The organism is Pseudomonas putida S13.1.2, from assembly GCF_000498395.2.
GTDB lineage: Bacteria > Pseudomonadota > Gammaproteobacteria > Pseudomonadales > Pseudomonadaceae > Aquipseudomonas > Aquipseudomonas putida_Q.
In genome coordinates, this window is the sequence record NZ_CP010979.1 from 5102661 (window position 1) to 5159559 (window position 56899).

The 56899-nt window shown below is 61.5% G+C and carries 53 protein-coding genes (1 of these 53 running past the window's edge); 28 read left to right on the forward strand and 25 right to left on the reverse strand.

Annotated features, from left to right (window positions below; all coding sequences use genetic code 11):
• From N805_RS22500 to N805_RS22510, 3 genes are all read left to right on the forward strand, one after another.
• Positions 1-1602 carry the 3' portion of an efflux RND transporter permease subunit gene (locus N805_RS22500; protein WP_019470276.1) on the forward strand. Its footprint begins 1557 nt before the window's first position, so the window shows 1602 of its 3159 coding nt (coding positions 1558-3159); its start codon lies beyond the left edge, outside the window; its stop codon occupies positions 1600-1602.
• On the forward strand, positions 1599-1952 hold the full coding sequence (locus N805_RS22505) for a copper-binding protein (protein WP_019470275.1): 354 nt from the start codon (positions 1599-1601) through the stop codon (positions 1950-1952). The genes N805_RS22500 and N805_RS22505 overlap by 4 nt, the downstream gene beginning before the upstream one ends.
• Positions 1953-2112: 160 nt before the next feature.
• Positions 2113-2439, forward strand: coding sequence for a four-helix bundle copper-binding protein (locus N805_RS22510; protein ID WP_371113209.1), 327 nt, complete (start codon positions 2113-2115; stop codon positions 2437-2439).
• Between the two features lie 225 nt (positions 2440-2664).
• On the opposite strand, the gene N805_RS22515 is transcribed toward N805_RS22510, so the two are convergent.
• Together N805_RS22515 and lpdA are read right to left on the reverse strand one after the other, a co-directional pair.
• Positions 2665-2997 (reverse strand): DUF2790 domain-containing protein, encoded by a 333-nt coding sequence (locus tag N805_RS22515; protein ID WP_019470273.1) that lies wholly within the window; start codon positions 2995-2997, stop codon positions 2665-2667.
• Positions 2998-3495: 498 nt separating this feature from the next.
• Positions 3496-4896, reverse strand: a complete 1401-nt coding sequence (gene lpdA, locus N805_RS22520) for a dihydrolipoyl dehydrogenase (protein ID WP_019470272.1) — start codon at positions 4894-4896, stop codon at positions 3496-3498.
• 207 nt (positions 4897-5103) lie between these two features.
• On the opposite strand from lpdA, the gene cfaB reads away from it, so the two are divergent.
• Positions 5104-6288 carry a C17 cyclopropane fatty acid synthase CfaB gene (gene cfaB, locus N805_RS22525; protein ID WP_019470271.1) on the forward strand — a complete coding sequence of 395 codons (1185 nt, stop codon included), beginning with the start codon at positions 5104-5106 and terminating at the stop codon, positions 6286-6288.
• Positions 6289-6369: 81 nt separating this feature from the next.
• Here cfaB and cls read toward each other — a convergent pair whose 3' ends face one another.
• Entirely contained in the window at positions 6370-7809 is a 1440-nt protein-coding gene (gene cls / locus N805_RS22530) for a cardiolipin synthase (protein ID WP_019470270.1), read from the reverse strand.
• A 131-nt stretch (positions 7810-7940) separates the two neighbouring features.
• On the opposite strand from cls, the gene N805_RS22535 reads away from it, so the two are divergent.
• A complete protein-coding gene (locus tag N805_RS22535; protein WP_019470269.1) occupies positions 7941-8468 on the forward strand; it encodes a DUF3617 domain-containing protein in 528 nt (175 codons plus the stop codon).
• Here the strand turns inward: N805_RS22535 and folE2 are convergent.
• Together folE2 and N805_RS22545 are read right to left on the reverse strand one after the other, a co-directional pair.
• Complete coding sequence (gene folE2, locus N805_RS22540) at positions 8452-9357, reverse strand: GTP cyclohydrolase FolE2 (protein WP_019470268.1); 906 nt, start codon at positions 9355-9357, stop codon at positions 8452-8454. The two genes, N805_RS22535 and folE2, sit on opposite strands and share 17 nt — an antisense overlap.
• A gap of 26 nt (positions 9358-9383) precedes the next feature.
• Positions 9384-9764 carry a hypothetical protein gene (locus N805_RS22545; RefSeq protein WP_026034338.1) on the reverse strand — a complete coding sequence of 127 codons (381 nt, stop codon included), beginning with the start codon at positions 9762-9764 and terminating at the stop codon, positions 9384-9386.
• 115 nt (positions 9765-9879) lie between these two features.
• Between N805_RS22545 and zigA the strand changes: the two genes are divergently transcribed.
• The 3 genes from zigA to N805_RS22560 are packed head-to-tail and all read left to right on the forward strand — an operon-like array spanning position 9880 to position 12722.
• Positions 9880-11088: a zinc metallochaperone GTPase ZigA gene (zigA, locus tag N805_RS22550; RefSeq protein WP_019470266.1), complete on the forward strand. Its 1209-nt coding sequence runs from the start codon at positions 9880-9882 to the stop codon at positions 11086-11088.
• Entirely contained in the window at positions 11085-11711 is a 627-nt protein-coding gene (locus N805_RS22555) for a DUF1826 domain-containing protein (protein ID WP_019470265.1), read from the forward strand. The genes zigA and N805_RS22555 overlap by 4 nt, the downstream gene beginning before the upstream one ends.
• 39 nt (positions 11712-11750) lie before the next feature.
• On the forward strand, positions 11751-12722 hold the full coding sequence (locus N805_RS22560; protein WP_019470264.1) for a CobW family GTP-binding protein: 972 nt from the start codon (positions 11751-11753) through the stop codon (positions 12720-12722).
• Here the strand turns inward: N805_RS22560 and N805_RS22565 are convergent, their stop codons facing one another.
• Positions 12723-13115 (reverse strand): DUF3301 domain-containing protein, encoded by a 393-nt coding sequence (locus tag N805_RS22565; protein WP_019470263.1) that lies wholly within the window; start codon positions 13113-13115, stop codon positions 12723-12725.
• A 119-nt stretch (positions 13116-13234) separates the two neighbouring features.
• Between N805_RS22565 and pdxY the strand changes: the two genes are divergently transcribed.
• A complete protein-coding gene (gene pdxY / locus N805_RS22570; protein WP_019470262.1) occupies positions 13235-14107 on the forward strand; it encodes a pyridoxal kinase PdxY in 873 nt (290 codons plus the stop codon).
• Here the strand turns inward: pdxY and N805_RS22575 are convergent.
• Complete coding sequence (locus N805_RS22575) at positions 14104-14589, reverse strand: acyl-CoA thioesterase (RefSeq protein ID WP_019470261.1); 486 nt, start codon at positions 14587-14589, stop codon at positions 14104-14106. The two genes, pdxY and N805_RS22575, sit on opposite strands and share 4 nt — an antisense overlap.
• A 342-nt stretch (positions 14590-14931) precedes the next feature.
• On the opposite strand from N805_RS22575, the gene N805_RS22580 reads away from it, so the two are divergent.
• On the forward strand, positions 14932-16692 hold the full coding sequence (locus N805_RS22580; protein WP_019470259.1) for a cation:proton antiporter: 1761 nt from the start codon (positions 14932-14934) through the stop codon (positions 16690-16692).
• A 196-nt stretch (positions 16693-16888) separates the two neighbouring features.
• Here N805_RS22580 and N805_RS22585 read toward each other — a convergent pair whose 3' ends face one another.
• From N805_RS22585 to zwf, 5 genes are all read right to left on the reverse strand, one after another.
• A complete protein-coding gene (locus N805_RS22585) occupies positions 16889-17296 on the reverse strand; it encodes an SMI1/KNR4 family protein (protein WP_016489874.1) in 408 nt (135 codons plus the stop codon).
• Between the two features lie 115 nt (positions 17297-17411).
• Positions 17412-18266, reverse strand: coding sequence for a Tim44 domain-containing protein (locus N805_RS22590; RefSeq protein ID WP_019470258.1), 855 nt, complete (start codon positions 18264-18266; stop codon positions 17412-17414).
• 132 nt (positions 18267-18398) lie between these two features.
• Positions 18399-20585 (reverse strand): DNA helicase II, encoded by a 2187-nt coding sequence (uvrD, locus tag N805_RS22595; RefSeq protein ID WP_019470257.1) that lies wholly within the window; start codon positions 20583-20585, stop codon positions 18399-18401.
• A gap of 118 nt (positions 20586-20703) precedes the next feature.
• Entirely contained in the window at positions 20704-21021 is a 318-nt protein-coding gene (locus N805_RS22600) for a hypothetical protein (RefSeq protein WP_019470256.1), read from the reverse strand.
• A gap of 89 nt (positions 21022-21110) precedes the next feature.
• On the reverse strand, positions 21111-22553 hold the full coding sequence (gene zwf, locus N805_RS22605) for a glucose-6-phosphate dehydrogenase (protein WP_019470255.1): 1443 nt from the start codon (positions 22551-22553) through the stop codon (positions 21111-21113).
• Positions 22554-22656: 103 nt separating this feature from the next.
• On the opposite strand from zwf, the gene hexR reads away from it, so the two are divergent.
• Both hexR and N805_RS31080 read left to right on the forward strand, forming a co-directional pair.
• Entirely contained in the window at positions 22657-23523 is an 867-nt protein-coding gene (gene hexR / locus N805_RS22610) for a transcriptional regulator HexR (protein WP_016489869.1), read from the forward strand.
• A gap of 197 nt (positions 23524-23720) precedes the next feature.
• Positions 23721-23939 (forward strand): PA3496 family putative envelope integrity protein, encoded by a 219-nt coding sequence (locus N805_RS31080; RefSeq protein ID WP_080956833.1) that lies wholly within the window; start codon positions 23721-23723, stop codon positions 23937-23939.
• On the opposite strand, the gene N805_RS22615 is transcribed toward N805_RS31080, so the two are convergent.
• Positions 23881-24843, reverse strand: a complete 963-nt coding sequence (locus N805_RS22615; protein ID WP_019470254.1) for a LysR family transcriptional regulator — start codon at positions 24841-24843, stop codon at positions 23881-23883. The genes N805_RS31080 and N805_RS22615 overlap by 59 nt on opposite strands.
• Positions 24844-25031: 188 nt before the next feature.
• Here N805_RS22615 and N805_RS22620 point away from each other — a divergent pair, with 188 nt between their 5' ends.
• Together N805_RS22620 and oadA are read left to right on the forward strand one after the other, a co-directional pair.
• Positions 25032-26447: an acetyl-CoA carboxylase biotin carboxylase subunit gene (locus N805_RS22620; protein ID WP_016489867.1), complete on the forward strand. Its 1416-nt coding sequence runs from the start codon at positions 25032-25034 to the stop codon at positions 26445-26447.
• 11 nt (positions 26448-26458) lie between these two features.
• Positions 26459-28264 carry a sodium-extruding oxaloacetate decarboxylase subunit alpha gene (oadA, locus tag N805_RS22625; protein ID WP_019470253.1) on the forward strand — a complete coding sequence of 602 codons (1806 nt, stop codon included), beginning with the start codon at positions 26459-26461 and terminating at the stop codon, positions 28262-28264.
• 186 nt (positions 28265-28450) lie between these two features.
• Here the strand turns inward: oadA and N805_RS22630 are convergent, their stop codons facing one another.
• From N805_RS22630 to N805_RS22640, 3 genes are read right to left on the reverse strand one after another with little or no spacing between them, the layout of a single operon-like run.
• Entirely contained in the window at positions 28451-29122 is a 672-nt protein-coding gene (locus N805_RS22630) for a GNAT family N-acetyltransferase (protein WP_019470252.1), read from the reverse strand.
• A gap of 7 nt (positions 29123-29129) precedes the next feature.
• Positions 29130-29576, reverse strand: coding sequence for a GNAT family N-acetyltransferase (locus tag N805_RS22635; RefSeq protein ID WP_019470251.1), 447 nt, complete (start codon positions 29574-29576; stop codon positions 29130-29132).
• A 12-nt stretch (positions 29577-29588) separates the two neighbouring features.
• Positions 29589-30218: an FMN-binding negative transcriptional regulator gene (locus tag N805_RS22640; protein ID WP_019470250.1), complete on the reverse strand. Its 630-nt coding sequence runs from the start codon at positions 30216-30218 to the stop codon at positions 29589-29591.
• Positions 30219-30308: 90 nt separating this feature from the next.
• On the opposite strand from N805_RS22640, the gene N805_RS22645 reads away from it, so the two are divergent.
• Complete coding sequence (locus N805_RS22645) at positions 30309-31838, forward strand: PLP-dependent aminotransferase family protein (RefSeq protein WP_019470249.1); 1530 nt, start codon at positions 30309-30311, stop codon at positions 31836-31838.
• A 101-nt stretch (positions 31839-31939) separates the two neighbouring features.
• Here the strand turns inward: N805_RS22645 and N805_RS22650 are convergent, their stop codons facing one another.
• The 4 genes from N805_RS22650 to aspA form a co-directional block, all read right to left on the reverse strand.
• Positions 31940-33043, reverse strand: a complete 1104-nt coding sequence (locus tag N805_RS22650) for a polyamine ABC transporter substrate-binding protein (protein ID WP_019470248.1) — start codon at positions 33041-33043, stop codon at positions 31940-31942.
• On the reverse strand, positions 33043-34086 hold the full coding sequence (locus tag N805_RS22655; protein ID WP_019470247.1) for a histone deacetylase family protein: 1044 nt from the start codon (positions 34084-34086) through the stop codon (positions 33043-33045). Before N805_RS22655 ends, N805_RS22650 begins: the two co-directional genes overlap by 1 nt.
• 217 nt (positions 34087-34303) lie before the next feature.
• Entirely contained in the window at positions 34304-35296 is a 993-nt protein-coding gene (locus N805_RS22660; protein ID WP_019470246.1) for an AraC family transcriptional regulator, read from the reverse strand.
• A gap of 173 nt (positions 35297-35469) precedes the next feature.
• Entirely contained in the window at positions 35470-36894 is a 1425-nt protein-coding gene (aspA, locus tag N805_RS22665; protein WP_024717848.1) for an aspartate ammonia-lyase, read from the reverse strand.
• A gap of 182 nt (positions 36895-37076) precedes the next feature.
• Here aspA and N805_RS22670 point away from each other — a divergent pair, with 182 nt between their 5' ends.
• The 5 genes from N805_RS22670 to N805_RS22690 all read left to right on the forward strand — a co-directional run bounded on the left by N805_RS22670 (position 37077) and on the right by N805_RS22690 (position 40701).
• On the forward strand, positions 37077-38009 hold the full coding sequence (locus N805_RS22670) for a LysR substrate-binding domain-containing protein (RefSeq protein ID WP_177313738.1): 933 nt from the start codon (positions 37077-37079) through the stop codon (positions 38007-38009).
• Between the two features lie 171 nt (positions 38010-38180).
• Positions 38181-38672, forward strand: a complete 492-nt coding sequence (gene purE, locus N805_RS22675; RefSeq protein WP_016489856.1) for a 5-(carboxyamino)imidazole ribonucleotide mutase — start codon at positions 38181-38183, stop codon at positions 38670-38672.
• Positions 38673-38682: 10 nt separating this feature from the next.
• Positions 38683-39765: a 5-(carboxyamino)imidazole ribonucleotide synthase gene (locus tag N805_RS22680; RefSeq protein WP_016502259.1), complete on the forward strand. Its 1083-nt coding sequence runs from the start codon at positions 38683-38685 to the stop codon at positions 39763-39765.
• 108 nt (positions 39766-39873) lie between these two features.
• Positions 39874-40119, forward strand: a complete 246-nt coding sequence (locus N805_RS22685) for a GlsB/YeaQ/YmgE family stress response membrane protein (RefSeq protein WP_012054121.1) — start codon at positions 39874-39876, stop codon at positions 40117-40119.
• Positions 40120-40167: 48 nt separating this feature from the next.
• On the forward strand, positions 40168-40701 hold the full coding sequence (locus tag N805_RS22690; RefSeq protein WP_177313737.1) for a DUF3299 domain-containing protein: 534 nt from the start codon (positions 40168-40170) through the stop codon (positions 40699-40701).
• A gap of 124 nt (positions 40702-40825) precedes the next feature.
• On the opposite strand, the gene N805_RS22695 is transcribed toward N805_RS22690, so the two are convergent.
• Together N805_RS22695 and N805_RS22700 are read right to left on the reverse strand one after the other, a co-directional pair.
• Complete coding sequence (locus N805_RS22695) at positions 40826-41722, reverse strand: D-hexose-6-phosphate mutarotase (RefSeq protein ID WP_019470242.1); 897 nt, start codon at positions 41720-41722, stop codon at positions 40826-40828.
• Positions 41723-41793: 71 nt separating this feature from the next.
• Entirely contained in the window at positions 41794-42192 is a 399-nt protein-coding gene (locus N805_RS22700) for an acyl-CoA thioesterase (protein ID WP_016489852.1), read from the reverse strand.
• A gap of 360 nt (positions 42193-42552) precedes the next feature.
• Here N805_RS22700 and N805_RS22705 point away from each other — a divergent pair, with 360 nt between their 5' ends.
• From N805_RS22705 to N805_RS22740, 8 genes are all read left to right on the forward strand, one after another.
• Positions 42553-43842: an MFS transporter gene (locus N805_RS22705; protein WP_019470241.1), complete on the forward strand. Its 1290-nt coding sequence runs from the start codon at positions 42553-42555 to the stop codon at positions 43840-43842.
• A 268-nt stretch (positions 43843-44110) separates the two neighbouring features.
• A complete protein-coding gene (locus N805_RS22710) occupies positions 44111-45109 on the forward strand; it encodes a phosphate ABC transporter substrate-binding protein PstS (protein ID WP_019470240.1) in 999 nt (332 codons plus the stop codon).
• A 139-nt stretch (positions 45110-45248) separates the two neighbouring features.
• A complete protein-coding gene (locus N805_RS22715; RefSeq protein ID WP_019470239.1) occupies positions 45249-47537 on the forward strand; it encodes an ABC transporter permease subunit in 2289 nt (762 codons plus the stop codon).
• A 71-nt stretch (positions 47538-47608) separates the two neighbouring features.
• A complete protein-coding gene (gene pstA, locus N805_RS22720) occupies positions 47609-49225 on the forward strand; it encodes a phosphate ABC transporter permease PstA (RefSeq protein ID WP_177313740.1) in 1617 nt (538 codons plus the stop codon).
• Between the two features lie 102 nt (positions 49226-49327).
• Positions 49328-50161, forward strand: coding sequence for a phosphate ABC transporter ATP-binding protein PstB (gene pstB / locus N805_RS22725; RefSeq protein WP_019470237.1), 834 nt, complete (start codon positions 49328-49330; stop codon positions 50159-50161).
• 73 nt (positions 50162-50234) lie between these two features.
• On the forward strand, positions 50235-51005 hold the full coding sequence (gene phoU / locus N805_RS22730; protein WP_016502252.1) for a phosphate signaling complex protein PhoU: 771 nt from the start codon (positions 50235-50237) through the stop codon (positions 51003-51005).
• Positions 51006-51169: 164 nt separating this feature from the next.
• On the forward strand, positions 51170-52066 hold the full coding sequence (locus N805_RS22735) for a response regulator (protein ID WP_019470236.1): 897 nt from the start codon (positions 51170-51172) through the stop codon (positions 52064-52066).
• A gap of 238 nt (positions 52067-52304) precedes the next feature.
• On the forward strand, positions 52305-53201 hold the full coding sequence (locus N805_RS22740; RefSeq protein ID WP_016502250.1) for a peptidoglycan DD-metalloendopeptidase family protein: 897 nt from the start codon (positions 52305-52307) through the stop codon (positions 53199-53201).
• 131 nt (positions 53202-53332) lie between these two features.
• Here N805_RS22740 and N805_RS22745 read toward each other — a convergent pair whose 3' ends face one another.
• The 3 genes from N805_RS22745 to phoB all read right to left on the reverse strand — a co-directional run bounded on the left by N805_RS22745 (position 53333) and on the right by phoB (position 56891).
• Positions 53333-54673, reverse strand: a complete 1341-nt coding sequence (locus N805_RS22745) for a hemolysin family protein (protein ID WP_019470235.1) — start codon at positions 54671-54673, stop codon at positions 53333-53335.
• Positions 54674-54845: 172 nt separating this feature from the next.
• Positions 54846-56153 carry a phosphate regulon sensor histidine kinase PhoR gene (phoR, locus tag N805_RS22750; protein ID WP_019470234.1) on the reverse strand — a complete coding sequence of 436 codons (1308 nt, stop codon included), beginning with the start codon at positions 56151-56153 and terminating at the stop codon, positions 54846-54848.
• A gap of 48 nt (positions 56154-56201) precedes the next feature.
• Positions 56202-56891 (reverse strand): phosphate regulon transcriptional regulator PhoB, encoded by a 690-nt coding sequence (gene phoB / locus N805_RS22755; protein WP_003253341.1) that lies wholly within the window; start codon positions 56889-56891, stop codon positions 56202-56204.
• Between the last annotated feature and the right edge of the window lie 8 nt (positions 56892-56899).

A 56899-nucleotide genomic window follows, 5' to 3' on the forward strand; every position in this document is an offset into this window, starting at 1 on the left:
GGCCTCATCCGGCTGTACCGTCCGGCATTGGAGGTCGTCCTGCGCCGGCCTCTGGTTACCCTCGCTGGAGCATTGCTCATCCTGCTCAGCAGTCTGTGGCCTTTGGATCATCTCGGGGGCGAGTTCCTTCCTCCGCTCGATGAAGGTGATCTGCTCTACATGCCTTCAGCCTTGCCTGGACTCTCGGCGCAGAAAGCTTCAGAGCTGTTGCAGCGAACGGATCGTCTGATTCGAACCGTTCCCGAAGTGGCCACTGTCTTTGGTAAAGCCGGCCGCGCCGAGTCAGCTACCGACCCGGCACCGCTGGAGATGTTCGAGACCACCGTTCGGCTCAAGCCCAAGAGTGAATGGCGTCCAGGAATGACCACGGAGAAGCTCATCGAGGAGCTTGATCGCACTGTGCGTGTGCCTGGGCTGACCAACATCTGGATCCCGCCCATCCGCAACCGCATCGATATGCTGGCCACCGGCATCAAGAGCCCGATCGGCGTGAAGGTTGCTGGCAGCGACCTGGACCAGATAGACCGGGCTACCCTCGCTGTGGAGCGGGCAGCGAAAAAGGTGCCTGGAGTGACTTCGGCGCTGGCAGAGCGTTTGACTGGCGGACGCTACATTGATCTGGATATCGACCGCCATGCCGCAGCTCGTTACGGTCTGAACATCGCCGACGTACAGGCCATTGTCGCCGGCGCCATTGGTGGCGAAACCATTGGGGAAACGGTTGAAGGCTTGGCCCGCTATCCCATCAGCGTGCGCTATCCACGCGAATGGCGTGATTCCGTAGAGGCGCTGCGTCAACTGCCGATCTACACCTCGCAGGGCGGCCAGCTGACCCTTGGCAGCGTGGCCCGCATACGTATTGCTGATGGCCCGCCCATGCTCAAGAGCGAGAATGCTCGTCCCTCGGGCTGGGTGTACATCGATGTGCGCGGCCGGGACCTCTCGTCTGTTGTGGCAGACCTGCGTCAGGCGATCGACAGCGAGGTAAAGCTCGATCCAGGCATGAGCTTGAGCTACTCCGGCCAGTTCGAATACCTGGAGCGGGCGAACGCCCGTCTGGCCTGGGCGGTGCCAGCGACGCTGGCCATCATCTTCGTGCTGCTCTACCTGACCTTTGGCCGCCTCGGTGAGGCGTTGCTCATCATGGGCACGCTACCGTTCGCGTTAACTGGGGGCGTTTGGCTGCTCTATCTGCTGGGCTACAACCTGTCGGTGGCCACAGGCGTTGGTTTCATTGCCCTAGCCGGCGTAGCGGCGGAGTTTGGGGTGATCATGCTCATCTACCTGAATAACGCTTGGGCTGAGCGTCAAGCCAAAGGCGAAACCACACGAGCAGCGCTGCTCGACGCGATCCGTGAGGGCGCGGTGCAACGCATCAGGCCCAAGGCAATGACTGTGGCAGTCATCGTTGCAGGCCTGCTGCCCATCCTCTGGAGCAGCGGTACCGGCAGCGAGGTCATGAGCCGCATCGCGGTGCCCATGGTGGGCGGCATGCTCACCGCCCCCTTGCTTTCCCTTTTTGTAATCCCTGCGGCGTACTGGCTGATCCGCCGCCGCGAACTTGCTGTAACTACCCCCAACCTCTCAGGAGAAATCCTATGAAAAAGCTAATTGTTATCGCAGGCCTGATCACCGCTTTCGCCACCAGTGTGCATGCCCAGGACATGGATGGCATGGACATGAAGAAAATGCCAGCTTCCGCCGAGGGGGACCAAGGCAGCCAGGCGGCACCCACTGCGCATGCTGAGGGGACAATAAAGGCGCTGGATCCTCAAAGCGGAAAAATTACCTTGGCGCACGGCTCGGTAGCAGAGCTCAAATGGCCGGCGATGACCATGGGTTTCCAAGCTGAGCCTGCACAGCTGAGGGGCTTGAACGTAGGAGACAAGGTGAAATTTGGGTTCCGTATGGAGGGAAGCGTCGCGAAAATCGTGAGCATCCAGAAGCAGTGATTGAAAAGCCTTGAATGATCGGGCGCGCCTTCATACCGGGATGATTCGGACAAGCTTACAGAAATGTAATCAATCTTCAGGAACCCGTCAGGTCGAACGCTACATACCGTCATGAGACGGTGCATTGGCATCACATCGACCCGATACCGGAGATATGACCATGAACAGTCGCTTTGATGAATGCATCTCGGAATGCCTGCGCTGCGCGCTGTCCTGTGAAGGCTGCGCGTCAGCCTGCCTGCAAGAGCAGGACGTAAAAATGATGGCAGACTGCATCAAGCTGGACAGGGATTGCGCAGATATGTGCAAGCTTGCGGCTACCTTGATGGCACGAGAAAGCATGCTCGCCAAGGAATTTTGTGCGCTGTGCGCCAGAATTTGCCGCGCTTGCGGGGAGGAGTGCGGTAAGCATAAGGCAGACCACTGCCAGCATTGCGCTCAGGCCTGTTTGGCCTGCGCACAATCCTGCGAAGCAATGGCTGCCTAATTAATTTCGACCGACCGTCGCTGTTTTGCAAAGTACTTAGGGAAGACCTCGGTCGGTCGATCACAACGCCCCCAGAGAGGCGGGTAGTCACTGGTGACCACTCTGCCGACAGAGGATTGTATCCCGGCATGTAATGCAAGGGCCCCAAGGTAAAGGGCCCCTGCCGGCCGACCAGCTGTAGCGCTCGTCGTGGTCAGCTTGTCCAAGAATTAACCTGTCCTTCGGTCAGTTTTGACCCCGGCAGTTAATTCCGGCAGTGCGATATTCGAGGATTCTCAGCTCTCCTGTTGAGTCTTCGTAATTCATCTGCGCCGGCATCACGTCGCAGCTGCCGTAGGTCGAAGTCCTGCTGATGATTCTCGCCACATCCAGCTTCATTCCGTAGCGATAATGGATCACCTCAGGTGGTTTTTTTCCATTGGCAGCTGCGTATGCACGCATAGCCTGCTCATTCGCCTGAATCATTTTCCCGTGCAAGCGATCAGAACCTCCTTCGGAGAAAGCGGATGAGGAGGCGATTAAGAGAAGTAGGCCGGCGATGCATTTGGCTTTGATCATTTCAGTCACTCCATGAAAACATGACTGAAGCCTAAGGCCTGGTAGCTGTCATCCATGTGATCCAGGCATTACATCTTTGTAAGGCTGTGCTGGGTGACTGCGCTATCCCCACGCAGACAGTTTGCGGTACCCGTCTCCGGGCCGGCCGACAGAGTTCGAGCAGGTGTGTTGCGAAAGGTAGATGGGCTCAGATGAGACGATCGCATGATTACCAGAAGCGCAGGCTGCAAAAATCTCCAGAGGCCGCATGGTGACTGACTTCGACAGTTTTAGTTCTCTAGATCACCGACCTAAATCGGCTTTTAAGCGCTCCGCGACAGTTTTAGCTTCTTCTTCAAGGTCACTGCAGGCCCCGGAATTTGGGCCTCTGGTACGACAGTTTTAATTCTCTAAATCCAAAAGAAGCCCTCCACTTGGAGGGCTTTTTGCTTACTGAAGATCAGGCAATAGCGCACCAGGACATACGAGTTGAATGCCTTGGGCTGCGAAGGGGTACGATCAGATCTGCATCGCCATGCCGTCCACATTCATCGCTGCCTGGCGCAAGGCCTCGGAGCGGGTCGGGTGGGGGTGGCAGGTCAGGGCGATGTCTTCTGCCGAGGCCGAGAACTCCATGGCCACGCAGAACTCACCGATCATCTCGCTGACGCTTGGGCCCACCAGGTGCACACCTAGCACTTCATCGGTTTGGGCATCGGCGATGACTTTGGCGAAGCCTTCGGTCTCGTGGTTGATCTTGGCGCGGCTGTTGGCGGTGAAGGGGAACTTGCCTACTTTATAAGCACGCCCTTCGGCTTTGAGCTGCTCTTCGGTCTTGCCCACGGTGGCCAGCTCCGGGCGGGTGTAGATCACGCCTGGGATGAGGTTGTAGTTGACCTCGTGGGGCTTGCCGGCAATGCGCTCGATGCAGGCTACCGCTTCGTCTTCGGCCTTGTGCGCCAGCATCGGGCCGGAAGTGACGTCACCAATCACCCACACACCGGGCACTGAAGTGCGGTGGTGTTCGTTGCCGAGCATGCCGCGCTTGTCGGTTTCAAGGCCCACGCTTTCAAGGTTCAGCCCCTTGGTATAAGGGCGGCGGCCGATAGCCACCAGCACGTAATCGGCCTGCAGCGATTCTGCGGTGCCGCCGGCAGCAGGCTCCAGCGTCAGGCTCACGCCATCGGCACTTGCAGTGGCTTGAGTCACTTTGCTGCCCAGCTTGAACACCATGCCTTGCTTGGCGAGTGCCTTTTGCAGGGTCTTGGCGGTTTCCGTGTCGGTACCCGGGCAGATGCGATCAAGGTATTCGATGACGGTGACCTGGCTGCCCAGTCGGCGCCAGACGGAACCCAGCTCAAGGCCGATCACGCCCGCACCGATGACCACCAGGTGCTTGGGCACTTGCGGCAGCGACAGTGCACCGGTCGAGTCGATGATGCGCTGGTTGTCGATGGTCACGCCCGGCAGAGGAGTGGGCTCGGAGCCGGTGGCGATGACCACGTCTTTGGCTTGCAGCGCCGTTTCGCTGCCATCTTCAGCCTTGACCACAACCTTGCCGACGCCGTCCAGGCGGCCCCAACCCTTGATCCAGTCGACCTTGTTCTTGCGGAACAGGTATTCGATGCCTTTGGTCAGGCCGGTCACGCTCTCGTCCTTCTGTTTCATCATCTGGGCGAGGTTGAGGGTGGGCTTCACTTCGATACCGAGGTGGGCGAACTCTTCACCGCTGGCGGCCTCGTACAGCTCGGATGCATGCAACAGTGCCTTGGAGGGCATGCAGCCCACGTTCAAACAAGTGCCGCCCAAGGTCGAGCGGCCTTCCACGCAGGCAACGCTCAGGCCCAGCTGGCCAGCGCGGATGGCTGCGTTGTAGCCGCCAGGGCCACCGCCGATGATCACCACGTCATAGGATTTCATGGGTTCAACTCCAGGATGTAGAAGCGCGAGAGGGGCACAAGGTTAAGCTGAGATGCAAGAATTGTATACAATCTGCTGCGCGTATAAGACCCGTTGGTTCTAGACCTTGGTCTCGTTTAGAGGAAACATCCCACCAATGAACTACTCTGATCCGGCGACGTTCGAAATTTAAGGCGTCGTAGTCAAACATGGATAGGAGGGTTGTTCATGCTCGCGCAACTTCCACCTGCACTGCAGAGCCTGCATCTGCCGCTGCGGCTGAAATTGTGGGACGGTAACCAGTTCGATCTGGGGCCTAGCCCGCAGGTCACCATCCTGGTCAAAGAGCCACAGTTGATCAGCCAGTTGACGCACCCGAGCCTGGAGCAGTTGGGCACGGCGTTCGTCGAAGGCAAGCTGGAGCTGGAAGGCGATATCGGCGAAGCCATCCGGGTATGCGATGAGCTGAGCGAGGCGCTGTTGCCTGATCTCGAAGAGGCTTCGCCGACTCGGCTTGCCCATGACAAGCGTACTGACGCTGAAGCCATCTCCTATCACTATGATGTTTCCAACGCGTTCTACCGGCTGTGGCTGGATCAGGACATGGCCTATTCGTGCGCTTACTTTCGCGAGGCTGATAACACGCTCGATCAGGCCCAGCAGGACAAGTTCGATCACCTGTGTCGCAAGTTGCGCCTGAATGCCGGCGACTACCTGCTGGACGTTGGCTGTGGTTGGGGTGGCCTTGCGCGCTTCGCTGCACGGGAATATGACGCCAAGGTATTCGGTATCACTTTGAGTAAAGAGCAGCTCAAGCTTGGCCGGCAGAGGGTCAAGGCCGAAGGGTTGGCTGACAAAGTCGACCTGCAGATTCTCGACTACCGTGACCTGCCTCAAGACGGTCGCTTCGACAAGGTTGTCAGCGTGGGTATGTTCGAGCATGTCGGGCATGCCAACCTGGCGCTGTATTGCCAGAAATTGTTCGGCGCCGTGAGGGAAGGGGGGCTGGTGATGAACCACGGTATCACCGCCAAGCACATCGATGGCCGCCCGGTCGGGCGTGGCGCAGGTGAGTTCATCGACCGCTATGTGTTCCCCCATGGCGAGCTGCCTCACCTGTCGATGATCAGCGCCAGCATCTGTGAAGCAGGGCTGGAGGTGGTGGACGTGGAAAGCCTGCGCCTGCACTACGCCAAGACCCTGCACCACTGGAGCGAAAACCTGGAGAACCAGTTGCACAAGGCGGCGGCGCTGGTGCCGGAAAAGACCCTGCGCATCTGGCGCCTGTACCTTGCAGGTTGTGCATATGCCTTTGAGAAGGGCTGGATCAACCTGCACCAGATCTTGGCAGTGAAGCCTTATGCGGATGGCCACCACGATCTGCCTTGGACGCGCGAAGACCTGTATCGCTAAACATGTAGATGCGGATTTTGTGGGAGCGGCCTTGTGTCGCGAAAGGGCCGCAAGGCCGCTCCCACATTCAGACTGCTTAGCTTAAAGAATCGGCGAAATCAGCCGTGCAATCCGCATCCCCAATTGCTGCAGTCGATGAGTGTCGAGGGTGTCCTCCGCAGTAATTTCCCGGGACTGTTCAAAGTCATTGATCAGCATCTTCTCCACCTGGTCGGCGAAGTTGCGGTCGACGGTGAGCAGGGTGATCTCGAAGTTCAGACGGAACGAGCGGTTGTCCAGGTTGGCACTGCCGATCGCGCTGACATCATCATCCACCAGCACCACCTTCTGATGCAGGAAGCCCGGCTGATAGCGGAACATGCGTACACCCGCGCGCACCGCTTCGAAGGCAAACAGGCTGGAAGCGGCATAGACCACTCGGTGGTCTGGCCGTGACGGGATCAGCACCCGCACATCGACCCCGCGCAGCACCGCCAGACGCAAGGCGGCGAACACTGCCTCGTCCGGGATGAAGTAGGGGCTGGTGATCCACACCCGTCGGGTAGCGGAATGGATCGCTTCGAGGAAGAACAACGAGCAGGTTTCCTGCGGGTCGGCGGGGCCGCTGGCCAAGGCCTGGCACAGCACACCGTTATCCGGGTAGGTGTCCGGCAGGATCAGCGGCGGCAGCTGGCGCGTGGCCCAGTACCAGTCCTCGGCAAACGACTCCTGCAGGCAGGCCAGCACCGGCCCGCTGATCTGCACATGGGTGTCACGCCAAGGGGAAAGCTTAGGGTGCTCACCGAGGTATTCGTCACCCACGTTGTGCCCACCGATGAAACCCAGCAGGCCATCCACTACCACGATCTTGCGATGGTTGCGGAAGTTTACCTGGAAGCGGTTGAACCAACCGCGGCGGGTGGCGAAGGCATGAATCTGTACACCACCGTCGCGCAGCTGCTGGCTGTACCTGGCTGGCAATGCATGGCTGCCCACGCGGTCATAGAGCACGAACACCTGTACCCCTTCGGCAGCCTTGCGCAGCAGCAGCTGTTGCAATGCCTTGCCCAAGGTATCGTCATGGATGATAAAGAACTGCACCAGCACCACATCCCGGGCTTTTTCGATGGCGGCGAAGATGGCATCGAACGTGGCTTTTCCATCGATCAGCAACTTCACCTGGTTGTTCGCCAGGCAGGGCATGCGCCCAAGTTTGGGCATGGCGCGCAGGGCTGCGTAGCTTTCTGATTCACGTGCGGTTAGGGCTTCTTCCACCCAAGGCCGCCAGTTGAGACTGGCCATGGCCACGTGCATTTCCTGGTTGGCCTGCCGCCTGGCCTTGATGTAGGCATAGAACGAGCGGGCGCCGAAGATCAGGTAAGGGATCAAGGTAAGGTAGGGGATGAAGACCAAAGGCATGGCCCAGGCGATGGCGCCTTGGGCGGTACGCACGGTGAAGATCGCGTGCAGTGCGGCGACGATACCCAGTAGGTGAATCAGTCCGAGTAGGTAACCAAAAAAGTAGGGGCTGTGGTAATCCATATGCATCCTGCTTGCCGAGTACACTTGAGGTAACAGAACACGTTCCCGGTCCGCCTTGCAACCCGAAGGTGGATTTGGCGTCCAAGGTTCAGCCCGGCCCGCTTGGCCGGTTTTTTCAGGAGCGATCGTCCATGAAGATTCGTCTGCCACTGTTGGCGTTGGCCCTGGCCATGAGCAGCCCGCTGGTGCATGCCCAGGTGCTGCAACCAGGTTTGTGGGAGCTGACTACCAGCAACATGCAGGTCGATGGCAAGCCGTTACCCGACATGCAGTTCATGCTCGGCCAGTTGAAAAACCTGCCGCCAGAGCAGCGCGCGATGATGGAAGGGGTGTTGGCCAAACAAGGGGTGACGGTTGGTGGTAACGGCGTGCGTTCGTGCCTGACGCCAGAGCAGGTGGCAACCAACGACATCCCGCTGCAGGACCCGAAGTCTGGCTGCACCCAGAAGATTACCGACCGTACCGGTAATGTGTGGAAGTTTCAGTTCAGCTGCCCCAAGGCACAGGGCACTGGCCAGGCCACCTTCCTCAGTGACCGGGAATTCACCACGCAGGTTAGTGGTACCTTCAACGCTTCGGGTGTGCAGCAGCAAGGCAGCATGAACACCCGTGCGGTGTGGCTGAGCAATGACTGCGGCACGGTCAAACCGCGCACCTGACGTCCCATTGCCATTGGCTGGTGGCGACGGCGTCGTGGGCATGCAGGCTTTCTGCATGTTCCACGCGCAGCTTGAAGGCCGTGCTCCATTCCTTTTGCCGAAGCGCCTTGTGCAGGCGTCGTGCGGCGTCTTCGCAGAACATCAGGTTTTGCCCGTTGGCCAAGGCGAAGGCTTGCTCGTCCGCACGTTTCACCGCGGTCTGCACAGCTGTCCCCAAGCTTGTCTCAATGCAGTTGATCAGCTCGGTGACGGGTAAAACGTGCTGATTGCTGCACAGCCGTACCTGGATGTGCGCGGTACTTCGTTGGCTGTGGGGCGTCGCCACAATACCTTCGGCGCTACCAAGCCACTGCAACACAGCGGATTTTTCGACCTGCTCCTCGCTGAAATCGTCCAGGAACTGCTGCTGAATCAGCTGCCGTGCAAGTGCAGCGGAGCATGGGCAGGTCGAGGAGTAAGGGACGGAAACAGATAGTTCCACGTGGAACATTTCATTTTCTATCCTTGCATCGACCGTTACGGCATAGCTTTTCCAGCCTGCCAATGGGCTGATCAAGGCCGGCCTTTTCAGCAGATGCTCGAAGCTGAGGCGCAAGTAGGCGGCAGAGGAAAGGCCTTCATGGCTGCTCAAGAAATCCGCCAATAGCTGCCTGATTGCCAGCACAGAGAGTGGCTGATGTTCTAACGCCCCCAGGGCAAGGTAAAGCCGAGACATATGGATACCGCGTGAACTGCCATCCACCAGGCTTACCCCTGCGTCCACTTTGGCAGCTACGGTGCGCCCTTCGAATTGCAGAGGCACGGCGATCCCGCACATGCCCACCCAGTCCAAAGGCAAGGTGTACTCCAGGGTTTGTGCTGCGATGTCGGGGAGCTTGAGCTGGGTCATCTGGCTTTCCAAACAAAAAGGGGCAATCAGTGGCAACCGCCGATCAAGCTGCAATGCAGCTTGAAGCGCTGCCCACTGGAGCTGGATACGCGGTTCAGGGTGGTCCAGCCAACGCGACGGCTGTAACCCACCCAGGCTTCGCCATCGCTGGCCAGGCCGGTGAAAAAAGTCAACGTGCCATAGCGGCTGTTGGTTTGTGCCCACAGGCGCCGGCTGCTGAAGTCGTAGCCGCGCAGGTAGAACGTACTGCCTTCGCTGCGCACGCTGTAATAACTGCCCTTACCGTCCTGGCAGGCAAGCAGTGTCGCGCTGCGTGTACACACCGCCAACATGCTGCTCTTCGGCATGGCGAACAGCGAAGTGGGCATGGTGAGCAGCAGCAACACCATGGCGCGTGGCAGATTCATTTTTCATCCCCGGTGAATACTCGTCCGTCGAGAACGGCTTGGCGAAATTGTATTGTTACTTTATAACATTGTGCAATGCATCGTTTCGAATGCGCTCGCCTGAAGAGGTTTCGCCATGTCCAATCGTCTCCCTGTCACCGTGCTGTCTGGCTTCCTTGGCGCCGGCAAGAGCACTTTGCTCAACCATGTGCTGCGTAACCGCGACAACCTGCGGGTCGCGGTCATCGTCAACGACATGAGTGAAATCAACATCGACGCCAGCGAGGTGCAGCGCAACGTCAGCCTCAACCGCGCTGAAGAGAAACTGGTCGAAATGAGCAACGGCTGCATTTGCTGCACACTGCGTGAAGACCTGCTCGAAGAGGTGGCGCGGCTGGCCGAAGAAGGGCGCTTCGATTATTTGCTCATCGAGTCCACCGGTATCTCGGAGCCGCTGCCGGTTGCCGAGACGTTCACCTTTCGCGACGAGCAGGGCCGCAGCCTTTCCGACATGGCGCGCCTGGACACCATGGTCACTGTGGTCGATGGCCTGAATTTTTTACGCGATTACCAGGCAGCAGACAGCCTGGCCAGCCGTGGTGAAACCTTAGGTGAAGAGGACGAGCGGTCGATCAGTGATCTGCTGATCGAGCAGGTGGAGTTCGCCGATGTGCTGTTGCTGAGCAAAATCGACCTGATCAGCCAGCACGAGCGCGAAGAACTCATGGCCATTTTGCGCAGCCTTAACGCCCGGGCGCAGATCGTGCCTATGGTCATGGGTCAGGTGCCGCTGGCGCGTATCCTGGACACGGGCCTGTTCGACTTCGACCAGGCTGCCCAAGCGCCTGGCTGGTTGCAAGAGTTGCGTGGCGAGCATGTGCCAGAGACTGAAGAGTATGGTATTGCGGCCACGACCTGGCAGGCCCGGCGGCCGCTTCATCCACAACGCTTTTTTGACTTTATCCACAAGCCTTGGAGCAATGGTCGGCTGCTGCGTTCGAAGGGTTTTTTCTGGTTGGCCAGCAAGTACCAGGAAGCCGGGAGCTGGTCCCAGGCAGGTGGCATGATGCGCCACGGCCTGGCGGGCCGTTGGTGGCGTTTCGTACCGCGCGAGCAGTGGCCACAGGATGTGGATAACACTGCCGAGATATTGAAGCACTGGGCCGCCGAGACCGGTGACTGCCGGCAGGAACTGGTGTTCATCGGGCAGAATATTGACTTCAAAAAATTATCCACAGCCCTTGATGCGTGCCTGTTGACAGATGATGAAATGGATTTGGGGCACATGGGCTGGTTGCGTATGCCCGATCCATTTGGCCCTTGGCACCAGGAGTCTGCAGCATGAACCCGGCGCGCAAGGCTGTGGATATCTTTCAGGTGTTTGGCGAAACGCCGCTGGTGTTGACTGACGTTTTGCAGGACGGCGTGAACATGGCGGTGTGGCGCCGGCGCTTGCCGCCGCAGCTGGAGGATTTCGCCGAGGTGGTTGTCAGCCTAGGGCAAACCTTGGCTGATCAGCGCGTGATCGATGTGGACGAGCGGCACCTGCCGGTTTTGTCGGATTTGCTGCGCGAAGCGGCGGACTTGCACGGTTACGAAGCATTCGTGGCCGATGTGGCCTGGTTGGTGGGGGCGTACACCTGCCTGGTTGGCGCGCGGCGGGTGGGTTTGCGTCTGCGGGTACTGGCTGGGCCCATGTGCCCGCGCTTCCATGTGGATAACGTTCCGTTGCGGCTGCTCACTACCTACGCGGGGCCGGGTAGCGAGTGGTTGCGAGAGGATCAGAGCCCGCGCCGTGAGTTACTCACATCCCTACCACCTGTGGATAACATTCAGCATCTGAGCGTGGGTGAAGTGGCCGTACTCAAGGGCGAGAAGTGGCAGGGCAACGAAGGTGCAGGCCTGGTGCACCGCTCGCCCTCGGGCCAGCAGGGGCGCCTGCTGCTCAGCCTTGACTGGCTGGCCTGACGGCGCATAGTGAGCCATCACCCCGCCTGAAGCCATCCCATGCTGCAGAACATACCTACCCATGTGATTGCCGGCCCACTGGGCGCCGGCAAGACCACCCTGATCCGCCATCTGCTGGCCCAGCGCCCAGGCAACGAACGCTGGGCGGTATTGATCAACGAATTCGGCCTGGTTGGCCTGGATGCGGCCTTGCTCAGCCGTGACGAGGACGGCATCACCATTGGCGAGGTTGCAGGGGGCTGCCTGTGTTGTGTCAACGGCATGCCGTTTCAGGTGGGCCTGGGCCGGTTGTTGCGCAAATCCCGGCCTGACCGGCTGTTTATCGAGCCGTCTGGTCTGGGTCACCCGTTGCAGCTGCTTGCTCAGCTGAAACAGGCTCCGTGGACTGGAGTGCTGACAATTCAGCCGTTGTTGATGGTTGTCGATGCGCAATCCATGGCGCGAAACGAGCCGCTTCCGGAGGCCCAACAGCAGGCTTTCAACGCGTCTGAATACGTGGTTTTCAACAAGTCAGAGGCTGTGGATGAAAAATCTAAGTTGTTGATAACTAATAAATTTAACGACAAGAACGTGATGTGGTCGGTACAGGGTCAGGTACCGTTATCAAGCCTTCCTGGCGCCCTCCTACAGATTGTCGACAGCCCATTTGAGGAAAACCAGATTGTCGACAATCTTGGGAGTGCCCCAACAATATTGTGGACAGACCCCAGCCAGCCGATCTGTCTTGCCCAGGAGGGGGAGGGAGGTTGGAGCATTGGCTGGCGCTGGCATCCCGCACAGCAGTTTTATCCACAGCGGCTACAGGCGTTCTTACGCACCTGGCCATGGCGGCGTGCCAAAGGGGTTATCCACAGCGTCGAAGGATGGCAGTCATTCAATGGGCTCAATGGTGACATGCCCGTGTGGCAGACCAGTGACTGGCGCAGGGACAGCCGCATCGAGCTGATTTTTGATCAGCCGCAATCGCAACCCACACTGCAAGCGGGGTTGAGCGAATGCCGCGTCAGCTGATCAGTTGCGCCAGCGATTGTGTTCCTGGCGCCACTGCTGCATCTCGATGACGTTATCGGTGCGTGGCGGGGTCTTGATTTCGAACGGGTAGGGCGCCAGCTCGATCTGCACGCTGTGCGCGCCGAACTGGGTCACGGTACCGGGGTGGCGTTGCTCGCCAGTGACGGTGAACTCGAAGGCATAAATGCGTGCCAGGCGCTTGCGGCCATTGGCATCACGGACAAAGGCGATGCGCTTGAGTGCGACAGCATCGTCGAGCAGCTCCAGGTCGAGCTTGGCGCAGTGCTGTTTGACCCTTTCCAGGGCTTTTTCGCGCAACCCATGGTTGTGCCACAACCAGGCGCCTGCCGTGGCTACCAGCATCAGGACGAGGACGTTCTCCAGGGTCAACATTTGCATATGCTCCAAACAGGTAGATCCAGCTTAACTGCGTCCCTGGCCTGTCGTACAGGTGGCAATCGAGTTCATACTGCGCTGCGCACAATCCTTGAAACAGCTTTGGAAACCCCCGCATGAAACGTACCCCGCACCTGCTCGCCATCCAGTCCCATGTGGTGTTCGGCCACGCCGGCAACAGCGCCGCGGTGTTTCCCATGCAGCGTATCGGGGTCAATGTCTGGCCACTCAATACCGTGCAGTTCTCCAATCACACACAGTATGGCCAGTGGGCGGGTGAAGTGCTTGCCCCGGCGCAAATTCCAGCGTTGGTGGAAGGTATTTCCAACATTGGCGAACTGGGTCACTGCGATGCGGTGCTGTCCGGCTACCTGGGCAGTGCCGAGCAGGGGCGGGCTATCCTGGCGGGTGTCGAGCGGATCAGGGCGGTAAACCCGAAGGCTTTGTACTTGTGTGACCCGGTCATGGGGCACCCGGAGAAGGGCTGCATCGTGCCACCGGAGGTCAGCGAGTTCCTGCTTGACGAGGCGGCGGCCCGGGCCGACATTCTGTGCCCCAACCAGCTGGAGCTGGACAGCTTCTGTGGGCGCCGCGCGCAGTCGCTGGAGGATTGCGTGAGCATGGCGCGCAGCCTGTTGCAGCGTGGGCCGCAGGTGGTACTGGTCAAGCACCTGGTTTACCCCGGGCGGGCCGAAGACCAGTTTGAAATGCTGCTGGTGACCGCCGAGCAAAGCTGGCACCTGCGCCGCCCGCTGCTGGCGTTCCCGCGTCAGCCGGTGGGGGTGGGTGACCTGACCTCAGGTTTGTTCCTGGCCCGCGTGCTGCTCGGCGACAGCTGGGTGCAGGCGTTCGAATTCACCGCTGCAGCCGTGCATGAAGTGCTGCTGGAAACCCAGGCCTGCGCCAGCTACGAACTGCAGCTGGTACGGGCTCAGGATCGCATCGCCCACCCGCGGGTGCGCTTCGAGGCGCAGGTGCTGGCGCTTTAGTTCGCGTCGGTTTTCAGGTCCTGGTAGCGCTTTTCCAGCTCCTGGCGGATCTGGCGACGCTGCTGGCCTTGCAGGAAGCGGCGCTTTTCTTCGCTGCTGTGCGGCTGGCGCGGCGGCACCGGCACCGGGCGGCGATTGTCGTCGACCGCGACCATGGTGAAGAAGCAGCTGTTGGAATGGCGCACCGAGCGCTCGCGGATGTTCTCGGTCACCACTTTGATGCCGACTTCCATCGAGGTGTTGCCGGTGTAGTTGACCGACGCCAGGAAGGTCACCAGTTCACCCACGTGCACGGGCTCGCGGAAGATGACCTGGTCAACCGACAGGGTCACCACATAGCTACCGGCGTAGCGGCTGGCACACGCATAGGCCACTTCGTCGAGGTACTTGAGCAGGGTGCCGCCATGTACGTTGCCAGAAAAGTTGGCCATGTCCGGGGTCATCAGGACGGTCATGCTCAGCTGGGCGTTTCCAGGTTCCATAGTGTGCTCACGGTGAGGTTGCGCTGAATCGGGCGAATGGGGGGCGTTATCTGCTGACACTTCTGTTCCCCTCTTTTGAATTTGCCTTGTTGATACGGGACGTTGGCTGACGCGCCATCGTCACGCTGATCATGCCATCAGCGGCGCTTTTCCAGCCGATCTGTTTCTGCATATTGCACCGGCTTTTTGCGGCCGGGTGCGATGTTAACCTGAGTACGCCCATGCAACATGGGCTTTCCTGCATTCAATACAGTATGTACTTGCTGCTCGCTCGGGTTTGCCTTGGCAGAGGAGCGGTCTGCCCAGGCATCCATAAAAAGACGAGAAAAGGAGTATCACGCCATGCATGCCATCAGCTTTATCCAGGACCTGGGAGTCATCATGATGGTCGCGGGCGTGGTCACCATTCTCTTTCACCGCCTAAAGCAGCCCGTGGTGCTGGGCTATATTGTCGCCGGCTTCATCATTGGCCCGCACACCCCGCCATTCGGCCTGATCCATGACGAAGACACCATCAAGACCCTTGCCGAACTGGGGGTGATCTTCCTGATGTTCTGCCTGGGGCTCGAATTCAGCCTGCGCAAGCTGTTCAAGGTTGGCGCCACGGCGTTCATCGCGGCGTTCCTGGAAATCGTGCTGATGATCTGGATCGGCTTCGAGATTGGCCGCTGGTTCGGCTGGAACACCATGGATTCGCTATTCCTCGGCGCTATCCTGGCCATTTCCTCGACCACCATCATCGTCAAGGCACTGAATGACCTGAAGATGAAGAACGAGCGCTTTGCCCAGTTGATCTTCGGCGTGCTCATCGTGGAGGACATCCTCGGTATCGGCATAATCGCGCTGTTGTCCGGCATCGCTGTCAGCGGCACGGTCAGCTCGGGCGAAGTGTTCTCCACGGTGGGCAAGCTGTCGCTGTTCATGATCGTTGCCTTGGTCATCGGCATCCTGCTGGTGCCGCGGCTGCTGGCCTACGTGGCCAAGTTCGAAAGCAACGAAATGCTGCTGATCACCGTGCTTGGCCTGTGCTTCGGCTTCTGCCTGTTGGTGGTGAAGCTGGAATACAGCATGGTGCTGGGCGCTTTCCTGATTGGCGCGATCATGGCCGAATCACGCCAGTTGCTGAAGATCGAACGGCTGATCGAGCCGGTCCGCGACCTGTTCAGCGCCATCTTCTTCGTCGCCATCGGCCTTATGATCGACCCTCAAGTGCTCGTCGATTACGCCTGGCCAATCGTGGTCATCACCCTGGCGGTGGTACTGGGCAAAATGCTCTCCTGTGGCATGGGGGCGTTCATTGCGGGTAATGACGGGCGGACATCGCTGCGGGTGGGCATGGGCCTTTCGCAGATTGGCGAGTTTTCATTCATCATCGCCGCGCTGGGCATGACCTTGCAGGTGACCAGCGACTTCCTTTACCCGGTCGCGGTCGCAGTATCGGCAATTACCACGCTGCTGACGCCTTATCTGATCCGTGCGGCCGACCCGCTGTCGCAGAAGCTTGGCAATGTTGTGCCCAGCCGCCTGGCGCGGGTGCTTTCGTTGTATGGCGAGTGGTTGCGCAACATCCAGCCGCAGGGCGAGAGCGCCATGCTGGCGGCGATGATCCGCCGTATCCTGTTGCAGGTGGGGGTGAACCTGGCGCTGGTGATCGCCATCTTCTTCAGTGGTGGGTACTTTGCAGAGCGGATCGGCAACTGGCTCAGCGAGTGGGTCAGCGACGCCAGCCAACAGAAGGCGGTTATCTGGGGGGCGGCGTTGCTGCTGTCGCTGCCGTTCCTGATCGCGGCCTATCGCAAGCTCAAGGCACTGTCGATGCTGCTGGCAGAAATGGGCGTGAAGCCGGAAATGGCCGGGCGGCATACCCAGCGTGTGCGCCGCGTGATCGCCGAGGTTATCCCGCTGTTGTCGCTGCTGGTGATTTTCCTGCTGCTGTCGGCATTGTCGGCAAGCATTCTGCCCACCAGCGAGTTACTGCTGGTCATTGCCGTGGTGGCCGCGGTGGTGGTGGCCTTGTTGTGGCGCTGGTTCATCCGCGTGCATACGCGCATGCAGATTGCCTTGCTGGAGACGCTGGAAAACAGTCGCGAGAATACGCACTGAAGGGAGCAATGCTCCCTGCGCAAGATTTCATCGTCGTCCGAGGGGATGGAGCGGTAGCAATGTCGCCAGGCGCAGAAAGCCTGGCGATTCTAGCTACATTGATGGCACTGGGCCATAAATTTTCCTGTGCTTGCACCGGCCTCTTCGCAGGCTTGCCGCTCCCACAGGTATCGCACAGGCGCTGCAGAGATTGAAATCAGCTCTCCAGCCAGACATCCCGCGCCCAGTGCCACACCGATTCCCAGCTGTCTTCACCGGCGATTTCCTCTTCTGCATCCCACAGCACCACGGTGCCGTCTTCTTCTACGCAGTAGTAGTTGTCGCCGTCCTGGCACAGCGGAATCAGGTCACGCGGCACGCCGGCATCCCAGGCGTTGGCGGCGACGTCGGGCAGGTAGGTGTGCGATTGTGGGTCGGTGACAGTCACCGGCTCCAGCGAGCCATACACCACGTCGCTGACGGTCAGTAGAAACTCTTTGAACACGAACGGTATGTTGATGAACAGCTCTTCTTCGATTTCGACCAACTGGTCCTCGTCGGGAAGCTCAAGGGGCACCGGCACTGGCTGATTGGCTTCACGGAGTTGTTCGATCACTTCTTCCACGGTTCACTTCCTCTGACCTAGATGACAACGCTGCGCGTTATACCCTAGTAGGCCACTCTGGCAAAAGCAAAAACCCCGGGACAGGCCCGGGGTTTTTTTGTGCAGCACGCAGCGGTTAGCCGTTTTGACGGATACCGGCGACCAGCCAAGGCTGGTTTTCGCCTGGGGCGCGAACCATGTGCCAGCTTTCGCTGAACGCCTCGCCCTGGTCGAAGCGCGAGTTTTTCGACACGCCGCGGAAGGTCAAGGTGGCGTCTGTACGGTCGGCGCGGTCGTCGATACCGTCCAGCTGTACTTCGAGGTTGTCGATATAGGTGGACTGGAAGCCGTCACCCAGTTCAGCACGCTCACGCTTGAGGAACTCGAGCATTTGCGGGGTAACGAACTCGGTGATCTTGTCCATTTCGTTGGCATCCCAGTGCTGCTGCAGCGACTGGAAGTGGTTACGGGCAGCAGCCAGGAAGCTTTGCTCGTTGAACCAGGCCGGGGCGTTGATCACCGGGGCGGCGGCGGCAGGTGCGGCCGAACCACCAAACACCGATGGCTGTGCAGGCTGGTTGTGAGCTTCACGCTGCATCGGCGCATGGCCTGGCATGGCCACTTGCGGCTGCTGCTGGCGGCGGCGTGCGGCAATGAAGCGGAACACCAGGAAGGCGATCAGCGCCACGATCAGGAAGTCCATGATCTGGAAGCCTTCGAAACCGTCGCCCATGAACATGGACGCCAGCAGACCACCGGCGGCCAGGCCGGCCAGTGGGCCCAGCCAGCGCGAAGCACCGCTGGCGGCCGGAGCTGCACGACCAGGTGCGGCAGCCGGTGCGGCGGCAGGCGTGGTTGGCGTAGCCTGGCGGGTCTGGTGGATAGGCGCGGAGCCCGAGCTCTTGCCGCCGCCGAAACGCTTGGCGTTGGCGTCCAGGCTCAGCGTCAGGCCAACGCAGAGCGCCAGTGCGATGCTAAGAAAACGTTGCATAAGTGGGATATCCCCTGTTGTGGATTGCACGCGCGTCATGGTGCACAGGTTCCCGGGCACATGACCAGCGACATAGTGTTTCGAGCTTTTGCCTGAATGTTACAAGGCCCCCCGGCAGGGCGGCCTGGTTCTTCAGATGGCCTCAAGCTTGGCATACCCCAGCATCAGCCACTTGCTGCCTTCGGCAAAGTTCACCTGCACCCGTGCCTGGGCGCCCGAACCCTCGAAGTTGAGGATCACGCCTTCGCCAAATACCGCATGTTGCACACGCTGACCGAGGTTGAACGCCGTCTGCGGAATGTTGGCATTGGCGAACAGGTTGCTGTTGGTGGCTGTCTTGGCCCCACTGAACGGGCGGCTGACACTGTTGGACAGGCGCACTTCCTGAATCAGGCCTGCCGGAATTTCACGTACGAAACGCGACACCTTGTTGTAGGTCTCGCTGCCATACAGGCGACGAGTTTCGGCGTAGGTCATGACCAGCTGGCGCATGGCGCGGGTAATCCCCACATAGGCCAGGCGGCGTTCCTCTTCCAGGCGGCCGGGTTCTTCCAGGCTCATCTTGTGCGGGAACAGGCCTTCTTCCATGCCCACCAGGAATACATACGGGAACTCCAGGCCCTTGGCGCTGTGCAAGGTCATCAGCTGGACGCTGTCTTCGTGTTCGTCGGCCTGGGTATCGCCGGCTTCGAGCGAGGCATGGCCGAGGAAGGCCGAAAGCGGCGAAAGATCGGCGTCTTCGTCGGTGGACTCGAAATTGCGCGCCGCGCTGACCAGTTCCTCAAGGTTTTCTACCCGTGCCTGGCCCTTTTCACCCTTTTCTTCCTGGTGATAGGTAATCAGCCCGGACTGCTCGATGGTGGTCTGGGTCATGGTATGCAGCGGCATGTCCGTGACCTTGGTGGCCAACCCCTCGATCAGCTCGATGAAGGCACCCAGGGCGCTGGCGGCGCGGCCCTTCAGGGCCTTGGCAGCCAGCAGCTGGCACATGGCTTCCCACATCGACACCTGGCTGTGGCGGGCATGCTCGCGGATGGCTTCGACGGTTTTCTCGCCAATGCCGCGTGGCGGCACGTTGATCACCCGCTCCAGGGCTGCATCGTTGCCACGCCCTTCGATCAGCCGCAGGTAAGCCATGGCGTTCTTGATTTCGGCGCGTTCGAAGAAGCGCTGGCCACCATAGATACGGTAGGGGATACGCTCGCGCAGCAGGGCTTCTTCCAGCACCCGCGATTGGGCGTTGGAGCGGTACAGGATGGCGATTTCGTTGCGCGCATTGCCCTGTTTGACCAGGCTTTCGATGGTTTCCACCACGTAGCGCGCTTCGTCGTGTTCGTTGTAGGCCGCGTACAGGGTCAGCGGTTCGCCTTCGCCCATGTCGGTCCACAGTTCTTTGCCCAGGCGCCCGCTGTTGTTGACGATCAGGGCGTTGGCGGCCTTGAGGATGCCGCCGGTGGAGCGGTAGTTCTGCTCCAGGCGGATCATTTCGGCGTCAGGGAAGTCGGCGGTGTACTGGTGAATGTTCTCGATCTTGGCACCGCGCCAGCCGTAGATAGACTGGTCGTCGTCGCCCACCGCCATCAGGCTGGCACCACCGCGCGCCAGCAGGCGCAGCCAGGCGTACTGCACGGCGTTGGTGTCCTGGAACTCGTCTACCAGCACATGCTGGAAGCGCCGCTGGTAGTGCTCAAGCAGGCCCGGGTGGTCGCGCCACAAGTCCAGTGCACGCAGCAACAGTTCGGAGAAGTCGATGACCCCGGCGCGCTCACAGGCCTGTTCGTAGGCGGTATACACCTCGCGCATGGTCGCCAGGAACAGGTCGCCCCCCGCCTGTATATGCTGCGGGCGCAGGCCTTCGTCCTTCTGCCCGTTGATGAACCACTGGGCCTGGCGTGCCGGCCACTTCTGCTCGTCCAGGCCCAACTCGCGCATGACCCGCTTGATCAGGCGCTGCTGGTCATCGCTGTCGAGGATCTGGAAGTTCTGCACCAGCCGCGCTTCCTGCCAGTGGGCCCGCAGCAGGCGATGGGCCAGGCCGTGGAAGGTGCCGACCCACATGCCTGCCGGGTTGATCCCCAGCAGTTGCTCGATCCGATGGCGCATTTCTGCCGCCGCCTTGTTGGTGAACGTCACCGACAGGATCGAGTGCGGCGATGCTTGCTCCACCTGGATCAGCCAGGCGATGCGGTGCACCAGCACGCGGGTTTTACCGGAGCCGGCGCCAGCAAGCACCAGTTGACGCCCGAGCTTGGCCGCGACGGCCTGGCGTTGAGCATCGTTGAGGGAGTTCAGCAGGAGGGAGAGGTCATCTGTGTGCATCGGGCCATTCTAGGGCGCAGCAGGGGAAGGGTAAATGGCACTGTATGAATATTCACCCTGCAAGGCCTGCAAAGCGGCCACTGCAGGCCATCCGCCTGCAGTAACCACCGTGTCTACATCAATGGGTTTCCACGATGTCGGTGATGCAGGCGATCAGTTTACCGTCGTGGATAATGTCCACCCTCGGGATCAGGCCGTGCTCGTCTTGCGTTTCGAACGTCACTGCCTTGTCGCACACAACCTGTGTGAAGTTACCGTCCTGTTGCTGCAGTTCAAGCTCCAGGGCCAGTGCAAAGGACTTGTCCTGCCTTCTGCGCTTGACCAGTACCGGCACTATGCCTGGGTGGCTTACGGTGATGGTCCCGTTCACCCGCAGGCGAGTGCCTGGTGGCATTTTGTCGTGCTGGGCTTGCCAGTCTTTGCATTCGATGATCATGGTAAAACTCCTGTCCTGGAAAGCGCGGTGTGCACCTTCCGAACGACAGATTGCTTGCAGCACCTACCGGCAAAGCAGAGCGAAGCGCTTCAGCTGTACCAATGCCTGCCATGCCTGGCCAGCAGGCTAACGGCCTGTTCCGGGCCATTGCTGCCGGCGGCGTAGTGGCGTGGCGCCTGAAAGTGTTCCTGCCAACCCTTGATTACCGGGTCGACCCAGTGCCAGGCCGCCTCTACTTCATCACGGCGCATGAACAGTGTCGAATCACCCTCCACGATGTCCAGAAGCAGCCGTTCGTAAGCTTCCCAGCGGCGGGTCTGGCTGAATACCTGAGCCAGGTTCAGGTCTAGTTCGACCGGTTCCAGCCGCATGCCCCTGCCTGGGCTCTTGGTCCTCATGCGCAGGCTGATGCGTTCATCCGGTTGCAGCTGTATCAACAGCTGGTTGACCTGGCCACCGCTGAACAGCTCGTGGGGCACCGGCTTGAACTGAATGACGATCTGCGACGAGCGCCGTGCCATGCGCTTGCCGGTGCGCAGGTAGAAGGGCACACCTGCCCAGCGCCAGTTGTCGATGTGCGCTTCGATGGCCACGAAGGTTTCGGTATCGCTGTCGTTGTCGACGTCCTTTTCGAAGTAATAGGCCGGCACCTCCTGGCCGCCGATATGCCCGGCACCGTACTGGCCGCGCACGGTCTTGTCCTGCACGTCCTGGCCGGTGATCGGCTTGAGGGCCCGCAGCACCTTTACCTTTTCGTCGCGCACCGCTTCAGCCTCGAACTGTGCAGGCGGCTCCATGGCCACCAGGCACAGCAGCTGCAGCAGGTGGTTTTGCAACATGTCGCGGGTTGCCCCGGCGCGGTCGTAGTAGCCGCCGCGGTTCTCTACCCCCAAGGTTTCGCAAACGCTGATCTGTACGTGGTCGACCTGATTGTTGCGCCACACCGGCTCAAGCAGGGCGTTGGCGAAGCGCAGAGCCATCAGGTTCTGCACGGTCTCCTTGCCCAGGTAGTGGTCAATGCGAAATACCTGGTTTTCGTCGAACACTGCGCCAATCGCTTCGTTGATGGCGGTGGCCGAGGCCAGCGAGTGACCAATCGGCTTTTCCAGCACGATGCGCGCTTCGGGGTCGGCCAGGCCTGCGTTACGCAGGTGGTTGGCAATCGGCACGAACAGGTTGGGAGCGGTGGCCAGGTAGAAAATGCGCGTCAGCCCGCCAGGTTCGCCCAGGTAGCGCGCCAGGCGGCCGAAGTCGGCGCTTTGCGATGCATCCATGGCGAAGTAGTCGAGGCGCGCGGCAAAGCGTTGCCATACGTCTTCGTCGAAGTCATTGCGGGCAATCTGAGCCCGGCAATGGCGTTCTGCGAGCTTGAGGTATTCGTTACGGCTTATGTTGCGGCGGGCGAGGGCGATGATGCGTACCGCGTTGTTCAGGCGCGCCTCGCGATACAAGTGATAGAGCGCCGGGAGGAGTTTGTGCAGGGCCAGATCGCCGGTGCCACCGAACACCAGAATGTCGCAAGGAATAGTCAAACCGCCACTCTCCACGTTCGTTTAACTGGGCGGGTTGGCGTCCATGTAGTATAACTACAAGAAAGCTACAACCCGGCCAGTCGATCATAACCGAGTCCAGCCCGTGAATCTGTTGCAACATATCGCCCAATCGCGCCACCTGCTGCGCAAATCGGAACTCAAAGTGGCCGACCACGTGCTGCTCGACCCGGCTGCGGTCATGCACAGCTCCATGGCCGACCTGGCGCACAGCGTGGGTATCAGCGAACCGACCATCGTGCGTTTTTGCCGGGCCATCGGTTGCTCGGGCTTCCAGGACCTGAAGTTGAAACTGGCGCAAAGCCTGGCCGCCGGGGCCAGTTTTGGGCAGTTTGCCATCCATGAAGATGACTCGGTTGCCGACTACAGCCTGAAGATTTTCGACACCACCCTGCATACGTTGATGGAAGTGCGCGAGCACCTCGACCCGCATGCGCTGCAACAGGCCGTGAGCGCCATGGCTCAGGCGCAGCGTGTGGAGTTCTATGGCTTTGGTGCATCCGGCGCGGTCGCGGCGGACGCCCAGCACAAGTTCTTCCGCCTGCTGCTCAGTGCGGCCGCGTATTCCGACCCGCACATGCAGGCGATGTCGGCAGTAACCTTGAGGCCTGGCGATGTAGCGGTGTGCATTTCCCAGTCGGGCCGTTCCAAGGACCTGCTGATCACCGCCAACCTGGTGCGTGAGAGCGGTGCCAACCTGATTACCCTGTGCCCAAGCCAGACGCCGCTGGCCGAGCTGTCGACCGTGAACCTGGCGATCGACGTGCACGAAGACACCGAAATCTACACCCCGCTGACCTCGCGTATCGCTCACCTGGTGGTGATCGACGTGCTGGCCATGGGCGTGGCCATGGCGCGCGGCCCGAGCCTGGTCAACCACCTGAAAAGCGTAAAGCGCAGCTTGCGCAGCCTGCGTTTGTCGCCCAAGTCGATCAAGGCTACAGACGACTGATTTTCTTTGTCAGCGCAGGCCCTTTCGCGGGTACTGCGCACCTCTTGAAGTCGGCGCTCTCCCTGTGGGAGCGGGTTTACCCGCGAAAGGGCCAGCATAGGCGAAGCAGATTTAACTGTTTTGTCACCATTCCACAGCCAAACCGTAAACCTTCAAAGCCAGTCTGAAACTCCCGCATCCTATCTGGGAGACAGGCAATGGCACGTGACCACGACGGTATCTACCAACCCAACGCCAAAGCTCGCAAGCAGCAGGAAAAGGATCAGCGCCGCATGGAATACCGCCGCGCGATCGAGACCTATTGCGACCAACGTCAACTGTTGCGCGAGTTGGTGGACTATCCCGAGTTGCAAGCACTTACAGTGTGGCAGTCTTCAGGGGCAACTTCCCCGAAAAACGCTCAACCAGCGCACTGATCAACGCACGTTCGCTGCGGATGAACGCCAGAAACGCCAAGGCCACCGGCGACTGCCGCTTGGCCTTGGACTGCACCACGCACCAGCTGCGGTACAGCGGCAGCTCTTCCACCGGTAACTCCTTCAGCGCACCGGTGGCCAGCTCCAGGTTGACCGCATGGCGCGTCAGCAGGGCAATCCCCAGGCCGGCGATCACGCATTCGCACTGGGCATCGGCCGAGGCCACTTCCAGGGTCTGGGTGAAATGCACGCGCTTGTCTTTGAAATACTCCTCGCAGGCCTTGCGCGTGCCTGAGCCTTGCTCGCGTACCAGCAGGGTATGAGGCTCCAGGTCCTGAAGGCGCAGCTGCTCGAGCTTGCACAGCGGGTGCTCGGGCGGTGCCACCGCGATGATCGGGTTGTTGAGGAACGGCAGAAACTCCAGGCCCATGTCCTGCGGCACCATCGACATGATGATGATGTCGTCGCGGTTGTCCGAAAGGCGGCGGATGGCCTGGGCCCGGTTGACCACCGTCAGGGTCAGGTTGACCTCCGGGTGGCGCTGCTTGAAGGCGGCGAACAGGTGTGGCACGAAGTATTTGGCGCTGGACTCGATCGCCAGTTTGAGCTGCCCCTGCAATGAGCCCTGCATGTCCGACAGCTGCATGTCCAGGCTCTCGAGGCGCCCGAAGATGTCGCGGCTGGCACGTTGCAGGGCTTCGGCCGCTTCGGTCAGGTAGAGCTTTTTGCCCACGTACTCGAACAACGGCTGGCCGATCAGTTCTTCGAGCTGGCGGATCTGTAGACTAACGGCGGGTTGCGTCAGGGACATCTCCTCCGCCGCACGGCTGTACGAGCGCAAATCGCACACCTCATTGAAGATCTGCAATTGACGTAAAGTCATACGCATCAAGGACTTACGCATTTTACACCCGCCCTTTGGCAATACCTTGTTACCGCACTATAAGCTTTTGCTAATACTGCCTCTAACAAATATTGATTTTTGTTTATCGACCCACAGCGCTAGGGTGAATACGCGACTGGCCAGCAACGTCTGGTCACGCCGACCGGTAGAACCGGCTCGACTGTTCCTACGGCTTTGGGAAGACTCCAGTGATAAAAAAAATCCTGATCGCCAACCGAGGTGAAATCGCAGTTCGGATCGTGCGTGCCTGCGCCGAGATGGGCATACGCTCGGTAGCGATCTATTCCGACGCCGATCGGCACGCCTTGCACGTCAAGCGCGCCGACGAAGCCCACAGCATTGGTGCCGAGCCGCTGGCCGGTTACCTGAACCCGCGCAAGCTGGTGAACCTGGCTGTGGAAACCGGCTGTGATGCCCTGCACCCGGGCTATGGTTTCCTGTCGGAAAACGCTGAACTGGCAGAGATCTGCGCCGAACGCGGGATCAAGTTCATCGGCCCTGCCGCCGACGTCATTCGCCGCATGGGCGACAAGACCGAAGCGCGCCGCACCATGATTGCCGCCGGTGTGCCGGTAACCCCGGGCACCGAAGGCAACGTTGCCGATATTCATGAAGCCCTGAGCGAAGGTGAGCGCATCGGTTACCCGGTGATGCTCAAGGCCACCTCCGGTGGCGGCGGCCGCGGTATTCGCCGTTGCAACAGCCGTGAAGAGCTGGAACAGAACTTCCCACGGGTGATTTCCGAGGCCACCAAGGCCTTTGGTTCGGCCGAAGTGTTCCTGGAAAAGTGCATCGTCAACCCCAAGCATATCGAGGCACAGATCCTCGGTGACAGCTTCGGCAACGTGGTGCACCTGTTCGAGCGCGACTGCTCGATCCAGCGCCGTAACCAGAAGCTCATCGAAATTGCCCCAAGCCCCCAGCTCACGCCCGAGCAGCGCGCCTACATCGGCGACCTGGCAGTGCGTGCGGCCAAGGCGGTGAACTACGAGAACGCCGGCACCGTGGAGTTCCTGCTCGCCGATGGCGAGGTGTACTTCATGGAAATGAACACCCGGGTGCAGGTGGAGCACACCATCACCGAGGAAATCACCGGTATCGACATTGTCCGTGAGCAGATTCGCATCGCCTCGGGCCTGCCGCTGTCGGTCAAGCAGGAAGACATCCAGCACCGCGGTTACGCGTTGCAGTTCCGCATCAACGCGGAAGACCCGAAGAACAACTTCCTGCCCAGCTTCGGCAAGATCACCCGTTACTACGCCCCCGGCGGCCCGGGTGTGCGTACCGATACAGCGATCTACACCGGCTACACCATTCCGCCGTTCTACGACTCCATGTGCCTGAAACTGGTGGTGTGGGCGTTAACCTGGGAAGAAGCCATGGACCGCGGCCTGCGAGCCCTGGACGACATGCGCGTGCAAGGGGTGAAGACCACTGCCGCCTACTACCAGGAAATCCTGCGCAACCCGGAATTCCGTAGCGGCCAGTTCAATACCAGCTTCGTCGAAAGCCATCCTGAACTGACCAACTACTCGATCAAGCGCAAACCCGAAGAGCTGGCCCTGGCCATCGCCGCCGCCATCGCCGCCCACGCAGGCCTGTGAGGAACCCTATAATGTCCAAGAAAATTCACGTAACCGACACGATCCTGCGCGACGCCCACCAGTCCCTGCTGGCCACCCGCATGCGTACCGAAGACATGCTGCCGATCTGCGACAAGCTCGACAAGGTCGGCTACTGGTCGCTGGAAGTCTGGGGCGGCGCCACCTTCGACGCCTGCGTGCGCTTCCTCAAGGAAGACCCGTGGGAGCGCCTGCGCAAGCTGCGCGCAGCCTTGCCCAACACCCGCCTGCAAATGCTGCTGCGCGGCCAGAACCTGCTGGGCTACCGCCACTACAGCGACGACGTGGTCAAAGCCTTCGTCGCCAAGGCCGCAGTCAATGGCATCGATGTGTTCCGCATCTTCGACGCCATGAACGACGTGCGTAACCTGCGCGTGGCCATCGAAGCGGTCAAGGCCGCCGGCAAGCACGCCCAGGGCACCATCGCCTACACGGTCAGCCCTGTGCACACCATCGACGCCTTTGTTGCCCAGGCCAAGCAGATGGAAGCCATGGGTTGCGACTCGGTGGCAATCAAGGACATGGCCGGCCTGCTGACCCCATTCGCCGCTGGTGAACTGGTCAAGGCGCTGAAGGCCGAGCAGTCGCTGCCGGTGTTCATCCACTCCCACGACACCGCCGGCCTGGCCGCCATGTGCCAGCTCAAAGCGGTGGAAAACGGCGCCGACCACATCGACACCGCGATCTCCAGCTTCGCCTGGGGCACCAGCCACCCGGGTACCGAGTCGATGGTTGCTGCGCTCAAGGGCAGCGAGTTCGACACCGGCCTGGACCTGGAGCTGCTGCAGGAAATCGGCTTGTACTTCTACGCCGTGCGCAAGAAGTACCACCAGTTCGAAAGCGAGTTCACCGCCGTGGACACCCGCGTGCAGGTCAACCAGGTGCCCGGCGGGATGATTTCCAACCTGGCCAACCAGCTCAAGGAACAGGGCGCGCTCAACCGCATGAACGAAGTGCTGGCAGAGATCCCGCGTGTGCGTGAAGACCTCGGCTTCCCGCCGCTGGTGACGCCGACCTCGCAGATCGTCGGCACCCAGGCGTTCTTCAACGTGCTGGCCGGTGAGCGCTACAAGACCATCACCAACGAAGTGAAGCTGTACCTGCAAGGCGGTTACGGCAAGGCCCCGGGTGTGGTCAACGAGCAGCTGCGCCGCCAGGCCATCGGCAGCGAAGAAGTGATCGACGTGCGCCCGGCCGACCTGCTGAAGCCAGAGATGGCCAAGCTGCGTAACGACATCGGCGCCCTGGCCCGCAGTGAAGAAGACGTGCTGACTTTTGCCATGTTCCCGGACATTGGCCGCAAGTTCCTCGAAGAACGCGAAGCCGGTACCCTCACCCCGGAAGCCCTGTTGCCGATTCCGGAGGCTGGCGCCGTTTCTGCGCCAGGCGGCGAAGGCGTACCGACCGAATTCGTCATCGACGTGCACGGCGAAACCTACCGCGTCGACATCACCGGCGTGGGTGTGAAGGCTGAAGGCAAGCGCCACTTCTACCTGTCTATCGACGGCATGCCGGAAGAAGTGGTGTTCGAGCCACTCAACGAGTTCGTCGGCGGCGGCAGCAAGCGCAAGCAAGCCACCGATCCAGGCCACGTCAGCACCAACATGCCAGGCAACATCGTCGATGTACTGGTCAAGGAAGGTGACGTGGTCAAGGCTGGCCAGGCCGTGCTGATCACCGAGGCCATGAAGATGGAAACCGAAGTGCAGGCGGCCATCGCCGGCAAGGTCGTGGCCATCCATGTGGCCAAGGGCGATCGCGTGACGCCGGGTGAGATCCTGATCGAGATCGAAGGCTGAGATAAGCCCTCATCTACAAGCGGTTAACCTCTGGGGGGCGGATGCTCCCCTTTTTTTGTGCTGTATTTGCCGGCCTCTTCGCGGGACAAGCCCGCTCCTACAGGTACGACACTGCCCTCAAGAGCAGTGGTAAACCTGTGGGAGCGGGCTTGTCCCGCGAAGAGGCCAGTGAGACCCGTACAGCTATCAGCCGTTGCGGCATGCCTCAAGTGTATTCACCTGCCCCTCGGGCCGCTGATTCTCCTCGCCCAACCACCGCTCGAACCCCGCAGCCACTGCTGGCCATTCATCATCGGTAATCGAATACCACGCCGTATCGCGGTTATGGTCCTTCACCACCAGGTGCTTGCGGAACACCCCTTCGTAGACGAAGCCGAACCGTTCCGCTGCGCGCTTGGAGCGGGCATTGGCGTTGTTGCACTTCCACTCCAGCCGGCGGTTGCCCAGTTCGAAGCCCAGCTTGCCCAGCAGGTAGACCGCCTCGGTGCCCTTGGGTGTGCGCTGCATGGCGGCGCCGAAAGCGATGTGGCCGATTTCGATGCGGCCGTGGTCGGGCACGATCGACATCAGGCTGAGAATGCCCTGGGCCTGGCCGCTGGGGCGGTCGATGACGCTGTAGAACAGCGGGTCGCGCCCTGCGGCGTTACCCTCCAGCCAACGGTCGAAGGCCCCACGTTCGGCGAACGGGCCATAGGGCAGGTAATCCCACAGCACCGGGTCGGAAGTCGGGCCTTGCAGCACTTGCCAGAGGTCGTCGCCATGGCGCGCCGGGTCGAGCTTTTCCAGGCGGATGAAACGGCCTTCAATGGGCTCGGCCTGGGGCGTTGCAGCGGGTTTCCAGTTCAATGCGTCTGTCATGTTCGGCCTACAAGCCTTTGCGGAATTGGATGAAGCCCGAGCGCTCGGCAACCTGCTGATACAGGCTGATGGCGGTGGCATTGGTTTCGTGGGTCAGCCAGTGCACCTTGATGCAGTTGTCGGCCTTGGCTGTGGTGTAGACGTGCTCGATCAGCTGGCGACCAATGCCCAGGCCACGCTGCGAGCTGTCCACGTACAGGTCCTGCAGGTAGCAGGAGTTTTCGATGCTCCAGTTGGAACGATGGTAGATGAAGTTGACCATCCCCACCGCCTTGCCATCGACCCAGGCCAATGCCGAATGGGTGGGCTCGTTCGGGTCGAGCAGGCGCTGCCAGGTGCTCAGGCTGACTTCATCGGCCAACTCGGTTTCATAGAAGTGCAGGTAGACCTGCCACAAGGCGAGCCAGGCGGCATGGTCTTGGGCGCTGACGGGGCGCAGGGTAACACTGGGCATGGGGCTATTCCTTCACAGTTGGCGCATGTGCGCCGCGAGTTGGTTGTCCAGTTGATCGGGGCTGGCGCTCAGGCCTTCGCGCACGCCCGAGATGTCTTGCTCGGAGCGGTTCTGGCTGAGCTTTCGCGCACCTTGCAGGCGGGCGATAGGCAGGCGGATACCGACGATGGCGCGGAGCATGCCCTCGATGTAGTCAGCCGGGGCGTCGGTGACGCTCCACGGTTCGTTGCGGCCTTGTTCGTGGCGCTCGGTCAGGCGGCTGACGATAGCGAGCAGAGGCTCGGCTTCATGGATGACTTCGGCCGGGCCATAGGCGTGTACGGCCAGGTAGTTCCAGGTCGGCACGACCTTGGGGTTATCGGCTTTGCTTGGGTAGTAGCCGGGGCTGACATAGGCATCGGCGCCGGGGAAGACCAGCAGGGCTTCGCCACCTTGTGCCAGGTCCTGCCATTGGCGGTTGGCCCGTGCCAGGTGCGCATAGACGGTGCCGAACTCGCCTTCGGTGGTGTCGACCAGCACCGGCAGGTGGGTGGCCAGCAGGCCTTGTTCGCCTTGGCTGACCAGCACGGCCAGGCGGGTGTCGAGCATGTGCTGGTGCAGGCGGCCGAGGTCGTGTTCCTGGTGGGGTTTGCTGTTGTACATGCTCGGTTTCCTTGTGCAATGGTGCCATCCTAGGCAGGCTATTGGTTCTGGGTAAGAGCCATTACTGCCTGATTTCATAGGTCCAATGCCATGAGCGAAAGCCCCCTTGTTTTACCCTTCGACCCTTCCGGGATCGCCCTGGATCGCCGCCGAGGGCTCAGCCAGCAGCTTTACCAGGCGCTGCGTGCACGGGTGCTGGACGGGCGCCTGAGCAGCGGTACCCGGCTGCCGGCCACCCGCGAGTTGGCCACCATGCTGCTGCTGTCACGCAACAGCGTGGTGCGGGCCTATGACCAGTTGTACGCCGAGGGCTACATCGAAAGCCGGGTGGGCGATGGCACCTATGTAAGCCGGCTACCAAAACTATCCACACAAGTATCCACAGGGTTATCCCATGGGTTATCAACAGGCTTATCCACATTTTCAGTAAAAGATACTGAGGATTTATCCAGCAACCGACGTTCCAGTGAAGCTTTGCAGCGGCTGAAAACCAACCACTTACCGCCGCCAAGAAGCGGCCAGCCGCGTGCTTTTCGCGTCGGTATTCCCGCATTCGACCTGTTCCCGTTTGACGTCTGGGCCAAGCTGCAGGCGGGTTTCTGGCGTAATCCGAGCCCCGCACAACTGGGTTATGGCGACCCGGCGGGCGAGCCGATGCTGCGCGAACTGATCGCTGCCTACTTGCGTCGCTCGCGCGGGCTGAGTTGCATGTCTGAACAAATTGTGATCACCAGTGGCGCGCAGCAGGCCATTAGCCTTTGTGCACAGTTGCTATTGCAGCCGGGCGACGGTGTGGCTGTGGAAAACCCAGGCTATCGGGCGGCCGGTCATGCTTTCACACTGGCGGGTGGCCAGGTGTTCGGCGTACCGGTGGATGAAGAGGGGATGGACTGTGCCCGGCTCGGGCAGTTGGAGGACTGCCGGCTGGCTTATGTAACGCCTGCTCATCAGTATCCGACTGGAGTAACCATGAGCCTGGCGCGTCGCCTGGAACTGCTGGCCTGGGCTGACCGTAACGATGGCTGGATCATCGAGGACGACTACGACGGCGAGTACCGATACAGCGGCGCGCCCTTGGCCCCGTTGGCGGCGCTCGACCGGCACGGGCGGGTGCTGTACGTCGGCACCTTCGGCAAGATTGCCTTCCCCGCGCTGCGCCTGGGCTACCTGGTACTCCCACCGCAGCTGGCCCAGGCCTTCAGCCAGGGCAAGGCATTGGCGGTTCGGCATTCTGAGGTCAGCAGCCAATGTGTGATGGCCGAGTTCATCGCCCGCGGGCACTTTCAGCGGCATATCCGGCGAATGCGCAAGGCGGCGTTGAGCCGACGCAATGTGCTCAAGGCTGGCTGGCCTGTGGATATTCCAGGTTTGGGCGCCATGCCGGCAGTGGCGGCCGGGCTGCATGTGAAGGTTGATGTGGATAACTTTGCGCGGGAGCAGGAACTGGTGGCCAAGGCTGAAGCGGCGGGTGTGGAGGTTACGCCGCTGAGTAATTTCTGGTTGGCGGACAGCGAGGTGCCTGTGGATAAGCGGGGAGGGCTGGTGCTGGGCTTTGCGGCGGTGCCAGAGGGGGAGATTGCCGAGGCGTTGTTGAAACTGCGCAAGGCCTGGAGAAAGTGAATGGGGCCGCTATGCGGCCCAATCGCCGGCAAGCCAGCTCCCACAGAGTCCGCGTGGCATGCGATCAATGTGGGAGCGGGCGTGCCCGCGAAGCACGCTACTCAGGTGCCGGACTTAATCCGCGTCCAGGCCCGGGTCCTGGCCCGTTCGGCATCCCGCGCAAGGGGCTTGAGGGTATACAGCTTGGCCATCGCCTCCGCCGTCGGGTACAGGTTGGGGTTGTTGCGAATCGCCGGGTTCACCTTGTCGGTCGCATCCTTGTTCGGGTTGGGGTACCCGACAAAGTCGCTGATCGGCGCAATCACCTCCGGCCGCAGCAGGTAGTTGATGAACGTATGGGCATCTTCCGGGTTGGCCGCATTCTTTGGAATCGCCAGCATGTCGAACCAGATCGGCGCGCCTTCCTTGGGCAGGCGCATGTCCACCACCACGTCATTCTTGGCTTCGCGGGCGCGGTTGGCGGCCTGCGAGAAGCTGCCGCTGTAGCCCACCGCCACGCAGATGTCGCCATTGGCGATGTCTGCCATGTACTTCGAGGAGTGGAAGTAGGTGATGTACGGGCGAATCTTCAGCATCAGTGCCTCAGCCTTCTTGTAGTCGGCCGGTTTGTCACTGTTCGGTGGCAAGCCCAGGTACTGCAGGGCCAGCGGCAGAATTTCCGAAGGCGAGTCGAGCAGGGCCACGCCGCACTGCTTGAGCTTGGCGATGTTCTCTTCCTTGAAGATCAGGTCCCAGCTGTCTACCGGCGCATTGTCGCCGAGCGCAGCCTTGACCTTGGCTGGGTTGAAGCCGATCAGCACGGTGCCGTACATGTACGGCACGGCAAACTTGTTACCCGGGTCGTTGGCCTCGATCAGCTTCATCAGTGCCGGGTCCAGGTGTTGCCAGTTTGGCAGCTTGCTGCGGTCCAGCGGCTGGAATACCCCGGCCTCGATCTGCTTGGCGAGGAACACGTTGGACGGCACCACCACGTCATAGCCGGAGTTACCGGTGAGCAGCTTGGCCTCCAGCGCTTCGTTGGTGTCGAAGATGTCGTAGATCAGTTTGACGCCGCTGTCCTTCTGGAAGTCGGTCAAGGTCTGCGGGGTGATGTAATCGAACCAGTTATACACACGCAGGGTGCGCTGCTCGGCCTGGGCATGCAGGGCACCGGTGAACAGGGTGGCAGCGATGAACGGGGCGAGCAGACGCTTGAGTCGGACCATTACCGGGCTCCTGGCTTGGCGCGCTGGAAGCCTTCCAGCACATTGACCGCGTTGATACCGATTTCTTCCACAGCGTAGCCGCCTTCCATCACGAACAGGGTCGGCTTGCCGAGCTGGCCGATGCGCTTGCCCATTTCCAGGTAGTCCGGGCTGTCCAGCTTGAACTGCGAGATGGGGTCATCCTTGAACGTGTCCACACCCAACGAGATGACCAGCACGTCGGCGTCATAGCGGGCGATGCGCTGGCAGGCATCTTCCAGCGCAGCGTTCCAGGCGCCCCAGTCGCTGCCGGCCGGCAAGGGGTAGTTGATGTTGCAGCCCTCGCCGGCACCTTCGCCGGTTTCGTCGGCGTAGCCGAGGAAGAACGGGAACTCGTCCTGCGGGTCGCCGTGGATCGAAGCGAAGAACACGTCGTCGCGGCTGTAGAAGATGTCTTGAGTGCCGTTGCCGTGGTGGTAGTCGACGTCAAGGATGGCGACCTTGCGTCGGCCTTGGTCGATGAAAGCCTGAGCGGCAATGGCGGCGTTGTTCAGGTAGCAGTAGCCGCCCATTACTTCGCCGGCGGCGTGGTGCCCTGGCGGACGGCACAGGGCAAAGGCCGAATGGGCGCCTTGCTGGATCGCTGCCTGAGCGGTAAGGGCGACCTGGGCGGCGCTGTAGGCCGCTTGCCAGGTGCCAGCGGTGATCGGCGCACCGGCATCGAAGCTGTAATAGCCCAACTCACCGTGCAGGCCAGTGGGTTTGACCTGGCGCAAGGTGCGAGCAGGCCAGGTGAACGGCAGCAGGTCGCCTTCCTGGCCCAGTGCAGCCCAGCGGGCCCAGGCGCCTTCGAAGAAATCCAGGTAATCGGCGCTGTGGACGCGCAGCAATGGCGCCCGTCCGAAGTCGGTTGGGCCCTGGATATCGCCGAGGTTGCGCTTTTTCACCTGGTCGAGCACATGGTCGGCGCGCGAAGGCATTTCGAAACAGGGCATCAGCTTGCCGTCGATCAGCTCGCAGCGGCCATGGTGCAGGCGGTGGTCATCGGAATAGATCGTCAGCATTGTTGTTCTCCGTTGGGTACTGGCGTGGGTCCATTGTCATGGGCGGGTCAGTAGCGGAGAACGACGCAAATGGCCAAAAGGGGATCGATGTGGCCAAGGTTGATTGGTCTGTGCTGGCCCTATCGCCGGCAAGCCAGCTCCCACAAGTACCGCACAGGCCTTGAATGCAGCGCAGTACCTGTGGGAGCTGGCTTGCCGGCGATAGGGCCGGTACAGGTCAACCGCGGAAGTGGCTGGGCGCCACACCACTCCAGCGCTGGAAGGCATGGCGGAAGCTGGCTGTCTCGCTGAATCCCAACGTTTCGGCAATACGGTAGATGGGCATCTGCTCATCAGCCAGCAACTGCTTGGCCCGCTCGAACCTGAGCTCGTCCAGCAGCTGCTGATAACTGCTGCCCAGCGCCTGTAGATGCCGGCGCAAGGTGCGCGACGAGCAGTTCATCTGCCGTGCCAGGCCTTCCAGCCCAGGCGCGGCATCCAGTTGCTGCGTAAGCAACTGACGAATCCGCCCCAGCCAGGCCTGACGGCCGGTGAACTCAAGGTTCAGGCGCCGGCAGCGCTCGCTCATGGCTTGGTGGGTAATCGGGTCGGCCAGCGGCAGCGGCGTATCCAGCCAGCGCCGCTCGAAGGCAAAGGCATTGTCCTGGGCGGCAAAACCGACCGGGCACTGGAATGCATCGGCATAGCGCGCGTGGTAGCCGGGCCGTGGGTGCTCGAAGCGGGCGCCCAGCAATGGTAGCGGGCGGCCAAGCAGGTCATCGCAGATGACTTTCAGCGACACCAGGCAGAACTCGGCGTTGAAAGCGCTCAGCGCCGGGCTGTCGTGGTACTCGCTGGCGCTGAACCAGACGCGCTGGCCATCGTCGAGCAAGCGCAGCTTGAAGACTGTTCCCAGCAGTGCCGGATACTGCAGCGCCAGGCGCAAGGCGTCACCCAAAGTGGCACTGGAGAGCAGGGCGTAACCGAGCATGCCGTAGCACGACACGTGCATACGGCGGCCCAGTTCCAGGCCGATGTCCTCGCGCCGGGCCACGGCGTTGGCACACACCTGCAGTTCCTGCTGGGTGGTGATGCGCGCATCGGCGTGCCCCAGGTCTGCCGGGCCAATGCCGCTGCCGGCCAGCAGCGCCGAAGCCTCGCAACCGTCTGCCTGGAACACGTTGAGGATCAGCGAAACTGCGTTAAGGGTGGTCAGGTGGCTGTGCAGCATGCTGGGTAATCCCGTGGGCCTGGGACGCATTATGGAGCAAGTTGTGTGCCGATATCCGGGCTTCCAGGCAAAATCCATCAGGCAAAAAAAAGGCCCGAAGCAATCGCTCGGGCCTTGAAAGGTTGAGAGGTGTCTAGTCCCTTAACCTGGTGAGACTGTTTGCAGCGGTCGGGTTACGCCTTCAGCGGAACCAGACGTGGAGCGATCATGTTTTCCGGACGCAGGATGTCGTTCAGCATCTCTTCGTCCAGCAGCTTCTCTTCGCGCACCAGTTCCAGCACGCCGCGGCCGGTTTCCAGGGCAACGCGGGCGATACGGGTGGCGTTTTCGTAGCCGATGTACGGGTTCAGGGCGGTGACCAGGCCGATCGAGTGCTCGACCAGTTCACGGCAGCGCTGTTCGTTGGCAGTGATGCCGACGATGCAGTGCTCGCGCAGCATGTCCATGGCGCGTTGCAGCAGGCGGATCGAGTCGAAGATCTTGTAGGCGATCAGCGGCTCCATCACGTTCAGCTGCAGCTGGCCACCTTCGGCGGCGACGGTCAGGGCCAGGTCGTTGCCCATGATGGCGAAGGCGACTTGGTTGACGGCTTCCGGGATAACCGGGTTGACCTTGCCTGGCATGATCGAGCTGCCTGGCTGACGCGCTGGCAGGTTGATCTCGTTGATGCCGGTGCGTGGGCCGCTGGACAGCAGGCGCAGGTCGTTGCAGATCTTCGACAGCTTGACTGCGGTACGCTTGAGCATGCCGGAGAACAGCACGAAGGCGCCCATGTCCGAGGTGGCTTCGATCAGGTCGGCAGCCGGTACCAGCGGCTGACCGCTGATGATTGCCAGGCGTTGTACGGCGAGCATCTGGTAGCCCGGGTCGGCGTTGATGCCGGTACCGATGGCAGTACCACCCAGGTTGATTTCGGTCAGCAGCTCAGGCGCCAGCGAACGCAGACGGTTGAGGTCTTCGGTCATGGTGGTGGCGAAGGCGCGGAATTCCTGGCCCAGGGTCATCGGCACGGCGTCCTGCAGCTGGGTACGGCCCATCTTCAGTACGTGGTCGAACTCTTTACCTTTGGCTGCGAAGGCCTGGATCAGGCTGTCGAGGCTGGCCAGCAGGGCGTCATGACCCAGCAGCAGGCCCAGACGGATAGCGGTCGGGTAGGCGTCGTTGGTCGACTGCGCCATGTTCACATCGTTGTTCGGGTGCAGGTACTGGTACTCACCCTTCTGGTGGCCCATGGCCTCCAGCGCGATGTTGGCGATGACTTCGTTGGCGTTCATGTTGGTAGAAGTACCAGCACCGCCTTGAATCATGTCCACCACGAACTGCTCGTGGTAGTCGCCCTTGATCAGTCGTGCGCAGGCTGCGCTGATCGCGGCGTGCTTGGCATCGCTCAAGTGCCCCAGCTCACGGTTGGCGTCAGCAGCTGCCTGCTTGACCATCGCCAGGCCCACTACCAGTTTCGGGTAGTGCGACAGCGGAACGCCGGAGAGGTGGAAGTTGTTGGCAGCGCGCAGGGTCTGGATGCCGTAGTAGGCATCAGCAGGAACTTCAAGGGTACCCAACAGATCTTTTTCGACGCGGAACGATGCAGCGGAGGACATGATGTATATCATCTCGATTTTGACCCGGCACATGCCGGAATGGCGCCAATCCTAGGCCCGAAGGTGATTTTGCGGCCAATGCTGTTGCACGCTAACCTATGCACAAACGGCATAGTGTTTCATGTGACGCCAATTGACATTCGAGCGTGTTCCATTTTGGTGCACGCCGGGAGATGTGCTTCGTGAACCTTGAAAGCAAATGGCTGGAAGATTTCAGCGCACTTGCCGCCACCCGCAGTTTTTCCCAGGCGGCAGAGCGGCGTTTCGTCACCCAACCGGCCTTCAGCCGGCGCATTCGCAGCCTTGAAGCGGCGTTGGGTCTGCAACTGGTGAATCGTTCCCGCACGCCCATCGAACTGACCGAGGCCGGCCAGCTGTTTCTCGTTACAGCGCGCACGGTTGTCGACCAGTTGGGCGAAATTCTTCGCCATTTGCATCATCTTGAGGGCGGGCAGGGTGAGGTGGTGCAGGTGGCTGCGGCACACTCGCTGGCGTCGGGCTTTTTCCCCCGGTGGGTGGCCCAGTTGCGCAACGACGGTTTGAACATCGCCACCCGCCTGGTTGCGACTAACGTCGGAGATGCCGTGCATGCATTACGCGAAGGTGGCTGCGATCTGATGCTGGCTTTCTATGACCCGGACGCCGCCCTGCAGATGGATGCCGAGATCTTCCCGTCGTTGCACATGGGCAACACCGAAATGTTGCCGGTGTGCGCCGTGGATGCCGAGGGCAAGCCGTTGTTCGACCTGGAAGGTGAGGGCAGCGTACCGTTGCTGGCCTATACCGCTGGCGCCTTCCTGGGCCGCTCGGTCAATTTGCTGCTGCGCCAGCGCAACCTGCGCTATACCACCGTGTATGAAACCGCCATGGCCGACAGCCTCAAGAGCATGGCGCTGGAGGGCATGGGTATTGCCTGGGTACCGCGCCTGTCGATGCGTGGCGAGCTGGAACGAGGCGAGCTGGCCGTATGTGGCGGCAGCCAGTGGCATGTGCCACTGGAAATTCGCCTGTACCGCTGCGCCCTGGTGCGCAAGGCCAACGTCAGGCTGTTGTGGCGCAAGCTGGAGGGTGCGGCGGCGGTTGACCCAAAAGTCAGCCAAAGCCCCGAAAAATAAGGCCCGACAGTTGGTCGCCGGGGTGCCTTAAACGCACCACCTTACGGTATACTGCGCGGCCTTTCGACCGGATGCGTCCGGTCCTGATCAGCAAACAAGCCACGCCGGTCGTCCCGCGTGGCTTGTTGTTTTTTGACGCGCCCACGGGCGCACAAGCGAAGAGGCTCGACGATGAGTGCACTGGTTGGCGTGATCATGGGCTCCAAGTCCGATTGGTCCACCCTTAGCCACACCGCCGATATGCTGGAAAAACTCGGCATTCCCTACGAAGTGAAGGTGGTTTCTGCCCACCGCACCCCGGATCTGCTGTTCCAGTATGCCGAGGAGGCCGAAGGCCGCGGCATCGAGGTGATCATCGCCGGTGCCGGTGGCGCAGCCCACCTGCCAGGCATGTGCGCCGCCAAGACCCACCTGCCGGTGCTGGGTGTGCCGGTGCAGTCGTCGATGCTGTCGGGCGTCGATTCGCTGCTGTCGATCGTGCAGATGCCAGCCGGCGTGCCGGTTGCCACGCTGGCCATCGGCCGTGCCGGTGCGATCAACGCTGCGCTGCTGTCGGCCAGCATCCTGGGCGCCAAGTACCCGCAGTACCACGCGGCGCTCAAGCAGTTCCGCACCGAACAGACCGACACTGTGCTGGACAACCCAGACCCGCGCCAGGCTTGAGGCTTAACCCATGAAGATCGGTGTAATCGGTGGCGGCCAGCTGGGCCGCATGCTGGCCCTGGCGGGTACCCCGCTGGGCATGAACTTCGCCTTCCTCGACCCGGCACCGGACGCCTGTGCCGCGCCGTTGGGCGAGCACCTGCGTGCCGACTACGGCGACCAGGACCACCTGCGCCAGCTGGCCGACGAAGTCGACCTGGTCACCTTCGAGTTCGAAAGCGTCCCGGCCGAGACCGTGGCTTTCCTCTCGCAGTTCGTCCCGGTCTACCCCAGTGCCGAAGCGCTGCGTATCGCCCGTGACCGCCTGTTCGAAAAAAGCATGTTCCGCGACCTGGGTATCCCGACCCCGGCCTTCGCCGACATCCTTTCCCAGGCAGACCTGGACGCTGCGGTGGCCAGCATCGGCCTGCCGGCCGTGCTGAAAACCCGCACCCTGGGCTACGACGGCAAGGGTCAGAAAGTGCTGCGCACGCCAGAAGACGTGGTAGGCACCTTCGCCGAGCTGGGCAGCGTGCCGTGCCTGCTGGAAGGCTTCGTGCCGTTCACTGGCGAAGTGTCGCTGGTGGCCGTGCGTGCCCGTGATGGCGAAACCCGCTTCTACCCGCTGGTGCACAACACCCACGAAAGCGGCATCCTGCGCCTGTCGGTAGCCAGCCAGGCGCACCCGCTGCAGGCACTGGCCGAAGATTACGTTGGCCGTGTGCTGCAGAAGCTGGACTACGTCGGCGTCATGGCCTTCGAGTTCTTTGAAGTGGACGGTGGCCTGAAGGCCAACGAAATCGCCCCGCGTGTGCACAACTCCGGGCACTGGACCATCGAAGGCGCCGAGTGCAGCCAGTTCGAGAACCACCTGCGCGCCGTTGCCGGCCTGCCGCTGGGCTCCACGGCCAAGGTGGGCGAGAGCGCGATGCTCAACTTCATCGGTGAAGTGCCGGCCGTGGACAAGGTTGTCGCCATCGGCGACTGCCACCTGCACCACTACGGCAAGGCCTTCAAGGTCGGCCGCAAGGTTGGCCACGCCACCCTGCGCTGCCATGACATGGCCACCCTCGAGCGCAAGATTGCCGAAGTAGAGGCTCTGATCAGCAACTGATCGGGCTTCAAATCGAACTTCTGCAAGCGGCTTGCCCTCTGAACATGGCAACAAGCCAAAGCCCGTCTAGGCTTTGGCTTGCTCCATATTCACTGCAGAGGGATTGCCATGGGCATCATTGGAACCATCTTCATCGGCCTCATCGTCGGCCTGCTGGCCCGCTTCATCAAGCCGGGCGACGACAGCATGGGCTGGATCATGACCATCCTGCTGGGTATTGCCGGCTCGTTGCTGGCTACCTACGGCGGCCAGGCACTGGGCATCTACCAAGCCGGGCAGGCGGCGGGCTTCCTTGGCGCGCTGATCGGTGCCGTGGTCCTTCTGGTGATCTACGGATTCATCAAGAAACGCTGAATACTGGTTAGAATGCCCGGCAATTCATTCGAGTTGCCGAGCATTGCCATGCGAGCCTTTTTCCTCGTCCCCCTCCTGTTGGCCAGTACCCTGGCCCATGCCGAACTGCCTGAAACCGACTGGCTGGAACTGATGCCCAAGTCGGATCAGAAGGCGCTCGAGCAAATGCCCGAAATCGACCACAACTCGCCGGAAGCCATGGGCACCTTCACCGACAAGGGCGGGCTGAAGCAAAGCAAGGGCCTGCCAGCGGTGATGTATTCGACCAAGACTGTGGCGACCATGAACGGCAAGGACATTCGCCTGGGCGGCTACCCGGTGCCGCTGGAAAGCGATGCCAAGGGCAACAGCACGCTGTTCTTCCTGGTGCCGTACCCAGGCGCGTGCATTCATGTGCCGCCACCGCCGCCGAACCAGCTGGTGCTGGTGCGCTACCCGAAAGGGTTGAAGATCGATGATATCTACACACCGCTGTGGGTCAGCGGCAAGCTGAAGGTTGAAAAGGTCAGCAATGACCTGGCCGATGCGGCCTATGCACTGGATGCGGGGAAGGTGAGGGTGGTGGAAGACGCAGACCTCTGATTGCCTGCACCGGCGTATTCGCGGGTAAACCCGCTCCCACCACGGGCCTCAGGTGTTGCGCGGTCCCTTGTAGGAGCGGCCTTGTGTCGCGAAAGGACCGCGCAGCGGTCCCGAGGGCTGCAGATCAAAGCGCTTCGCTGGCAACTACCACGCTCAGTGAGTGACTCGCGCCAGGCTTCAATTCCACCAGGTCATCCCACACATTCGCTGTCTCGATGCACAGCATCCGCTGCCAGCCGTCGTCAGCCATATCCGCCAGCTCCCTGGCCCGCTCGGTCCATGGGTTCCAGATCACCGCCGACCGCGAGCCACTGCTGGTCAGGGTAATCCGCCGGTTCCAGTGCGGGTCGACAATGCTCAATTGCGAAGGGGTGTCGAGGTAGATCCGGTCCGTCTCCCCGGCAAACCCCAGTGCGCCCTGCTGCTCACGCTGTTCCCAGTCCGCCAGCGTTTCGATATAGCCCAGGCCTTCGACGCCTTCGACCCGCGCCTGGCGCACATCGCTGACCGCGAAGTAACTGTGCAGTGCCTGGCTGATGGTAACGGGAGTATTGCCCATGTTACGGCTGGTCAGGTTCAGCTTCAGCGCTTCATCCAGCGCTATCACCAGCTTCAGTTCGACATCATGAGGCCAGCCGGGTAGATCGCCCTGCGCTTCAGGCAACTGGAATTCGATGCGCAGGCCGGTGCCCGCTTCCTCGATACCCAGCAGCTGCCAGTCACGCGAGCGCGCCAGCCCGTGAGCAGGCGCCTGCTCGCCGTGGTACATGGCCTGAACGGCCTGGGGGTTGCGCTGCAGGTTGCCGAACCACGGCCAGCACACCGGCACACCGGCGCGTACCGACTTGCCGTGGCGGAAGATGGCCTGGTCGCTCAGCCACAGCAGCGGCGGCTCGCCGACCCGCTGGTAGCTGAGGATCTGTGCGCCCTGCTGGGCGATCAGGAGTTCGGCGCGGTCGCTGCTGATACGCCAGCAGTTGAGTTCGCCATGTTGCTCGGTTACGACCTGGAAGGTAGCCATTGCGTTCGTCTCATTGATTGCCAGTGGGCCTTGGACCCGGGCACATGCAATGAGTTTACCGCCCGCGTGGCTCAGCGACGAGGCACGGAACGGGTGCGGCCACTGCCGTCGATGGCAACGAAGACGAATGCCGCTTCGGTAACCTTGCGCCATTCACTGGACAACGGGTCGTCGCTCCACACTTCGACCATCATCTGGATCGAGCTGCGGCCGATTTCCAGGGTCTGGGTGTAGAACGACAGCTGTGCGCCCACCGCGACGGGTACCAGGAACGCCATGCGTTCGATGGCCACGGTTGCCACACGGCCTCCGGCGACGCGGCTGGCCATGGCGGTGCCGGCCAGGTCCATCTGGGCAACCAGCCAGCCGCCGAAGATGTCGCCAAACCCGTTGGTTTCGCGCGGGAGTGCGGTGATCTGCAAGGCCAGGTCGCCTTGGGGGATTGGATCTTCTTGTTCGAGCTCAATCATGCGATGGGGCCTCTGACCCGTGACGCTTTTCGTTGGTGTGGCGCAAAGGCCGGGTAAACGATTCAGCTTGAAACATACTACGCCGATTTCGTTTCACTGGACGGCCGTAGGGAAACTCTGCGAAACCGTCTGACATAAAGACCGGCGTTTTCGCACAACATCCCACGCTGGCAGCAACCTTTTCCTACGAATCGCCAGTATATAGAGCATAACCGCCAGCGACGACCGCGCATTCATGAATATCTGTATGGATTTTGTATCGCTTTCGGCGCGGCTCGGCAATTTGCTATCTTCGCCTGTCTCCCAATCCAGAAGCCGCGCGCCAAGCGGCCTGCATGCCCTACAAGAGAACAACGAGCGATGACTTCCGTGCCGAGCAGTATCGAGCAGCCCCCGCGGCCGCTGACCCGCAGTGATTACAAGACACTCTCACTGTCCGCCCTGGGTGGCGCACTGGAGTTCTACGACTTCATCATCTTCGTGTTCTTCGCCACGGTGGTTGGCAAGCTATTCTTTCCGGCCGACATGCCCGAGTGGTTGCGCCTGATGCAAACGTTCGGCATTTTCGCCGCCGGCTACCTGGCGCGGCCGCTGGGCGGCATCATCATGGCTCACTTTGGTGACCTGCTCGGGCGCAAGAAGATGTTCACCCTGAGCATTTTCATGATGGCCCTGCCGACCCTGATCATGGGCCTGCTGCCAACCTATGCCCAAATCGGCATGTGGGCGCCGATCCTGCTGCTGCTGATGCGGGTGATCCAGGGCGCGGCGATTGGGGGCGAGGTGCCGGGCGCCTGGGTATTCGTCTCCGAGCACGTACCGGCGCGCAACACCGGCTATGCCTGCGGCACCCTCACCGCAGGCCTGACGGCGGGCATTCTGCTGGGCTCGCTGGTGGCAACCCTGATCAACAGCGTGTACAGCGCTGAAGAAGTGGCCGATTACGCCTGGCGTATTCCGTTCCTGCTCGGCGGTGTGTTCGGCCTGTTCTCGGTGTACCTGCGCCGCTGGCTGCATGAAACCCCGGTGTTCGCCGAGATGCAGCAACGCAAGGCGCTGGCCGAGGAGCTGCCGCTGCGCGCCGTGCTGCGCGACCACCGTGGCCCGATCATCCTGTCGATGCTGCTGACCTGGTTGCTGTCGGCCGGCATCGTGGTGGTCATCCTGATGACTCCGGCGCTGCTGCAAAGCTTCTACCACATCAGCCCGATCGACTCGCTCAAGGCCAACAGCATGGCCATCGTGCTGCTGAGTTTCGGCTGCATCGGCGCCGGCAGCCTGGCCGACCGCTTTGGTGCGGGCCGGGTGTTCGTGATCGGCAGCCTGTTGTTGCTGGCCAGCTCCTGGACCTTCTACCACAGCCTGCCGACCCGGCCCGAGCTGCTGTTCCCGCTGTATGCGCTGACCGGCCTGTGCGTGGGCGTGATCGGCGCGGTGCCTTATGTAATGGTCAAGGCATTCCCGGCCGCGGTGCGCTTCAGCGGGCTGTCGTTCTCGTACAACGTGGCCTACGCGATCTTCGGTGGTTTGACGCCGATGGTGGTGACCGCGCTGCTGAAAGTAAGCCCGATGGCGCCTGCCTACTATGTGGCAGGGCTGTGCGCCGTTGGCCTGGCCGTGGGCCTCTACCTGCTCGCCAACAAGCGCTGATCTGTACTCCGGCTACTCGCGTCGCCTGTAGGAGCGGCCTTGTGTCGCGAAAGGACCGCAAAGCGGTCCCAGGTTTTTAGCTACGCCGCGTAAATTGCCAGGGCTGCTTCGCAGCCCATCCGACCGGTCCGGCGCCCCGGCAAGGCCGCTCCTACAGATGATGGCCTTTCATCCAATTGTCACAATGAAGTCATATCGTGTTCATGCGGCCTGCCGATACTTGGGCCCGTTCCATCCAACACCCCAATATTCCTGCTAGGAGCAAGGCATGAAACTGAAGCGTTTGATGGCGGCCCTTACCTTTGCCGCCGCTGGCGTTGCAACCGCCAACGCGGTAGCCGCTGTCGATCCTGCAATCCCGACCTACACCAAAACCACCGGTGTTTCGGGCAACCTCTCCAGCGTCGGTTCCGATACCCTGGCGAACCTGATGACTCTGTGGGCCGAGGCCTACAAGAAGGAATATCCGAACGTAAACATCCAGATCCAGGCTGCCGGCTCTTCCACCGCGCCACCCGCGCTGACCGAAGGCACCGCCAACCTCGGCCCGATGAGCCGCAAGATGAAGGACGTCGAACTGCAGGCCTTCGAGCAGAAGTACGGCTACAAGCCGACCGCCATCCCGGTCGCCGTCGACGCCCTGGCCGTGTTCGTGCACAAGGACAACCCGATCAAAGGCCTGACCATGGAGCAGGTCGACGCAGTCTTCTCCTCCACCCGCCTGTGCGGTGGCAAGGCAGACGTGAAAACCTGGGGCGACCTGGGTGTGACCGGCGACCTGGCCAACAAGCCAGTGCAGCTGTTCGGCCGCAACTCGGTATCGGGCACCTACGGTTACTTCAAGGAAGAAGCCCTGTGCAAAGGCGACTTCAAGCCTAACGTGAACGAACAACCTGGCTCGGCTTCGGTCGTGCAGTCGATCAGCAGCTCGCTGAACGGCATCGGCTACTCGGGCATCGGCTACAAGACCGCCAGTGTGAAGACTGTTCCCCTGGCCAAGAAAGGCAGCACCGAGTACATCGAAGACAACGAAGAAAACGCCCTTAACGGTAAGTACCCGCTGTCGCGCTTCCTGTACGTCTACGTCAACAAGGCCCCGAACAAGCCTCTGGCCCCGCTGGAAGCCGAGTTCGTCAAGCTGGTACTGTCGCAAGCTGGCCAGCAGGTCGTGGTGAAGGATGGCTACATCCCGCTGCCGTCCAAAGTCGTCGACAAGACCTTGGCTGACCTGGGCCTGTCCCACACGGGTAACGTCGCAAAGAAGTAAGTAACTGAAGAAGGGGCCGGTGCTGATGCCCGGCCTCTTCCACGAATTTCCAGTCCGAAGCCAGGTCCCCTGTGCGGCGGGCTTTCGCGCGTCACCACTTTGTAATGTTTTTGTCACACGGGACCGCTAGGGTGTGCGCATGAATGATCTGGCCAATTCCAACATGACCCAAAACTCCCAGCCCGTGCGCATTGATTTCAATACGCCCGAGTTGCAACGCAAGCGCCGCATGCGCGCGCTGAAGGACCGCCTGACCCGCTGGTACGTGCTGGTGGGCGGGCTTGCCGTATTGGCGGCAATCACCCTGATCTTCTTCTACCTGGCCTATGTGGTGTTGCCACTGTTCCAGGGCGCCGAGCTGACCAGCAAGAAAGCCCTGGAGCCGGCCTGGCTGCAGCAGGATGCCGGCAAGCCGCTGCTGATCGCGCTTGAAGAGCAGAACCTGGTGGGGATGCGAGTTTCGGACAAGGGCCAGGCGTTGTTCTTCGATACCAAAACGGGTAACGAGCTCAAGCGGGTCGACCTGCCAGTGCCGGCAGACACCCAGGTCACCTCGATCAGTACCGACCAGCCGGGCAGCCCGCTGGTGGTACTGGGTTTGTCCAATGGTCAGGCGCTGGTGTTCCACCACACCTACAAGATCACCTACCCGGACAACAAGAAAACCATCACCCCCGGCATCGACTACCCGTACGGCGAGCAGCCGTTCGTGCTCGACGAACAGGGCCGTGCGCTGGAGCACGTCAACGTCAACGTCAATGGCGACACCTTGGTACTGGCCGGGTCCACCGGCGCGCACCTGCAGGTGTTGCAGCTGACCCGCAGCGAAAACATGATGACCGAAGAGGTCACCACCGAGCAGCACCGTATCGTGCTGCCGCAGATGACCGAAGCGGTGAAGAACATCTTCATCGACCCGCGTCAGCAGTGGCTCTACGTGATCAACGGCCGCGCCACCGCCGACGTGTTCAGCCTGCGTGACAAGAGCCTCAACGGCCGCTACAAGCTGGCCGAAAGCGCCGACACCGAGATCACCGCCAGCGCCCAGTTGGTCGGCGGCATATCGCTGATCATCGGTGACTCCAAAGGTGGCCTGGCCCAATGGTTCATGGCCCGTGACCCGGACGGCGAATCGCGCTTCAAGCAGATCCGTACCTTCCAGATGGGCAAGGCCCCGGTGGTGCAGATTGACGCCGAAGAGCGCCGCAAGGGCTTCATCGCCCTGGACGCCGACGGCAAGCTGGGCGTGTTCCACAGCACCGCGCACCGCACCCTGCTGGTCGAGCCGGCTGCCGAAGGCCCTGGTATTCTGGCCCTGTCGCCGCGTGCCAACCGCATCATCATTGAAGAAGGCGGCAAGCTGCTGCCGCTAAGCCTGCGCAACCCGCACCCTGAAGTGTCCTTCAGCGCGCTGTGGGGCAAGGTGTGGTACGAGAACTACGACGAACCGAAATACGTCTGGCAATCGACCGCTTCCAATACCGACTTCGAACCCAAGCTGAGCCTTTCGCCGCTGACCTTCGGTACGCTGAAAGCCGCGTTCTACGCGATGATCCTGGCCGCGCCGCTGGCGATTGCCGCCGCCATCTACACCGCCTACTTCATGGCCCCGGGCATGCGCCGCAAGGTCAAGCCGGTGATCGAGCTGATGGAAGCCATGCCGACGGTGATCCTCGGCTTCTTCGCCGGCCTGTTCCTGGCCCCGTACCTCGAAGGCCACCTGCCTGGCGTGTTCAGCCTGTTCCTGCTGATGCCGCTCGGCATCCTGCTGGCCGGCTTCACCTGGAGCCGCCTGCCCGAGTCGATCCGCCTGCGTGTGCCAGATGGTTGGGAAGCCGCGATCCTGATACCGGTCATCCTGTTCACCGGCTGGTTCGCCCTGACCATGAGCCCGCACCTGGAAAACTGGTTCTTCGGCGGTGACATGCGCCTGTGGATCACCAACGACCTGGGCATCACCTACGACCAGCGCAACGCCCTGGTCGTGGGTATCGCCATGGGCTTTGCGGTCATCCCCAACATCTATTCCATTGCCGAAGACGCTGTGTTCAGCGTGCCGCGCAGCCTGACCCTGGGCTCGCTGGCGCTGGGCGCCACGCCCTGGCAGACCCTGACCCGCGTGGTCATCCTCACCGCCAGCCCGGGTATCTTCTCGGCGCTGATGATCGGGATGGGCCGCGCGGTGGGCGAGACCATGATCGTGCTGATGGCCACCGGCAACACCCCGGTGATGGAGATGAACCTGTTCGAGGGCATGCGCACCCTGGCCGCCAACGTGGCTGTGGAAATGCCGGAATCGGAAGTCGGTGGCAGCCACTACCGCGTGCTGTTCCTGGCCGCGCTGGTGCTGCTGATGTTCACGTTCGTCATGAACACCTTGGCCGAGCTGATTCGCCAGCGTCTGCGCAAGAAATACTCGTCGCTTTGATAGAAAGGTAGCGATCCGTGAAAAAGGATTCCCTCAAAGGCTGGTTCAAGAGCGGCGCCCCAGGCGTCTGGATGAGCGGCGGCGCCGTGGCCATGGCGGTGATCATGACCGTTGGCCTGCTGGCGGTGATTGCCGTGCGCGGCCTGGGCCACTTCTGGCCGGCCGATCTTGTCCAGGCCACCTACAAGGTACCGGGCCAGGCTGACCACATCGTCATTGGCGAAGTGGTGCAAAAGGAAGAGGTACCCCGTGCCCGCCTGAAGGGGGCCGGCCTGCCGGTACCGGAGCAGGGCCCGGAGTTCATGACCCGCGAGCTGATCAAGGTGGGTAACCGCGACCTCAACGGCAGCGACTTCACCTGGGTGGTCGGCGACTGGCTGGTCGATGAACAGCGCCCGGCCGACCTGATCGCCCTGGAGCGCCGCGAGTGGGGCAACTTCTATGGCTACCTGGTCAGCGTCAAGGAAGAAGGCCGCGTGGTTGCCCAAGGCCCTGCTGCCTGGAACGAACTGCAGGCCCGCCTCAAGCGTGCCAGCCAGCTCAACGGTGAGCTGCAGCAGCTGGAGAAGAAGGACATCGGTGCCATCAACCATGGCCTTGAGCGCCTGCGTCTGCAGGCCCGCAAGCTGGAGCTGGACGGCAAGCTTGACGCCGCCGCCCAGGCCGACATGGACGCCGACCGCGCCGAGCTGAACAGCCGCTACAAGGCCATCGAAGACCGCTTGAGCGGCCTGCACCAGGCCTTCGCCCGCGACAGCCTGGTGGCCCGCGATGGCAGCGGCCGTGAAGTGGAAATCAACCTCAGCAAGGTGGTGCACGCCATCCAGCCGAACGGCATGTCCGGCTTCACCAAGCTGGGCACCTACTTTGCCAAGGTCTGGGAGTTCCTCAGCGACGACCCGCGTGAGGCCAACACCGAAGGCGGTATCTTCCCGGCCATTTTCGGTACCGTGATGATGACCCTGATCATGGCCGTGATCGTCACCCCGTTCGGCGTGCTGGCTGCCGTCTATCTACGCGAATACGCACGGCAAGGCCCGGTGACCCGCCTGATCCGTATTGCGGTGAACAACCTGGCTGGCGTGCCGGCGATCGTCTACGGCGTGTTCGGCCTGGGCTTCTTCGTCTACGTGCTGGGTGGTTCTATCGACCGCCTGTTCTTCCCCGAAGCACTGCCGGCGCCTACCCTGGGTACCCCGGGCCTGCTGTGGGCATCGCTGACCCTGGCACTGCTGGCCGTACCGGTGGTGATCGTGGCCACCGAAGAAGGCCTGGCGCGTATTCCGCGTACCGTGCGCGAGGGCTCGCTGGCCCTGGGCGCGACCAAGGCCGAGACGCTGTGGAAGATTGTCTTGCCCATGGCCAGCCCGGCCATGATGACCGGCATGATCCTCGCCGTGGCCCGCGCCGCCGGTGAAGTGGCGCCGCTGATGCTGGTGGGTGTGGTGAAGCTGGCGCCGTCGCTGCCAGTGGACGGAAACTACCCGTACCTGCACCTGGACCAGAAGATCATGCACCTGGGCTTCCACATCTACGACGTCGGCTTCCAGAGCCCGAACGTCGAGGCCGCGCGGCCGCTGGTATACGCCACGGCACTGCTGCTGGTGCTGGTGATCGCCTCCCTCAACCTGTCGGCCGTGTGGATCCGCAACCACCTGCGCGAGAAGTACAAGGCGCTCGACAGCTGATCAATGCTTTAAGTCACAAGCGGCAAGCTCCAAGCAGATTGCCGCTTTGCCCTAACTTGCAGCTTGCAGCTTCAAGCTCGCAGCTACAAACGGAGTGAGACCATGCAGCAAGATTCTCATACCCACGGCATCGACATGTCTGCCCTGGGCCGCAACAAGCAGGGCCTGCAACTGGCCGACGAAACCGTGGCCATCGAAGTGCCGGGCCTGAGCCTGTTCTACGGCGACAAGCAGGCGCTGTTCGACGTCAGCATGAACATTCCCAAGCAGCGCGTGACTGCCTTCATCGGCCCGTCCGGCTGCGGCAAGTCGACCCTGCTGCGCACCTTCAACCGCATGAACGACCTGGTTGACGGCTGCCGCGTGGAAGGCGCCATCAACCTGTACGGCAACAACATCTACCGCAAGGGCGAAGACGTGGCCGAGCTGCGCCGCCGGGTGGGCATGGTGTTCCAGAAGCCCAACCCGTTCCCCAAGACCATCTACGAGAACGTGGTCTACGGCCTGCGTATCCAGGGCATCAACAAGAAGCGTGTGCTGGACGAAGCCGTCGAGTGGGCGCTGAAGGGCGCAGCCCTGTGGGACGAGGTCAAGGACCGCCTGCACGAGTCGGCGCTGGGCCTGTCCGGTGGCCAGCAGCAGCGTCTGGTCATCGCCCGCACCATTGCCGTGGAGCCCGAAGTGCTGTTGCTCGACGAACCGTGCTCGGCACTGGACCCGATCTCGACCCTGAAGGTCGAAGAGCTGATCTACGAATTGAAATCCAAGTACACCATCGTCATCGTGACCCACAACATGCAGCAGGCGGCCCGGGTTTCGGACTACACCGCGTTCATGTACATGGGCAAACTGGTCGAATTCGGGGACACCGACACCCTGTTCACCAACCCGGCGAAGAAACAGACCGAAGACTACATCACCGGTCGCTACGGCTAGCAGCCACGCGGCCCGCTCCCACAGGGAATGACACGAACTACATGAAGCTTGCAGCCTCTTCGCGGAGCGAACGATGATCAACAAAGAAAGCCTTACACACCATATTTCCCAGCAGTTCAACGCCGAGCTCGAAGAGGTGCGCAGCCACCTGCTGGCCATGGGTGGCCTGGTGGAAAAACAAGTCAATGACGCCGTTACTGCGCTGATCGAGGCCGACTCGGGCCTGGCCCAGCAAGTGCGCGAAGTCGACGAGCAGATCAACCAGATGGAGCGCAACATCGACGAGGAATGCGTGCGCATCCTCGCCCGTCGCCAGCCGGCGGCCTCTGACCTGCGCCTGATCATCAGCATTTCAAAGTCGGTGATCGACCTTGAGCGCATCGGCGACGAGGCGACCAAGATCGCCCGCCGCGCCATCCAGCTGTGCGAAGAGGGCGAGTCGCCGCGCGGCTACGTCGAGGTGCGCCACATTGGCGACCAGGTGCGCAACATGGTCCGCGATGCGCTGGACGCCTTTGCCCGCTTCGATGCCGACCTGGCGTTGTCGGTGGCCCAGTACGACAAGACCATCGACCGCGAGTACAAGACCGCCCTGCGCGAGCTGGTGACCTACATGATGGAAGACCCGCGCTCCATCTCGCGGGTACTGAGCGTGATCTGGGCGCTGCGTTCGCTGGAACGTATCGGTGACCACGCGCGCAACATTTCCGAGCTGGTGATCTACCTGGTGCGCGGCACCGACGTGCGCCACATGGGCCTCAAGCGCATGACCGCAGAAGTGCAGGGTACCGCTGTCGCCGACGCCGAAAAGGCTAATGTTCCGGGCGAATCTGACGATAAGTAAGGTTGCTCCCGAGCTTCGACGCCCGGCCTCGGCCGGGCGTTTTCGTTTGCGGTCGAGGAGCCGGCAGGCACCCGCGAACGATGTGAAGAAGTCCCGGCGTGACCAGGTTGTAGCAAATAGCCATTATTTGGCAGTAGGCTAGTCGGGATTCAGAAGGAGTATTGATGAGTAAAGTGAATGTGCTGGTCGTGGATGACGCCCCGTTTATCCGTGACCTGGTCCGCAAGTGCCTGCGCAACGCCTTCCCGGGCATGGCCATCGACGACGCCGTCAATGGTCGCAAGGCCATGGCCATGCTGGACAAGGAAGCCTTCGACCTGGTCCTGTGCGACTGGGAAATGCCGGAAATGTCCGGCCTGGAATTGCTCACCTGGTGCCGTCAGCAGCCTGCGCTGAAGAACCTGCAGTTCATCATGGTGACCAGCCGTGGCGACAAGGAAAACGTCATTCAGGCGATCCAGGCGGGCGTGTCCGACTTTGTCGGCAAGCCGTTCACCAACGAGCAACTGCTGACCAAAGTGAAAAAGGCGCTGACCAAGATCGGCAAGCTCGACAGCCTGATGGCCATCGGCCCGGCGCGGGCCAACTCGGCATTCGCCAACGATTCGCTGAGTGCCCTGACAGGTGGCAAGCCACAGGCGGCCAAGGTGACGGCCCCCGCGCCAGCGCCAGGCGCTGCCAAGCCATTGGTCAATGCACCTACGCCGTCGGCCCCTGCTCCGACGGGGCGTGGCCAAGGCCAGTTGCGCCTGGCCAGCGGCATGCAACCGTGCGTGATCAAGGCGCTGAGCCTGAAAGAGGCGCTGCTGGTGGTACGCCGCAGCGAAGCGCTGCCGCAGGTGCTGGAGGGCGCCGTGCTGGACCTGGAGCAGGGCGAGAACGCTGAAGTTGCACGTTTGAACGGCTACCTGCATGCCGTCGCAGCGTTGGAGCCCAAGCCCGACAGCGACTGGCTACAGTTGACCTTCAAGTTTGTCGACCAGGACGCCCAGAAGCTCGATTACCTGTCGCGGCTGATCGCCCGCGGTACAGCGCAGAAGCACTTCACCCCCGGCGCCTGAGCCCGGTACCGCCTGCTTTGTGCAGGAGCGGCCTTGTGTCGCGATAGGGCCGCAGAGCGGCCCCGGCAATTCATGCGGCGAAGCTGAAATCCTGGGTCTGCTACCGCAGCCCTATCGCGACACAAGGCCGCTCCTACAAAAAGCCCGCGCAGCCCTGATCCATCCGACCAACTGCAATACCTGCCTCAAAACCCGCTGCTAGGCTTCGACAGATCACAACTGTCAAAAAGCCACTATCATGCCCGCCCGCCTGCTGCTGTTCTGTGCATTGCTCATGGCCTCGGCGTCGAGCCTGGGTGTGACGCTCTACAAGATCACCGACGACTTCGGTGTCATCTCCTATTCCGACCGGCCAGGCCCGGGCGCCAAGCCCTTGGTGCTGCGCGAGCCCATGGTCGAAACGCTCGAAGGCCAGGTGCTGTTGAACGCGAAAACCTTCGACGGCGGCGTGAGCTTTTCGGCACGCAACGAGCTGCATGTGCCGGTAGAGGTGGAATTGCGCCTGGACAACCTGGTAAACGCGCAAGGCGGCGATGCCCCGCGTATCGTGCGCCGGCTGCTGCCGCCGCGCACCACACAAATGCTCAGCGTGCTCAGGGGGCGGCCCGGGCTGCTGCTGAACTACCGTTCGACCCTGCTGCAGGCCATGGGTGACCCGGGCAAGCGGCCCCAGGGCTTCCGCTATGCATTCCCGTGGGTCGGCGGGCCTTTCCGCGTCACCCAGGGCCCTAACGGCCGTGTCAGCCATTTTGGGCCCAAGGGGCGCTACGCCATGGATATCGCCATGCCCGAAGGCACTACCATCATCGCTGCGCGCGAGGGCGTGGTGGTGAAGACGGAAAACAGCCAGAGCGGGCGCGCGCCCAACCCCTCGGGTAACTTTGTCAGGATCCTGCACCCGGACGGCACCATGGGCGTGTACCTGCACCTGATGCGTGGGTCGGTGGTGGTGGCGGAGGGGCAACGGGTACGCCAGGGGCAGATGCTTGCCAAGTCGGGCAATACCGGCAACAGCACAGGGCCGCACCTGCATTTTGTGGTGCAGCGCAATGTGGGGTTGGCGCTGGAGTCGATACCTTACCGGTTCGACCGGCCGATCAGCGGGCTGCCCGACTTTACTGCGGGTAACCCTTGAGATTGCCGGGCCTGCTTTGCAGGCCTTTCCGACCGGTCCGGCGCCCCGGCAAGGCCGCTCCTACAGGATTACGCGAACCCTTGTAGGAGCGGCCTTGCGTCGCGATGGGCTGCGCAGCAGCCCCATGGCCCTCAGTCCAGCTTGAGCACCTTGGCCAGCACGATCTTGGGCCCTTTCATCTTCTTGATGATGATGCGCAGCCCTTCGACCTCCAGCACTTCCTCTTCTTCAGGCACACGCTTGAGCGTCTCGTAGATCAGCCCCGCCAAGGTTTCCGCCTCGATGTGATCAAGGTCGATGCCGAGCAGGCGCTCGACCTTGAACAGCGGGGTATCACCCCGCACCAGCAGCTTGCCTGGCTGGTAGGCGAGGATGCCGCGCTCGGTCTTGCGGTGTTCGTCCTGGATATCGCCCACCAGCACTTCCAGCACGTCTTCCATGGTCAGGTAGCCGATGACCTTGCCGTCGGCTTCCTCCACCAGCACGAAATGCGCGCCGCCCTTGCGGAACTGCTCCAGCAGTTGCGACAGCGGCATGTGCCGCGATACGCGCTCCAGCGGCCGGGCGAGGTCGTCCAGGTCGATGGTTTCGGGCAAGTGCTCCAGTTCGGCAAGCTCCAGCAGCAGGTCCTTGATGTGCAGCAGGCCGGTGAACTCTTCACGCTCGGCGTCATACACCGGGTAGCGGCTGAATTTGTGGCGACGTATCAAAGCCAGGATCTGCTTCAGCGGCGCCTGGGCATCGATGCTGACCATGTCTTCACGCGAGTTGGCCCAGTCGACCACTTCCAGCTCCCCCATTTCCACGGCCGAGGCGAGCACACGCATGCCTTGGTCGCTCGGGTCCTGGCCACGGCTGGAGTGCAGGATCAGCTTCAGCTCTTCACGGCTGTAGTGGTGTTCGTGGTGCGGGCCCGGTTCGCCCTGGCCGGCAATGCGCAGGATGGTGTTGGCGCTGGCATTGAGCAGATAGATGGCCGGGTACATCGCCCAGTAGAACAGGTACAGCGGCACCGCAGTCCACAGCGACAGCAGCTCGGGCTTGCGAATGGCCCAGGACTTGGGCGCCAGCTCACCGACCACGATGTGCAGGTAGGAAATGACAAAGAACGCGACGAAGAACGAAACGCCCTTGATCAGTTCGGGCGAGTCGACACCAAAGTACGCGAGCAGCGGCTCGAGCAAGTGTGCAAAGGCCGGCTCGCCGACCCAGCCCAGGCCCAGGGAGGCGAGGGTGATGCCCAGCTGGCAGGCCGACAGGTAGGCGTCGAGCTGGTTGTGTACCTTGCGCAGGATATTGCCGCGCCAGCCATGCTGTTCGGCGATGGACTCCACGCGGGTGGCGCGCAGCTTGACCATGGCGAATTCGGCGGCAACGAAGAAGCCGTTGAGCAGCACCAGTAGCAAGGCAAAGATGATCATGCCGAAATCGGCGAATAACGAGGTGAGGCTGATACCAGGGGAAGGGTCCATGATGGAGTTTTTACGGGGTCCGTCTTGAGATTGGGAGAAAAAAAGTGCCAGCTTTTGCTGGCACAGGGGATCCAATGTAGCGGCTGGGGCCGCAAAAGCAAAGGGTGGCAGGCTTATTGCGATCCCTGTGGCAGCGGACGTGCCCCCGAAGGGCTGCACGGCTTCCCCGATCTCAAGCCTTTTCGGTGACCAATTGTGCCGGCGCGAAGTGACAGGTAAAGGTGCTGCCATGCCCCGGCACGCTGCTGATGTCCAGCTTGCCGCGGTGGCGCATCAGCACATGCTTGACGATCGCCAGCCCCAGCCCTGTGCCACCGGTATTCGACGCACGGCTGGAGTCCACCCGGTAGAAGCGTTCGGTCAGGCGCGGCAAATGTTTGGCGTCGATGCCCACCCCCGAGTCCTGCACCGACAAGTGCGCACCCTGGGCATCGGCCCACCAGCGGATGCGGATGTTGCCTTCGTCCTGGGTGTACTTGACCGCGTTGAACACCAGGTTGGAAAAGGCGCTGCGCAGTTCCGACTCGCTGCCCTTCAGCTTCACGCCGGGCGCGGCTTCGAGGGTGATGCGCTGGTTGCGTGGCCCGGACAGGGCCTGAGCGTCGTTCTTGATCGCAGCGAGCAGGGCTTCGACTGCCACCGGCTGGTTGTCCGACGGGTAGTCGGTGGCTTCCAGCTTGGCCAGCAGCAACAGATCGTTGAGCAGGGTTTGCATGCGCGAGCCTTGCTGGCTCATCTGCTGCAGGGCGCGGCTCCACCGCGGGTTCACATCCTCGACGTTGTCCAGCAGGGTTTCCAGATAACCCGTGATCACCGTCAGGGGCGTGCGCAATTCGTGGGACACGTTGGCGACGAAGTCCTTGCGCATCTGTTCCAGCTGGTGGATGCGGGTGACATCGCGCACCAGCATCAGGTGTTCGTTGTTGCCGTAGCGGGTGATGTGCAGCTGCACGCGCATGCGGTCGTTGATGGGCGAAGGTATTTCCAGCGGCTCGAGGTAGTTCTCTGCCTCGAAGTACTCCTTGAAGCGCGGATGGCGCACCAGGTTGGTTACCTGCTGGCCACCGTCCTGTGGGGTCTTGAAGCCCAGCAGGGTTTCGGCGGCACGGTTCCACCACTCCAGGTTGCCGTCGCTGTCGAGCATGATCACCGCGTCGCGCAGTGCGGCGGTGGACTCCTGCACCCGGTCGATCACTGCCTGCAGGCGGCCACGTACGCGCTGGTCGCGGCGTTGCAGGTGGTAAATGCTGTCGAACACCTCGCCCCACAGGCCGTAACCATCGGGCGGTGCTTCATCGGGCTGGTGGTTGCGCAGCCAGTCGTGCAGGCGCAGCAGCTGCTTGAGGGTCCAGCCCAGGTAAAGCGCCAGGCCAATGGCCAGGCTCCAGCCATAGTAGCCGCTGACCAGCCCGCCGATCAGGCAGACGGTAATCAGCAACAACAGATGGCGAATCAGGGTTGCGTGCCAGTTCTGGTTCAATTGACGGTCCTTGTACAACGACGTGCAGCTTGGCGCTCTTGAACTCGATCAGCTCTTGGTCGAGAAGCGGTAGCCAGTGCCCCGGACGGTTTGTACCAGATTTTCGTAGGCCTCACCCAGCGCCTTGCGCAGGCGACGGATGTGCACGTCGACGGTGCGTTCCTCGACATAGACGTTGCCGCCCCACACTTGGTCCAGCAGCTGGCCACGGGTGTAGGCGCGCTCCTGGTGGGTCATGAAGAACTGCAGCAGGCGGTATTCGGTGGGCCCCATTTCGGCGGGCTTGCCGTCGATGGTGACGCGGTGGCTGATCGGGTCGAGCAGCAGGCCGCCCACTTCGATCGGCGCTTCGCTGTCGCTCGGGCCGGTGCGACGCAGCACGGCTTTCAGGCGCGCCACCAGCTCACGCGGCGAGAACGGCTTGGTGATGTAGTCGTCAGCGCCCACTTCCAGCCCTTGGATCTTGTTGTCCTCTTCACCCTTGGCGGTGAGCATGATGATCGGGATGTCGCCGGTCAGCTCATCGCGCTTGAGGCGCCGGGCCAGCTCGATGCCAGAGGTGCCGGGCAACATCCAGTCGAGCAGGATCAGGTCCGGTTTGCGGTCGACGATGATCGCGTGGGCCTGTTGGGAGTTTTCCGCTTCCAGGCAGTCATAGCCGGCCATTTCAAGGGCAACGGCGATCATCTCGCGAATGGGTGCTTCGTCGTCGACGATCAGAATGTTCCTGCCAACCATGCTCAAAA

Bases quoted from the DNA above. Each gene is read 5' to 3' on its own strand.
- N805_RS22740 (WP_016502250.1), top strand. From the start codon at position 52,305: ATGCCCGCCCGCCTGCTGCTGTTCTGTGCATTGCTCATGGCCTCGGCG.
- N805_RS22545 (WP_026034338.1), bottom strand. From the start codon at position 9,764: ATGAATCTGCCACGCGCCATGGTGTTGCTGCTGCTCACCATGCCCACT.
- N805_RS22690 (WP_177313737.1), top strand. From the start codon at position 40,168: ATGCGAGCCTTTTTCCTCGTCCCCCTCCTGTTGGCCAGTACCCTGGCC.
- N805_RS22700 (WP_016489852.1), bottom strand. From the start codon at position 42,192: ATGATTGAGCTCGAACAAGAAGATCCAATCCCCCAAGGCGACCTGGCC.
- N805_RS22560 (WP_019470264.1), top strand. From the start codon at position 11,751: ATGCTGCAGAACATACCTACCCATGTGATTGCCGGCCCACTGGGCGCC.
- N805_RS22630 (WP_019470252.1), bottom strand. From the start codon at position 29,122: ATGACAGACGCATTGAACTGGAAACCCGCTGCAACGCCCCAGGCCGAG.
- pstB (WP_019470237.1), top strand. From the start codon at position 49,328: ATGCAGCAAGATTCTCATACCCACGGCATCGACATGTCTGCCCTGGGC.
- purE (WP_016489856.1), top strand. From the start codon at position 38,181: ATGAGTGCACTGGTTGGCGTGATCATGGGCTCCAAGTCCGATTGGTCC.
- N805_RS22685 (WP_012054121.1), top strand. From the start codon at position 39,874: ATGGGCATCATTGGAACCATCTTCATCGGCCTCATCGTCGGCCTGCTG.
- N805_RS22655 (WP_019470247.1), bottom strand. From the start codon at position 34,086: ATGCTGACGATCTATTCCGATGACCACCGCCTGCACCATGGCCGCTGC.
- N805_RS22705 (WP_019470241.1), top strand. From the start codon at position 42,553: ATGACTTCCGTGCCGAGCAGTATCGAGCAGCCCCCGCGGCCGCTGACC.
- N805_RS22710 (WP_019470240.1), top strand. From the start codon at position 44,111: ATGAAACTGAAGCGTTTGATGGCGGCCCTTACCTTTGCCGCCGCTGGC.
- phoU (WP_016502252.1), top strand. From the start codon at position 50,235: ATGATCAACAAAGAAAGCCTTACACACCATATTTCCCAGCAGTTCAAC.
- aspA (WP_024717848.1), bottom strand. From the start codon at position 36,894: ATGTCCTCCGCTGCATCGTTCCGCGTCGAAAAAGATCTGTTGGGTACC.
- lpdA (WP_019470272.1), bottom strand. From the start codon at position 4,896: ATGAAATCCTATGACGTGGTGATCATCGGCGGTGGCCCTGGCGGCTAC.
- N805_RS22640 (WP_019470250.1), bottom strand. From the start codon at position 30,218: ATGTACAACAGCAAACCCCACCAGGAACACGACCTCGGCCGCCTGCAC.
- N805_RS22575 (WP_019470261.1), bottom strand. From the start codon at position 14,589: ATGGAACCTGGAAACGCCCAGCTGAGCATGACCGTCCTGATGACCCCG.
- folE2 (WP_019470268.1), bottom strand. From the start codon at position 9,357: ATGACCCAGCTCAAGCTCCCCGACATCGCAGCACAAACCCTGGAGTAC.
- N805_RS31080 (WP_080956833.1), top strand. From the start codon at position 23,721: ATGGCACGTGACCACGACGGTATCTACCAACCCAACGCCAAAGCTCGC.
- N805_RS22680 (WP_016502259.1), top strand. From the start codon at position 38,683: ATGAAGATCGGTGTAATCGGTGGCGGCCAGCTGGGCCGCATGCTGGCC.
- N805_RS22515 (WP_019470273.1), bottom strand. From the start codon at position 2,997: ATGATCAAAGCCAAATGCATCGCCGGCCTACTTCTCTTAATCGCCTCC.
- N805_RS22555 (WP_019470265.1), top strand. From the start codon at position 11,085: ATGAACCCGGCGCGCAAGGCTGTGGATATCTTTCAGGTGTTTGGCGAA.
- N805_RS22650 (WP_019470248.1), bottom strand. From the start codon at position 33,043: ATGGTCCGACTCAAGCGTCTGCTCGCCCCGTTCATCGCTGCCACCCTG.
- N805_RS22645 (WP_019470249.1), top strand. From the start codon at position 30,309: ATGAGCGAAAGCCCCCTTGTTTTACCCTTCGACCCTTCCGGGATCGCC.
- pstA (WP_177313740.1), top strand. From the start codon at position 47,609: ATGAGCGGCGGCGCCGTGGCCATGGCGGTGATCATGACCGTTGGCCTG.
- cfaB (WP_019470271.1), top strand. From the start codon at position 5,104: ATGCTCGCGCAACTTCCACCTGCACTGCAGAGCCTGCATCTGCCGCTG.
- N805_RS22510 (WP_371113209.1), top strand. From the start codon at position 2,113: ATGAACAGTCGCTTTGATGAATGCATCTCGGAATGCCTGCGCTGCGCG.
- N805_RS22505 (WP_019470275.1), top strand. From the start codon at position 1,599: ATGAAAAAGCTAATTGTTATCGCAGGCCTGATCACCGCTTTCGCCACC.
- N805_RS22590 (WP_019470258.1), bottom strand. From the start codon at position 18,266: ATGCAACGTTTTCTTAGCATCGCACTGGCGCTCTGCGTTGGCCTGACG.
- N805_RS22695 (WP_019470242.1), bottom strand. From the start codon at position 41,722: ATGGCTACCTTCCAGGTCGTAACCGAGCAACATGGCGAACTCAACTGC.
- N805_RS22580 (WP_019470259.1), top strand. From the start codon at position 14,932: ATGCATGCCATCAGCTTTATCCAGGACCTGGGAGTCATCATGATGGTC.
- N805_RS22565 (WP_019470263.1), bottom strand. From the start codon at position 13,115: ATGTTGACCCTGGAGAACGTCCTCGTCCTGATGCTGGTAGCCACGGCA.
- pdxY (WP_019470262.1), top strand. From the start codon at position 13,235: ATGAAACGTACCCCGCACCTGCTCGCCATCCAGTCCCATGTGGTGTTC.
- N805_RS22660 (WP_019470246.1), bottom strand. From the start codon at position 35,296: ATGCTGCACAGCCACCTGACCACCCTTAACGCAGTTTCGCTGATCCTC.
- N805_RS22735 (WP_019470236.1), top strand. From the start codon at position 51,170: ATGAGTAAAGTGAATGTGCTGGTCGTGGATGACGCCCCGTTTATCCGT.
- N805_RS22635 (WP_019470251.1), bottom strand. From the start codon at position 29,576: ATGCCCAGTGTTACCCTGCGCCCCGTCAGCGCCCAAGACCATGCCGCC.
- N805_RS22745 (WP_019470235.1), bottom strand. From the start codon at position 54,673: ATGGACCCTTCCCCTGGTATCAGCCTCACCTCGTTATTCGCCGATTTC.
- phoB (WP_003253341.1), bottom strand. From the start codon at position 56,891: ATGGTTGGCAGGAACATTCTGATCGTCGACGACGAAGCACCCATTCGC.
- cls (WP_019470270.1), bottom strand. From the start codon at position 7,809: ATGGATTACCACAGCCCCTACTTTTTTGGTTACCTACTCGGACTGATT.
- N805_RS22715 (WP_019470239.1), top strand. From the start codon at position 45,249: ATGAATGATCTGGCCAATTCCAACATGACCCAAAACTCCCAGCCCGTG.
- N805_RS22535 (WP_019470269.1), top strand. From the start codon at position 7,941: ATGAAGATTCGTCTGCCACTGTTGGCGTTGGCCCTGGCCATGAGCAGC.
- N805_RS22600 (WP_019470256.1), bottom strand. From the start codon at position 21,021: ATGATCATCGAATGCAAAGACTGGCAAGCCCAGCACGACAAAATGCCA.
- N805_RS22615 (WP_019470254.1), bottom strand. From the start codon at position 24,843: ATGCGTAAGTCCTTGATGCGTATGACTTTACGTCAATTGCAGATCTTC.
- oadA (WP_019470253.1), top strand. From the start codon at position 26,459: ATGTCCAAGAAAATTCACGTAACCGACACGATCCTGCGCGACGCCCAC.
- uvrD (WP_019470257.1), bottom strand. From the start codon at position 20,585: ATGCACACAGATGACCTCTCCCTCCTGCTGAACTCCCTCAACGATGCT.
- zigA (WP_019470266.1), top strand. From the start codon at position 9,880: ATGTCCAATCGTCTCCCTGTCACCGTGCTGTCTGGCTTCCTTGGCGCC.